The organism is Mesorhizobium sp. M0618, from assembly GCF_040320765.1.
GTDB lineage: Bacteria > Pseudomonadota > Alphaproteobacteria > Rhizobiales > Rhizobiaceae > Mesorhizobium.
The window spans coordinates 1-57,671 of record NZ_JAMYQH010000002.1; the positions used below are offsets into that span (position 1 = coordinate 1).

The following is a 57,671-nucleotide window of genomic DNA, read 5'->3' on the forward strand; positions in this document are numbered from 1 at the left end:
CGCGGGGGGCTTCACACCCACCCCCGCACCCCGGGGGGGCGGCCGGCGCCGCCCCCCCCCCCCCCTGGGTTGGGGCGGCGGGCGGCCCCGGGGCGGCGGGCCCCCCCCCAACTATCGGCCGCGCTCGCATCTTGCCGTGCTGCGCGACGCTGTCGACCTCGGTCGCAAACTGGAGCCGAGCCAAGCGGAAACGCCGACGATTCCTGCCCGAAAATAGGAACAGATTTCAGCGAACGCGGCCGAGGCAGCGCCGCATGACAATTCAGAGCAATGTCCACTCCGGGCGGTCCGGAGTGGACTCGCCTTGCAAGTGCAGTTCAGCGGCTGGTGAGAAAAACCGCTTCCTCATCGTCGCGCTGCCTGCCTCCGAGGGCTGCGGCGGCACTGGCGATAAAGGCGCCGATGGCCAGCGAGAGCGCACCAAGCAGGGCAAACGTCGCACTGGCCTTCCTGGCGGTGTCGGCGGCCTGCTGCGCCTTGACCTTGGCGTCCTGAGCCCTGGCGATGATCGCATCCACCCGCGCCTTGGCATCTGCTTCCGAAAGACCGGTGCGGGCGGCGACGAGTTGCGACAGATAGGTCTTGTCGTCTGCGGAAACCTCGCCTGCCGCTGCACCGGCGATCAGGATGCGCGAGGCCTGCCCGGTCGCAGCCGCATCGCTGTCCGGATTGGCGGCAGCCAGCCTGCCCGGATCGGCCGGACGGAACAGCGAATCCACCAGGTAGGAGGTCGCATTGTCGGCCGATGTGCTGCCGGCATTGGCCGAAGCCCCCGCCGATGCGCCCATGGCCGCGCCAGACGCGATGGTGGACACCGCCTGCACGCCTGAGCCTATCGCAGCGGAAAGCGCGGAGCCAAGCACGCCGACGACGAGCAACGTGGCCAGCGCCCAGGCAAGAAAGCCGTGTGCGGTGTCCCGGAAATAGACTTCATCGGTGTGGATGCCGACCCATTTGGTGCGCAGGCGTCCGGCAAGATAGCCGCCGACGCCGGAGGACAGCCATTGCACGATGACAAGCCAGATCGCGGTGGACGCCGCGAAAGTGGTGACAGATGCGCCCGATCCCGACCATGGCGACACCATGGTCAATCCCAGCCCCGAACCGAGCAGCATGAGGATGAGGGTCAATGTCGAGGCCGCGAAGGCTCCGGCGATGATCGGTCCCCAGCTGACGGCGGTGGAGGAGGACTCGGTTGAGGCGGAAACATCGGCCGCCGACAGGGTGGACTGCATGGAAGCCCCCTATCGTACGAACAGCATGATCAGAATGATGATCGGAATCGGAATGCCGAGCAACCAGAGCAAAATGCCACGTCCCATGGAGGCCTCCTGTTAGAATATTGTGAATCGATGTTGTCACAATGTTCCAAGGGAACTTCCGTTCCGGCGCGTTGTAAAATGATTTCTTGCCGCCAGCGGAACATTGGCGCGCCGCAGCGCGCCAATTCAGATTTGATGTCCAGATCAGATGTCCAGATTGGCGACCGACAGCGCGTTGTCCTGGATGAACTCGCGCCTGGGTTCGACCTCATCGCCCATCAGCCGCGAAAACAGCGAATCCGCATCGGTCGCGTCATTGACCTTGACTTGCAGCAGCGAGCGCACGTTCGGATCGAGCGTGGTTTCCCACAGCTGTTCGGCGTTCATCTCGCCGAGACCCTTGTAGCGTTGCATCGTCAGGCCCTTGCGGCCGGTCGCAAAGACCGCGTTGAGCATCGCCAGCGGTCCCGAGATGGTTTCGGAGACATCCTTGCGGCGCAGCACCGGCGGCGACCCGTAGACCTCGCTGAGGCGCTGTGCGTAGCGGTCGAGCTGGCGTGCGTCGGCCGAATTGATCAGCGCCAGGTCGAGATGCGCGTATTCCTTGACGCTGCGCACCGTGCGCTCGAACACATAGCCGCCGACGCCTTCATTCGAGGTCGACATGCGGCCGGTCCAGCCGCGCTCGGTGTCCTCGGCGATGATGTCGAGGCGTTTTGCAATCCGCTCCGCCATGTCGTTGGCGCGGCCGAGATCGGTGAACACGTCCGGGTTGAGCCCGCCGGCGATCGCCGCCTGCTCGACCACGCCTCTGTTGTAGCGCGTGTGCAGGCCGTTGATCAGCTGGCGCACCGCCAGCGCGTCGTCGATGGCTCCGCGCAGGTCCTGTCCGATGCGAACCTCGCTCGAGCCGAGGGTAAGCGATGCTTCCTCCAGTCCCGAGCCGATCAGGAACTCCTCGAACGCGCTCTCGTCCTTGATGTATTGCGAGCTCTTGCCGCGCGTCACTTTGTAGAGCGGCGGCTGGGCGATGTAGAGATGGCCGCGCTCGATCAGCTCCGGCATCTGCCGGAAGAAGAAGGTGAGCAGCAAGGTTCTGATATGGGCGCCGTCGACGTCGGCGTCGGTCATCAGGATGATCTTGTGGTAGCGCAGCTTGTCGGCGTTGAACTCGTCCTTGCCGATCGAGGTGCCGAGCGCCGTGATCAACGTGCCGATCATGTCGGAGCCGAGCATGCGGTCGAAGCGCGCCCGCTCGACATTGAGGATCTTGCCGCGCAACGGCAGGATCGCCTGGTTCTGGCGCGAACGCCCACCTTTGGCCGAGCCACCGGCGGAATCACCCTCGACGATGAAGATTTCGGATTTCGCCGGGTCGCGTTCCTGGCAGTCGGCCAGCTTGCCGGGCAGGGAAGTGACGCCGAGCGAGCTCTTGCGGGTGATATCGCGCGCCTTGCGCGCCGCTTCGCGCGCCGCCGCGGCCTGGATCACCTTGTCGACGACCACCTTGCCTTCGCTCGGGTGTTCTTCCAGCCAGGTGCCGAGCGCTTCGTTGACCAGGCCTTCGACGACAGGACGGACTTCCGACGAGACCAGCTTGTCCTTGGTCTGCGAGGAGAATTTCGGATCTGGAACCTTGACCGACAGCACCGCCGTCAGACCTTCGCGGCAATCGTCGCCGATCAGCGAGACCTTTTCCTTCTTGGTCAGCCCTGAAGATTCGCCATAGCCGGTGATCTGGCGCGTGAGCGCGCCGCGAAAGCCGGCCAGATGCGTGCCGCCATCGCGCTGCGGGATGTTGTTGGTGAAGGCCAGCACGTTCTCATGGTAGCTGTCGTTCCACCACATCGCCACTTCGACGGTGATCCCGTCGCGCTCGGCCTTGATGGCGATCGGCTTGTCGATCAGCGGTTTCTTGACCCGGTCGAGATATTTGACGAATTCTTCGAGGCCTCCATCATAGTGCAGTTCATGGCGCACGACATCGGCGTGACGGGCATCGGTCAAAATGATGCGCACGCCGGAATTGAGGAAGGCAAGCTCGCGCAGCCGGTGTTCCAGCGTGCCGAAGTCGAACTCGACCATGGTGAAGGTCTCAGACGACGGGAAGAAGGTGATCTGGCTGCCGCTGCGGCCCTCATAGGTGCCCGGCTGCTTGTCCTGCTCATAGCTGCCGGTCGCCTTCAGCGGTGCGTCGGCATTGCCATGCGTGAAACTCATCTCGAAGATCTGGCCGTTGCGGCGGATTTTCAGCTTCAGCCACGCCGACAGCGCGTTGACCACCGACACGCCGACGCCATGCAGGCCGCCCGAGACCTTGTAGGAATTCTGGTCGAACTTGCCGCCGGCATGCAGCTGCGTCATGATCACTTCGGCCGCCGAAATGCCTTCTCCGGTGTGGATATCGGTCGGAATTCCGCGGCCATTGTCGATCACAGTGACCGAACCGTCGGGGTTGAGCGTCACGGTGACGAGGTCGGCGTGACCGGCCAGCGCCTCGTCGATGGCGTTGTCGACCACCTCATAGACCATGTGATGCAGGCCCGAACCGTCGTCGGTATCGCCGATATACATTCCGGGGCGTTTGCGGACAGCATCCAACCCCTTCAAAACCTTGATGGAATCGGCGCCGTATTCGGCTTCAGCGCCGTTGTTGTTGTCGATCTGATCGCTCATGAAAACCTGTTGTCTGGATGCCGCTTGCACGGCGCGAAAAACCCGCTCCGAATCGCGCCTCTGATATGCACTAGATATAGGCGCAAAAGGCGGTTTTTCCAAGGTTTGCAGGCATTTCACGGGGAATGAGCCGGCTGTCCATGACAGCCTCCCGTCAGGCCCTATTTCACTTTGGCCAGCCGGTCCCTGAGAAACTTGATCATGAACTTATATCGCGGCGCCAGCCGCCCGCTGCGGTCGAGCTCCAGCGTCATGTCCAGCGCCTGGGAAAGCACGGCCTTGGGGTTCTTGGCGACCTGAGCGTAGTCGATCATGGCCACCACCAGGTCGCGCTGCCAGGTGGCGTTGTTTGGGTCGGACCGGGCGAGCTGCTGGCGGATGTCGAGACTGTCCTGGAAAGCCTGCCGCGCGCCTTTGACGTCGCGCTGCTTGGCCTTGAGCATGCCGATCTCGGACAGAGTGATCGACAGGTCGCGTTGCCAGTCGGCATTGGCAGGGTCGAGCTTGGCCAGCCGGTCGGCGATGGCGAAACTATCTATATAGGCCTTGAGTGCTCCGGCGCGGTCGCCCTGAATCGCCAGAATGCCCGCTACTTTTTCCAAGCTGACCGAGAGGTCGCGTTGCCAGTCGGCGTTGGCAGGGTCACTGGCCGCCAGCACGCGGGCTATCGAGAGGGCTTGCCTGTAGGCGGCGAGGGCTACCGGCCAGTCCTCTTGATCGCTCAGCGCATTGCCGATCTTTGCGTTGCCGACCGACAGGTCGCGCTTCAGCTCACTGTTGTCGGGGTCGCGGCCCACCAATTGTTCGACGATCGCATGGCCCGCTTTATAGGACGCGAGTGCGCCCGCCGCATCGCCGCGCTCGCGCTTGAGATCGCCGATCGTATCATGGCTGATGGAGACATCGCGTTGCCGCTCGGCGTCCCGCGGCTTCTTCTCGGCCAGCGCCAATCGGACCTTCAGGCTCTCCTCGTAGGCCATCTGGGCGTTGTCCAGTCGCCCCATGACCCGGGCAAGGCCGCCGATCTCGTCATAGGTGATGGTCAGGTCGCGCTGCAGCTCGGCGCGCTCCGGTTCGTTATCGGCAAGCTGCTTCTTGATCGACAGGCTTTCCTGGTAGACTTGCGCGGCGCCGGCCAGATCGCCTTGCGTCACCAGCACGTTGCCGATCTTGTCGTCGGCCATGGCGAAGTCCCCCAACCATGGCAGGCGATCAGGCTCGGCCTTGGTCAAATCCCGCAGCATGGTTCTGGCGGTCTGATAGTTTTCCAGCGCTTCCGGCAGGTCCCCTTGCGCCAGCCTGATGTTGCCGAGCTTGATGTGGCTGACGGCAAAATCGCGCTTGACGCTCGGGTCGGTTTCCCGGGCCGAACGCAGCTCGAGATTGGATACCAGCGCTGCAAAGGCGCGGCCTGCCGCATCGGTGTTGCCGACAAGGGTGTAGAGCTTGCCGAGCTCGTCCAGCGTGCGGATCTGGCGGTCGGCGTGGTCCAGGGTCAGATCGGTCTGCCCGGCCTCGCCGTAAAGGGCCAGGACCGATTCATAATCCTTGATGGCCGTGGCGTAGTCGAGGTCGGCGCGCGCCGCACCGCCGGACAGGAAACGCGTCGCCGCCTCGGACAGCGTGCGGTTGACGAAGTTGGCCTTCAAGGCGTTGCGCGAAACATTGTCGATGTCGGCGGCCTTTGCGAGGATGGCGCGAGCCCCATCGAAGGCGCCGAGCGAAAGCTGCTCCTCGGCCTGCCGGCGCAATTCCGTCACCTGCGGATCATCGGAGGCCAGCGTCCTCATTTCGCCGCGCACTTTGACGAAGGCGTCGGCCGCCTCGCGCAACCGGGCATTCAGGCTTTCCGCCGAAAGGTGGCTGGCGTCGGAGCTGATCAGCACGCCGTAGAGAGGCGCCAGCGGCATGTCGGCATCGCTGGCAACCTGCTCGACCTCACCGCGCATTTCCGGCGTCACGTCGGCCATGGCAAGCAACAGGCGCTCGCGCTCCGGCAATTGTTCCTTGGCGGCCGCGGCAAAGAACAGCTTCGGCAGGCCGCTCTCGACGTAAGGCAGCTGTTTGCCCCGCGACAAATCGTAGACCTCCTGCTGCACCAGCGTCAGCACCGAGCGGATTTCGAGCCCGCTGGTGCCGAGATATTTGGTCAGCGCCGTGGTGAATGGCGAGTTCTGGCCGGTTCCGTCGGCCGCCGTCTCGCCGGGTGCTGCCGAGAAAGCGAACAGGATGTTTTCGGCGCGGCCAGTCCGACCAAGCCCCGGCCGGACATTCTCCACGACATCCTTGACCAGCGACGTCGCGCCGCGCCCGTCACCCACCGTGCCCGAAAACGGATCGCTCCGGCAGGCGTCGAGCATGATCAGGCCGACCTTGGCGGTGGCGGCCACGGTCTTGCGCACCTCCTCCAGAGGCAAGCTGGTCTTCTCCAGCGCATCGAGCGAAGAGGGGTCGGCATCGACCGGCAGCAGCCGGTTATCGCCCGAGATTTCCACGCCGTGGCCGGAGAAGTAGACCAGCGCCACGTCGGCGCCTTTGGCATCCTGGCGAAAATCGTCGAGCGCGCGGCGCATGCGCCTCAGGTCGCGGTTGGTTTCGAGGACGACCTCGAAGCCGAGCTTCTTCAGCGCCGCTGCCATCGCCTCGCCGTCATGGACCGGATTGGCAAGCGGCCGGATCAGGCGGTAGTCGTCGTCGGCAATGATCAAGGCCACGCGCCGCTCAGCCACCGCGGCGGCGGTGCTCATGAGCATCAGCAGCAAGGCAAAAAGCAAACGCAAGTCGAACCGCCCCCCGGCTTGTCCATTTGCGCGAACATTCCACCTCTTTATGCCATGAGCAAGCCGGGCTTTTTGCGGAAGACCAGCGTTTTCAGGCAGCCCGCATCGGCTTCAAAGCCTCGCTCCAGCGCAACAGCTCGTCGAGCATGGTTTTGGCTCCGCCCTGCACCTGTTCGCCGGCGTTGAAAGCGCCATTTTCGTCGAGCAGTTTCTGGTACATCGGCAGCGCGACGCCTTCCGAGATCGGCATGACACCCACCGAGGTCAGCAGCGGCTTCAGCGCTTGCGCCGCGCGCAGGCCGCCGGAGACGCCGCCATAGCTGAAAATGGCGGCAGGCTTGTACTTCCATTCACGCGAGAGATAATCGATCGCGTTGACGATCGCCGGCGCCACGAAATAATTGTATTCCGGCGCCACGAAGACGAAGGCATTGGCGGCATCGATCGCTTTCGACCAGGCCTTGGTATGGTCGTTCTGGTAATTGCCGAGTCTTGGATGGTGCGGTTCGTCCAGTACCGGAAGCTTGAACGTGTCGATGTCGGTCAGTACCGGCTCGAATTTTCCATGCTCGCGCGCGAACGTCTCCAGCCACTCGGCAAAAACCGGCCCTGCGCGGCCTGGCCGCGTGCTGCCGATGATGATGTTCAACTGGTGCTTCAAGCTGGGCTCCTGCGATAGCGGTATCCATTGGTGACTGCCACCTAGGGCATGCCGCTCGGGGCAACAAGAAGGCACCTCACGGTAACCGGTCACGTTCCGGAGAGCAGGGCCTTGCCGTACGGTCACATGGACGCCTGCTTTGCGGCCCACTACATTGGGTCATCAGCGGAGCACAGCATGGACATCCAGCCCGCCCCCTTCATTCCCCCGGCGCCGAAGCCGCGCACGACGCCGCCCTCGACGCTGGAGATGATCCGCATCGTCTACCGCAACCCGCTCGAATTGTGGGGTGAACACACCTACAACGAACCTTGGATTTCGGCCAATGGCGTTGGCGGACATCTGATCGTCGCCAACGATCCCGGCCTGATCCGCCATGTGCTGGTCGACAACGCCAGGAACTACAAGATGGCGACGGTGCGCCAGAAGATCCTGCGGCCGATCCTGCGCGACGGCCTGCTGACCGCCGAGGGCGAGGTCTGGAAGCGGTCGCGCAAGGCGATGGCGCCGGTGTTCACGCCGCGCCACATCTTCGGCTTCGCCCAGCCGATGCTGAGACGCACGCTGGACTTCGTCACCCGCTATGAAGACGGCGGCACGTCCGACATCGCTCATGACATGACGCTGCTCACTTACGACATCCTGGCCGAGACGCTGTTTTCCGGCGAGATCGCTGGCGAGCCCGGCAGTTTCGCCAACGAGATCGACCGCCTGTTCGAGACCATGGGACGCGTCGACCCGCTCGATCTGTTGCGCGCGCCCGACTGGCTGCCGAGGCTGACCCGCATCCGTGGCCGCAAGACCATGGCCTATTTCCGCAAGATCGTCACCGACACGGTCAAGATGCGCGAAGGGAAATTCAAGCGCGATCCAGGTGCCGTGCCGCAGGATTTCCTGACGCTGTTGCTCAAGGCCGAGGGCCCCGACGGACTGACGCGGGCCGAGGTCGAGGACAACATCATCACCTTCATCGGCGCCGGCCATGAGACGACCGCGCGGGCTTTGGGCTGGACGCTGTATTGCCTGGCGGAATCACCGTGGGAGCGCAACCGGGTCGAGCAGGAGATTGACCAGGTGCTGGCGCGCGAGCCCGATCCGACGAAATGGCTCGATGCCATGCCGTTCACCCGCGCCGCCTTCGACGAGGCGCTCCGGCTCTATCCGCCGGCGCCGTCGATCAACCGCGAGCCGATCGAACCGGAAATGTGGAAGGATCTTCATATCCCCAAGCATGCCGCCGTGCTGGTGATGCCATGGGTCGTGCATCGCCACAGGAAGCTTTGGGACCGGCCGGATGCCTTCCTGCCGGAGCGCTTCCACCCGGGAAATCGCGAAAAGATCGACCGCTTCCAGTATCTGCCGTTTGGCGCCGGTCCTCGCGTCTGCATCGGCGCCAGCTTCGCCATGCAGGAGGCGATCATCGCGCTGGCGATCATGCTGTCGCGCTTCCGCTTCGACACCACCGCCGAAACCAAGCCTTGGCCGGTGCAGAAACTCACCACGCAGCCACAAGGCGGTCTGCCGATGCGGGTGACGCCAAGATAGGCGTGACCCCTTCAGGTAGCTGTAACGACTATGCTGCAGGCTTGCGCTGCTGGAACTGGCCAGCGGCGCGGTAGCGCCAGAGATAGCTGGGCAGGATCGTCGCGATCGATTGCGGCTGGATGCCGAGCCCCGCAAGCGTCCGGTTGGCCTTGGCGGCCGCGTCCGAAACGATGTTGTGTTCGCGCAGCTGCATCACCTGGTCCTTGGTCAGCAGCGGATTGGGCAAGAGGCCGAGGATCGAGGCCTGGATGTTGGCCACCCACCACGGCACCGGCACCAGCAGGCGCTTGCGCTCGATCACCTCGAGCAGCTCTTCCATGCATTCCTTGAAGGTGAGCACCTTCGGCCCGCCGAGTTCATAGATATGGCCGCCATCCACCTTGCCGTCGACCGAGCGCGCCACCGCTTCGGCAACGTCGCCGACATAGACCGGCTGGAACTTGGTCGGGCCGCCGCCGATCAGCGGCAGCACCGGCGAATAGCGCGCCATGTTGGCGAAGCGATTGAAGAAGCCGTCTTCGGGTCCGAAATTGATCGACGGCCGGAAGATCACGGCGTCCTTGATCGTCTCCAGCACAGCCTTTTCGCCAAGCGCCTTGGTGCGCGCGTAGTCCGATTCGGAGTCCAGATCGGCGCCAAGCGCAGAAATGTGGGTCAGGCCGGCGCCGACCGAGCGCGCGGCCTCGGCCACTGCGCGGGCGCCGAATTCGTGCACGGCGGAGAATTTCTGCCGGCCGCTCTCATGCAGGATGGCGACCAGATTGACGACATGGTCGGCGCCTTGCACGGCGCGGTCTACCGACCAACGCACGCGCACATTGGCCTGGACCGGCTGGATCTGGCCGACATTGCCAAGCGGCTGCAAATGGCCGGCAAGATCGGGCCGCCGGCAGGCGACCCGGATGCGATAGCCGCGCTTGGCCAGCGCACGCACGACATGGCGCCCGACAAAGCCTGACCCGCCAAAGACGACGACGAGCTTTGGGGTCTGCAGGATTTCGGTCATGGCTGGCTCCGGCGCTCGCAAGCTTGGCTGAAGCCGTTTCATAATCCGTTTCGTGCCAAAGGCAAAGGGCGACGCGTCGTCGCTATCAGCCTGTCAGAACGCTTTGCCGATACGGGCGTCGACCGAATGGCGGTTGCCGCCGCGAATGACGAAGAAGAGCAGGATCGCCGCCCACAGCAGCGACTTCTCCGCGCCCGAATAACCCTGGTCCATCGTAACCCAGTGGAACCAGACCGTGACCAGCAGCACGAACAGGCCGGCAAAGGCGGCCGGCCGCGTCAAAAACCCGATGGCGATGAAGATGCCGCCGAAGAATTCAGTGCAGGCCAAAAGCAAGGACCACAACGCACCCGGATAAAAGCCGAGACCCTCGACCATCTCGGCGGCGCCGAAAGGATTGGTGATCTTCTGCGAACCGTGGATGGCTAGAAACCCACCGGCGACGACGCGAAGAACCGTTTCGGCACCATCGTGCAGAGCGGCGTAAACCCTACCAAGGGCCGGAATGATAAGGGCGTTGCGGGGATTGTCCGTGCTTGCCGACATTGTAGCTCCTCTGTTTTGCTTGATCAGCGCAAACGGCCGATCAGGTCGGACGAAGTCAAATAAACAAAAGTTGACCAAACTACGAATGTTTTAACATTGCGCGGCCAAACGCAGAAAACCCCGCAGAAGCGGGGTTTTCCGGGCGACGTCCATGTGAAGTCAGGGGCCGACGGAGCGGCCTGACCTGAGACGGTATCAGGAGGGCGTGAAGCAAGTACGCCCACCCCAGCCCTGAACATCCGACATGGTGCCACCAACCTTCTTGCAGGCGGCGACGAAATCGGCGCTGCAATTGGCGAATTTTGCATGGCCGTTCTTGCAGTAGTGATCTTCGGTGGCCCCGCCGCTCGGGGCAGTGATGACACCCGGGCTGGACGGCTTGGCCGGCGCGGCCTTCAAGGTGGCTGCCTGTGTGGCACCCATGAACGAGCCGAGCAGAAGGACGGCGGTCAGCATGGTGATCTTGGTGTTGGTCATGACAATTTCCTTTGATTTGGGTTGAGTTTCCGAGGCGCGAAGGACCGGCCATCGCGTGATGCAGGCTTTCGATTTCGGTTTGCTGCTTCCCCCGGTGTGGATCGGGCAAGCTCGCCTTGCCCTGGACAAAGCTGTGTCGCAGCAAGGCGCGGAAAGGTTCAGTGGCGCGCAAAGAAAATCGCACCGCACCGCGCCTGGGGCGGGCTGATTTCAGATAACCAATTGATATTTAATTATTATTCAGGAAGAGTAGCGTGCGGCGAATTCGGAAATGCGCTGCACCACCGCCTTGGATGCGGTGATGCCCTGCGCTTGCGCCTTCTCTGCCGCCTCTGCACGGGCGCGGCCCGGCACGTGCACGCCGAAGCGCCGCCGCAGCCGGTCGAGTTGGTCCTTCATTCGCTGCTCGAAATCCGGATCGAGCAGCTTGGGCTCGACGGCAAGCACGAACAGGCCGGTGCCGGGACTGTCCGGCCCGCCGCTGAACCATGGCGCGTCGAGCGACCAGTTGGCGCCTGACAGGCCGGCTGCCAGCACTTCGACCATCAACGCGATGTTGGCACCGCGCTGGCCGCCGAAGGCAAGCATGGCGCCCTTCATGGCGGCGGCCGGATCGGTGGTCGGGTTGCCGCTGGCGTCCAGCGCCCAGCCTTCCGGGATTGTCTTGCCCTCTTCGGCCGCTTTGCGGATGTTGACGAAGGCGGTGGCGCTTGACGACTGGTCGATGACCAGCGGCGCGCCGTCGGCGGCGGGTGCGGCAAACGACATCGGGTTGGTGCAATAGACCGGCTTGACCGAGCCCGAGCCGGCAAGCACGGCCGGGCCGTTGGTGGCGGCGAACGACACCAGCCCAAGTGCTGCCAGCCTTCCGGTGAAATAGCCGAGCGCCCCGCATGTATAGGCGTTCTTCTGCGAGAAGATGGCGACACCGAACAGCTTTGCCGCCTTGGCGAGGTCGTCGATGGTGCGGTCGAAGCCGGTATGCGCCAGCCCGCCGCGTGCATCGGAGAGATAGACCGCAAGCGCCGGCCGGGTGATCACCGGGTCGGCATTGCCGTCGATGCGTCCGGCTTCCAGCGCCTCGAGATAGTCGATGAAATGCGACAGACCGACCGAGGAAAGCCCTTCGGCCTCGGCTGCTATGATCGAAGCAGTGAGCGATAGTGCCGCTTCCTCATTGGCGCCAGCGCCAAGTGCCGCCATCCGGCACAGTCCTTTTGCCTGGTCGAGACTGAGTTGCATCATGGCCGTCCTAGGGGAGTAAGGGAATAGGGGAGTACGGGAGTAGGGGACAGTGGGCAGTGAATAGCGAATGGGGATGGAAATGTGAATGTGGATAGTAACCTGATACTCCCCTACTCCCCTACTCCCCTACTCCCCTACTCCCCTACTCCCCTACTCCCCTACTCCCCTACTCCCCTCTAACCAATCTTGTTCGGGATCCGCGCCTCGATCCTGCTGAAGGCAAACACCAGAATACCGGTGATCGTCATGTAGATCAGCGCCAGCAGCAGCAGGGGTTCATAGGTGAGATAGGTGTCCTGCCGCACCTTGGACGAAACGGCGAAGATGTCGATGACGCTGATCGTCGCCACCAGCGGCGTCGATTTCAACTGCAGCACGGTCTCCCCGGTCAGCGTCGGCAGCGCCCGATAGATGGCTTGCGGCAGCCAGATGCGCCGGAACGCCTTCCAGCGGCTCATGCCGAACGCGCGGGCGGCTTCGAGTTGCCCCTTCGGCACGCCGGCAAAGGCGCCACGCATCACCTCGCCCTCATAGCCGGCGAACGACAGGGTCAACGCCAGCACGCCATAGGGCCAGGCTTGCCGCAGATATGGCCACATCCAGGATTCGCGGATCCAAGGATATTGCGGGAACAGCGAGCCCAGGCCGTAATAAAGCAGCCATAGCTGGATCAGCAGCGGCGTGCCCCGGATCACCGTGCAGAACACCTTGGCGGGCGCGGCGAACCAGAATGAGCCGGCGGCTTGCGCCAGCCCTAGCGGCACGGCCAGCAGGAAGCCCAGGACGCAGGTGACGGCCAGGATCCACAGCGACCGCCAGATGCCGATCAAGCCCATTTCATAATATTGCGGCAGCCAGTCCCAGCGCATGAAAAAGGCGGCCGACAGAACCAGGCCGAGTGCGATCAGGATCAGCACGATGCGGTGCGGCTGCAGCCACAGCGACGTTCGCGCGACGACGTTGATGATGGCAGCCTCGTTGGCCATCAGCGCGCCTCCTTGAGCGAAGGCATGCCGCGCCGCGACCAGGTCTCGACACGGCCGATGACGAGGTTGGAGAACAGCGACAAAAGCAGATAAAGCACGCCCGCCGCGAAAAAGAAGGTGAAATAGGCTTTGGTGACACCCGCCGCCTGCCGCGTCGCCAGCGCCAGCTCGTAGAAACCGACGACCGCCAATAGCGCGGTGTCCTTGGTGGCGATCAGCCAGAGATTGGCGAGGCCCGGTATGGCGAAGGGCAGCATTGACGGCAAGGTGATGCGCCGCAGCAGCAGGCCGGGAGACATTCCATAGGCGCGCGCGGCTTCGATCTGGCCCTGCGGAATGGCCAGAATCGCGCCGCGTATCACCTCGGTCGAATAGGCGCCCTGGACGAAGCCGAGCACGGCGATGCCGGCGGCAAGGCCACTCACGTCGACGCGCTGATAGCCCATGGCCGTCAGCGCCTGATTGATCAGGTCGGTTCCGGCGTAATAGAGCAGCAGGATCAGCACCAGTTCGGGCACCGCGCGCACGATGGTGGTGTAGACCGCCAGGAGATCGCGCACCACCGGCCCGCCATAAAGTTTGCCATAGGCGCCGCCGGTGCCGATCAGAAGGCCGAGGCACGTGGCGCCCAGCGCGATCTCGATCGAATGCAGCAGCCCGACCAGAAGAGCCCCGCCCCAGCCTGGCGGGTAGGGCGAGAGAAGCTCGGTGATGCCGGCCGCGGAGGCCGAAAGAAGTGCGTCGATCAGCGTCGCCCCCGAAGTGCTGGCCAACCGCCGACGGCTGCGTCGGCGGCAAACATGCCTGGGAAAGATCGAGCAGGGGGCATGGCGCTGGCGCCATGCCCCTGCTCATACGAGGATCGTCAGTTCGACTGTGCGCCGCCACCGCCGTAAATGTCGAAATCGAAGTATTTCTTCGAGATCTCGTCATATTTGCCGTTGGCGCGGATCGCCTTGATGCCGGCGTTGATTTTGCCCTTCAGTTCGGTGTCTTCCTTGCGCACGCCGGCGCCGACGCCCGGTCCGAGCACTTCGTCGTCCGGAGCGACCATCCCCTTCAAGTCGCAGCAGGCCTTGCCCTGGTCGGATTTCAGGAACTCGCCAAGCGCGATGGAATCGGCCTGAACCGCATCGAGGCGGCCGGCGGCAAGATCGTTGTTGGCTTCGTCCTGGGTCTGGTATTCCTTGATCTCGGAGGCTGTGCTGCCAAAATGCTTCTTGGCGTAGACAGCGTGCACCGTCGAAACCTGCACGCCGACGATCTTGCCCTTGAGGTCGTCCGGGGCGGAGCCGAATTTCTGGTCCTTGGGGCCGATGATCGCGGTCGGCGTGTTATAGTACTTGTCCGAGAAATCGATCGTCTTTGCGCGTTCGGCGGTGATCGACATCGAGGAGACGATGAGGTCGATCTTCTTGGTCGTCAGTGCCGGGATGATGCCGTCCCAGGCGACCGGGGTGATGACGCAATCGAGCTTCTCCTCGGCGCAGACGGCATCGATGAAGTCGATCTCCCAGCCAACCCACTTGCCCGAAGCATCGGGCGAGGTGAAGGGCGGATAAGGCTCGGCGGCGACGCCGATCTTGACCGGATCGGCCTTGGCCACGCCCATGGCGGCGACGCCCAGCAGCAGCGCTGCGGCGAATGTTTTCAGAACAGTCTTCATGTCACGACTCCCAGTTTGTTGTTGGTTCCCGGTTTTCTTCCGTCCCGGCCTGTCCTAGCCGATGTTGCGGATGAACTGCTTCAGCCTTTCGGATTTCGGTGCGCCGAAGATTTGCTCCGGCGGGCCTTCTTCCTCGACCAATCCATTGTAGAGATAGACGACATGCGTCGCGACCTCGCGGGCGAACTTCATCTCGTGGGTGACCAGCACCATGGTGCGGCCTTCGCGCGCCAGGTCGCCGATCACCTTCAGCACCTCACCGACCAGCTCGGGATCGAGCGCCGAGGTCGGTTCGTCAAACAGCATGACGCGCGGATTGATGGCCAGCGCCCGGGCGATCGCCGCGCGCTGCTGCTGGCCGCCTGACAGATAGGCCGGATAGACGTCGCGCTTTTCGGCCAGACCGACGCGGGCGAGCAGCTTTTCGGCCTCGTCGATCGCAACATCGCGCTTGATGCCAAGCACATGTACGGGAACCTCGATGACGTTTTCGATCAGCGTCATGTGGCTCCAAAGGTTGAAGTTCTGGAACACCATGCCAAGCTTGGAGCGGATGCGCTCGATCTGCTTGCGGTCGGCCGGAACCGTGTGCCCATGGCTGTCGGCCTTGAGCTTGATCTCCTCGCCGTTGACGCGGATGATGCCGCTGGTGGGGTTTTCCAGGCAGTTGATGCAGCGCAGCAGGGTCGATTTGCCTGAGCCCGAGCCGCCGATGATGGCGATGACCTCGCCGTCGCGCGCCGACAGCGAGACGCCCTTCAGCACATGCAGCTCACCGAATCTCTTGTGCAGGTTCTCGACATGGATGGCTTCGGCGGCGCCGTCCTGCGCCGTATGTTTCAATGCGGGTGCGGCGCTTTGCGCTGTCATCCCGGATGCGGCGCTTATGGCCGTCATTCCTTCCACGCTCCGCGGAGCGTTCGAGCTCGTCGCTGCTGGTATCTTTTACCCATTACCCGTCACTGGACAGAGTTCCCATGCTCAGGATGGACCGTTCCGCTTGCCTCCGTCAACCATGGTTTTTGGACTATTGATCACAGCTTGCTGTAGTGGTTAGTGGCGCCAACCGACGTTCAGGGAGAATTTAGTGGGCAAATCATACGGGTCGCAGTCCATGGCCGGACCCCTGAAACGCGTGTTGATGCGGTCCGCCACGAGCGCCATGCGTCATGCCAGGGCACAGGAATGGCACTATGGTCCGGGGTTCGATCCGCAGAAGGCGGCGGCCCAGCATGAGCAGTTGACCAGCATGGTCGCGGCTTCCGGCGCCGAGATCGAATGGCTGACGGACGCCGATGACGGGCTGGCCGATTCCGTCTTCACCCATGATCCGTCGCTGATGACCGATCATGGCGCGATTATCCTTTCGATGGGCAAGGCGCTGCGCCGTGCCGAGCCCGGTCTGCACGAGGCAGCTTACAAGCGCATGGGGATCCCCATTCTCGGCCGGATCGACGATCCGGGCCAGGTGGAAGGCGGCGACTGTGTCTGGGTCGACGCAACCACGCTGGCCGTCGGTCGTGGCGTACGCACCAACCAGGACGGCATCCAGCAGCTTTCGAACCTGCTCTCGCCTAAGGGCATTTCGGTCTTCGGTTTCGATCTGCCGCTCTGGCACGGCGAGGAAGCCTGCCTGCATCTGATGTCGGTGATCAGCCCGCTCGCCGACGATCTGGCGCTGGTCTATGCGCCCTTGCTGCCGGCCGCCTTCTACCAGATGCTGCGGGCGCGCGGCATCAAGCTGGTCGAGGGCGATGCCGACGAGTTCTTCGCCTCCAGCGGGCTCAGTCTCAATGTGCTGCCGACCGCGCCGCGCCAGATCATTGCCGTTGCCGGCTTTCCCAGGACGGCGGCCGCCATGGAAGCGGCCGGCTGCACGGTCGCCACCTTCGATGCGGATGCGCTCTGCATCGCCTGCGAGGGCGGTCCGACCTGCCTGACGCGCCCGGTGCTGCGCCAATGATCGCCACTGGGGCCACCACTGGGACGACGGTCGGGGAGGCGTTGATTTCGCTGCTCGAAGCGCATGGCGTCGACACGGTGTTCGGGATTCCGGGCGTCCACACGGTCGAGCTCTACCGCGGGCTGGCGCGCTCGAAGATCCGCCAAGTCACGCCGCGTCACGAACAGGGCGCCGGCTTCATGGCCGATGGCTATGCGCGCGCCAGCGGCAGGCCGGGCGTCGCCTTCGTCATCACCGGACCGGGGCTGACCAACACCATCACCGCCATGGGGCAGGCACGCGCTGATTCGGTGCCGATGCTGGTCATATCCGGCGTCAACGCCATGCCGACGCTGGGCAAGGGCCTCGGCCATCTGCATGAACTGCCGGATCAGCGCGGCATGATGGAGAAGGTGGCGCTGTTTTCGAAGCGCGTCACCGAGGCCAGCGAATTGCCCGCTGCTCTGGCGCAGGCCTTCGCCCTGTTTTCATTGGCCCGGCCCGGCCCGGTGCATATCGAGATCCCGACCGACGTCATGGTCAAGCCGGCGGATGGCATCGCTGCCATGCTGAGCAATGTGACGCCACCCGCGCCGGAAGGTGCCGCAATTGCCAGCGCGGCCAAACTCATCGCTGCCGCGCGCCGCCCGCTGATCCTGGTCGGCGGCGGCGCCAAACGCGCCGGGGCGCCATTGCGGCGTCTGGCCGAGCGGCTGGGAGCGCCGGTCGTCCAGACCACCAATGCGCGCGGCCTGCTGCATGGTCATACGCTTTGCGTGCCGGCCAGTCCCAGCCTGAAGACAGTACGGGCGCTGATGGCCGAAGCCGATCTGGTCATTGCCGCCGGCACCGAATTCGGCCCGACCGACTATGACGGCTACAGCGATGGCGGCTTCGTCCTGCCCGCCAATCTGATCCGCATCGATATCGGCGCGGACCAGATTGCCCGCCGCCCGGCAACCGTTTCGATCCAGGCCGATTGCGCCGAGGCGCTCGAAGCGCTGCTTCTGGAAACGGGCCATGTCCGGGCAAGCGAGGGCGGTCCGTCGCGCGCCGCTGCTACACGAAAAGCAGCCTTTGCCGAGCTCAATCCGACCCTGCAGGCGCAAGTGCGTGCCGTCGAGATGATCCGCGACACCTTGCCGGGCGCGCTCATCGTCGGCGATTCGACGCAGCCGATCTATGCGGCCAACCTCTATTACGACCACGACCGCCCAGGCGGCTGGTTCAATGCCGCCACCGGCTTCGGCGCGCTCGGCTATGGCCCGCCGGCGGCGATTGGCGCGGCCCTTGCGATACCCGATGCGCCGGTTGTCTGCCTGACCGGCGACGGCGGCTTCCAGTTCACGCTGCCGGAGTTGGGCGCCGCGCTCGATGCGCGGGCGCCGGTCATCTTCATCGTCTGGAATAACAGAGGCTACCGCGAGATCGAAACCTCCATGCTCGATGTCGGTGTCGAGCCCGTCGGCGTATCGCCGGCGCCGCCCGATTTCTGCAAGCTGGCCGAGGCCTATGGCATCGGCGCCGAACGGCTTGCCGATATCGACGCTCTCGCGGACGCGTTGAAGCGCGCCCGGGCCACCGGACTGCCGCGCGTCATCGAAATCACGGTTGACTGAAGGACGGTGCTACGTATTTCCCGTCTCGACGGCCCTGAACCACGGCCGGCCGGTGGGCGGACGCATGCAAAGACGCGACAACTGCCATGTCGAGATGTCAATTGAGTGATGGCGCAAAAGGCGCGACGCTTCGCGTCGGCGGCACAGAAACGACCTAACGACAAAAAAATGACAGGAGCGTCCAAGATGACGGAAACACTTGAAGGCAAGCATATCGTCGTGACCGGTGGAACCGGTGCGCTCGGCGGTGCGGTTGTCGGCAAACTGCTGAGTGACGGCGCGATCTGCCATGTGCCCAACGCCCATGCTGCCGCCCCCACGCATTTCCCCTTTACCACGCATGACCGTGTCCAGCTGGTGCACAACGTCGATCTCTCGGACCCTGCCAAGGTCGAAGCGTTCTACAGCCAGGTTCCAGGCCTTTGGGGCTCGATCCATCTGGCCGGCGGCTTCACCTCGGCACCTGTTGAAAAGATCGAGTCGGCGTCCTTTGCCGAGATGATGGACACCAATGCGCGCACAGCCTTCCTGTGCTGCCGCGCCGCGGTACGCTCTATGCTCGCATCGGATACCGCGGGCCGTATCGTCAACGTCACCGCGCGCGCCGGGCTCGATCCGCGACGCGGCGCCGGCATGGTCGCTTACGCCGCCAGCAAGGCGGCGGTGGCAGCCATGACGGTGGCGATGGCCGAAGAGCTGAAGCACAAGGGCATCCTGGTCAATGCCGTGGCGCCGTCGACACTCGATACGCCGGCAAACCGCGCCGACATGCCGGATGCCGATGTCACCAGATGGGTCAGCCTCGAAGCCGCCGCCGAGGCCATCGCCTATCTGGCATCGCCGGCCAATCTGGCGATGAGTGGTACGCTGGTGCCGCTTTACGGCAGGGCGTAACCTTCCACCCTTTACCGCGGTCAAAGAAAAACCCCGCCGGATTGTTCCGGCGGGGTTTTGTTTTCGAGCCTGTGCGAAAACTTCGCTTCGAAGGGCTTCGCGGTGCGAAGGGCTTAGCTGCCCTGCTTCTTCAGCGCGGCACCCAGGATGTCGCCCAGCGAAGCGCCGGAGTCGGTCGAGCCGTACTGAGCGACCGCTTCCTTCTCTTCGGCGATTTCCAGCGCCTTGATCGAGACCTGCAGCTTGCGGGTCTTCTTGTCGAAGGCGATGACGCGCGCGTCGACCTTCTGGCCGACGGTGAAGCGCTCGGGGCGCTGCTCGTCGCGGTCACGGCTCAGATCGGAGCGCTTGATGAAGGTTTCGATGCCGCTGTCGACCAGCCGCACTTCCAGACCGCCATCCTTGACGCCGATGACTTCACAGGTGACGACCGCGTTCTTGCGCAGTTCGCCTGAAGTCGCCGCTTCGCCGACCGTATCCTTGGCCAGCTGCTTGATGCCGAGCGAGATGCGCTCCTTGTCGATGTCGACGTCGAGCACCTGCGCCTTGACCATGTCGCCGCGATTGTACTCTTCGATGACCTGCTCGCCCGGACGCGTCCAGTCGAGGTCGGAAAGGTGCACCATGCCGTCCACGTCGCCTTCGAGGCCGATGAACAGGCCGAACTCGGTCTTGTTCTTGACCTCGCCCTCGACCTGGCTGCCGACCGGATGGCTCGAGGCGAAAGCCTGCCACGGATTCTCGAGCGTCTGCTTGAGGCCGAGCGAGATGCGGCGCTTGGCCGGATCGACCTCGAGCACCACCACGTCGACTTCCTGGGTCGTCGACAGGATCTTGCCGGGATGCACGTTCTTCTTCGTCCACGACATTTCCGAAACGTGGATGAGACCCTCGATGCCCGGCTCCAGCTCGACGAACGCGCCGTAGTCGGTGATGTTGGTGACGGTACCCTTGATCTTCTTGCCGATCGGGAACTTGGTGCCGATCTCGGACCACGGATCGCTCTCGAGCTGCTTCATGCCGAGCGAGATGCGGTGGGTTTCCTGGTTGATGCGGATGATCTGCACCTTGACCGTCTGACCGATGTTGAGGATTTCGGTCGGATGGTTGACGCGGCGCCATGCCATGTCGGTGACATGCAGCAGGCCGTCGATGCCGCCGAGGTCGACGAACGCACCATAATCGGTGATGTTCTTGACGACGCCTTCGACAACCTGGCCTTCTTCGAGGTTCTGCACGATTTCCGAACGCTGTTCGGCGCGGCTCTCCTCAAGCACGGTACGGCGCGACACCACGATGTTGCCGCGGCGGCGATCCATCTTGAGGATCTCGAACGGCTGCGGGTTGTGCATCAGCGGGGAGACGTCGCGGATCGGGCGGATATCGACCTGGCTGCGCGGCAGGAAGGCCACGGCGCCGTCGAGGTCGACGGTGAAGCCGCCCTTGACCTGGTTGAAGATGACGCCTTCGACGCGCTCACCCTTGGTGAACTTCTCTTCCAGACGGACCCAGCTCTCTTCGCGGCGGGCCTTTTCACGTGAAAGCATCGCTTCGCCAAGCGCGTTTTCGATGCGCTCGACATAGACTTCGACGGTGTCACCAACCTTGAGGGTGGTGTCCTTGCCCTTGACGCCGAATTCCTTCAGCGGCACGCGGCCTTCGACCTTGAGGCCGACGTCGATGATAGCCATGTCTTTTTCAATGGCGGTGATGATGCCCTTGACGACCTGACCTTCGCCGGAATGGCCGGCGGTAAAAGATTCTTCGAGCAGGCTCGCGAAATCGTCGCGAGTGGGATTTGCAGCTGACATTGTTTCTCCTGGAGTGCCCCGCATCTAAAAGCGGGACGGGCGCCGTGGGTTAGCGTTGCGTTTGGCCTACCGGCGTTCCGGGCTACAAAAACCCTGGGCCGCTCTTTAAGCGGCAATTCCGGCGCATGAAGAATGCTGGCAGGCTGGTTCGTGCCCGATATGGGTATTTTCTTCGCCTCCGACAACGGAAATACGAGGGAAAACCCGGATCAGGCGTTGTCTCTTTTGGCCAGCACGTCGTCTATGATCGCCATGGCTGCAAGAAACGCGGCTTCTATAGCCATTTCGCTGGTATCAAGCAAGTGCGCGTCGGCCGCCGGCTTCAACGGTGAGTCCGCTCGACCCATGTCGCGCTCGTCGCGGCGCACGATATCGGCGAGGATCTCGGTGAAATCAGCGGTGCCGCCGATGCTTTCGATCTCCGACAGCCGGCGCTGTGCCCGCACCTCCGCGCTCGCTGTCACATAGAGTTTGATGTCGGCGTCGGGGCACACGACGGTGCCGATGTCGCGCCCATCGAGCACCGCACCCGGCGGCGTCTTGGCGAAGTCGCGCTGCTTTTCGACGAGGATACGCCGCACCGTCGGGTACACCGCGACCTTGGAGGCAGCCTCGCCGACGGCATGCGCCGACAGCACCGCGCGGTCGAGCTTCGCCAGATCGACCTGGCGGGCAGCGGTTTCGGCCGCCGAGACATTGTCGAGCGGCAGCGCGTGCTGGATCAGCGCATAGGCGACGGCGCGATAGGTGAGGCCGGTGTCGAGCAGGTTCAGCCGGTAATGGTCGGCGAGTCGGCGGGCGAGGGTGCCTTTGCCGGCGCCGGCCGGGCCGTCGATAGCGATGGTGAAGGTGTGAGTCATTGGCGGGCCGCCGCGATTGACAGGTGCGATGAAGAAGACGGGCGCCGAGATTCTTCACACCCCCCTCTGTCCTGCCGGACATCTCCCCCGGAAGGGGGGAGATCAGCCATCACCGCTGACTTAGCCAATCGCCAATATTGCAGGATTGAATGGAGCGCCAAAGCCGCCAATCTCCCCCCTTGCGGGGGAGATGTCCGGCAGGACAGAGGGGGGTGCTGTCCCGCCAGCGTTGCAGTCTGATCCCAAGCCATCGACTAGCCGATCTCCGCGCCCAGCCCCGTCATCAGCCCCATGAACTCCGGAAAGCTCGTCGCAATCATCGCGGCGTCATCGATCGTCACCGGCTTTTCCGTCGCCAGCCCCATGACCAGAAAACTCATGGCGATGCGGTGGTCGAGATGGGTCTGCACGGTCGTGTCCTGGCCGTTCGGATGGCCACCCAGCCCCTTGCCGCCCGGTTTTCCGCGCACGGCGAGCGAGGCCTCGCCCTCGGTGCAATCGACGCCGTTGAGCTTCAGCCCGTTGGCGACGGCCGACAGCCGGTCGGACTCTTTCACGCGCAGCTCCTCCAGCCCCTGCATCAGCGTCTCGCCCTCGGCGAAGCTCGCCGCGACCGCCAGCACCGGATACTCGTCGATCATCGACGGCGCCCGCTCGGGCGGCACGGTGACGCCCTTCAACTCGGAGTAGCGCACGCGCAAATCGGCGACATCCTCGCCCCCGGCGTTGCGCGGGTTCAAAATGTCGATCTTGCCGCCCATTTCCTGGAGCGTCAAAAGCAGGCCGGTGCGGGTCGGGTTCATCAGCACGTTCTCGATTGTGATGTCGGAACCCGGCACGATCAGCGCGGCCACCAGCGGGAAGCCGGCCGAGGACGGGTCGCCCGGCACGGCGATGGTCTGGCCGGTCAGTCTGCCCTGTCCTTCGATAAAGATGTGGCGCACGCCGCGTTCGTCGGTTTCGACCGACAGATTGGCGCCAAAACCCTTCAGCATCTTTTCGGTGTGGTCGCGTGTCATCACCGGCTCGATCACCGTGGTAATGCCGGGCGTGTTGAGGCCGGCGAGCAGCACCGCCGACTTTACCTGCGCCGAGGCCATCGGCACACGATAGGTGATCGGGGCGGCATGCTTTGGCCCATGCAGCGTAATCGGCATGCGGTCGCCCGGCGTCGCCTTCAACACCTGCACGCCCATCTGGCGCAAGGGTTCGAGTACGCGGCCCATCGGCCGGCCGGACAGCGAGGCGTCGCCGATGAAGGTCGTTTCCATATCATAGGTGCCGACGAGGCCCATGGTGAGCCGCGAGCCGGTGCCGGCATTGCCGAAATCGAGCGGGCCGTCCGGCTGCAGCAGTGCGCCATTGCCTGTGCCGCGGATCACCCACTCGTCGCCGTTCTTCTCGATATGTGCGCCCATAGCCTTCATGGCAGCACCTGTGCGCATCACGTCCTCGCCTTCGAGCAGGCCGGTGATGCGGGTCTCCCCGGAGGCGAGGCCGCCGAACATGAAGGAGCGGTGCGAGATCGACTTGTCGCCCGGCACGCGCGCGATGCCGGAAAGGGCTGGGGATTGGCGGGCGGTGGCCGGCTTGGGCGCGGCGGCGTGAGACATGGAATTTCCCTGGACGGAATGCCGGCAGGCCGGCGCTTTTCATTTGTTGCGGCGGTCTCGTATCACGGCGGGCCGAAATGGTCATCCCCCATGGTCGTCACTGACGCGACGCCTTTCAACGTATGGTTTTGTGACGCCGGCTTTTCGCTTTGACAGCGCTGCAAACTGTGGTTAAGGGGACCACTCTTTTATTGACGAGGCTTGCCGTGGCAAAAACCGAACTTGGCACAAAACGTATCGACCCGGAGACGGGCCGAAAATTCTACGACCTGAACAAGGACCCGATCGTCTCGCCCTACACCGGCAAGACCTATCCGCGTTCCTATTTCGAGGAAGGCAAGATTGCCGCTCTCGAGGAGGAAGAGGAAGTGGCCGAGAAGGAAGTGGACGCCGAGGAAGAAGAGGGCGTTGAGGTCGTCTCGCTTGAAGAGGCCGACGAGGACGCCAAGGGCGACGACCTGCCGGATCTCGGCGACGACGAGGATGACGTCGACCTGGGCGACGACGAGGATGACACCTTCCTCGCCGACGAAGAGGAAGAAGATGACGACGTTGCCGACATGATCGGCGTCGGCGACGACGACGACGAGGTCTGATCGGCCTTGAAAGCGGGCGTTTGCAGGCTTTCGTAGCCTGCGAAGAAAAAGCGGCTCTTGAAGGCTTGATATCTGAGAAGGGCGGGGTTAGAAGCCGCCTGCACTAACGGCGCGGTCTCCAACCCGCGCCGGATCTCTTCGCCGGAAACGGCGCCGGTTGACTGCCGGAAGTGGGGCCATAGCTCAGTTGGGAGAGCGCTTGAATGGCATTCAAGAGGTCGTCGGTTCGATCCCGATTGGCTCCACCAAACAGTCCCTCTGCAATTCGCAGCCGATGAATGTGTGGTACTGCGGTCATCTGCGTTTGATGGTCAGTTCAGGCAACGCCGCTGAAAGCGCCCCCATCAAACGGAACGAACCAGCCATTTCTCGAGAGCAACTGTTCGCCGGACAAAGTCTTCACTGTTCATGGAGCGCTTAGAGACTGGAAGCCGGCCCGATCACCACTCGGCGAAGGAGCCGTCTTTGTGGCGCCAGACAGGGTTGCGCCAGCGGTGGCCTTCCTTGGCGCGTTCCTTGACATACTCCTCGTCGATCTCGACACCCAGGCCCGGGCCGTCGGGAATGGCGACATAACCATCCTCGTAGCGGAAGACATCCTTGTTGGCGGCATAGTCGAGCAGGTCGTTGGCGGCGTTGTAGTGGATGCCGAGGCTCTGCTCCTGGATGAAGCAGTTGTAGCTGACCGCGTCGAGCTGCAGGCACGCGGCAAGCGCGATCGGCCCGAGCGGGCAGTGCGGCGCCACCGCGACGTCATAGGCTTCCGCCATCGCCGCGATCTTGCGGCATTCGGTGATGCCACCGGCATGCGACAGATCAGGCTGGATGATGTCGACGACGCCTTCCTTGAACACGGATTTGAAGTCCCAGCGGCTGTAGAGCCGCTCGCCGAGCGCGATCGGCGTCGAGCCGAGCGCGGCGATCTCCTTCAGCGCCTCGCGGTTTTCGCTGAGCACCGGCTCCTCGATGAACATCAGCCTATAGGGTTCGAGTTCCTTGACCAGGGCACGCGCCATCGGCCGGTGCACGCGGCCATGAAAATCGACGGCGATGCCGATGTTGGGTCCGACGGCCTCGCGCACCATGGCGACGCGTTCGACAGCGGCGTCGATCTTGTCGTGGCTGTCGACGATCTGCAGTTCTTCAGTGCCGTTCATCTTGAGCGCCAGGAAGCCGCGCGCAACCATTTCCCGGGCACCAGCGGCCACTTCGGCCGGCCGGTCGCCGCCGATCCAAGAATAGACCTTGATCGTGTCGCGCAGCTTGCCACCGAGCAACTCATGCACGGGAACGCCGAGCGCCTTGCCCTTGATATCCCACAGTGCCTGGTCGATCCCCGCAATGGCGCTCATCAGGATCGGCCCGCCACGGTAGAAGCCGCCGCGGTGCATCACCGTCCAGTGGTCCTCGATCAGGCGGGGATCCTTGCCGATGAGGTAATCGCCAAGCTCCTTGACCGCTGCCTCGACGGTCAGAGCCCGGCCCTCGACGACCGGCTCGCCCCAGCCGGTGACGCCGGCATCGGTCTCGATCTTCAGGAACAGCCAGCGCGGCGGAACGATGTAGGTGGTGAGCGAGATGATTTTCATGCGCAATCTCAGTTGCTCTTGAGTTTCTTGGCGCTGACGAGGTCGCGCGCCGCAAGGTCGAGGATCTTGTTTGCGGCCCCACGCGCCGCCTCGGCGTCGCGCATGCGCAGCGCCTCGACCACCTCGCGGTGCGCCGCCACGGCCTCCATGCGCCGGTCGAGCGAAATCACCGCCGTCGCCTCGAGCGAGAATTTCAGCCCGGTGTCGATGAGATTGCCGATCTGGCGAAAGATCGGGTTATGGCTCGCGGCATAGACGATCTGGTGGAAAGCGATGTCGCTGCGCGAGAAGGCGGCGAGATCCTCGCCGGCGCCGGCCATGCCGCGCCATGCCGCTTCGAGATCGGCTATTTCCTGCAGCGTTGCGCGCGTGGCCGCCAGTTCGGCGACCAGCGGTTCGATGGCGCGGCGCGTTTCGAGGATGGCGTCGAACAGCTTGTCGTCCAGTGCATGCGGCGCGTGCCAGGCCAGCACCTGTGGGTCGATGATGTTCCAGTCGTCCTCGTTGCAGACGATCGTGCCGACGCGCGGCCGCGACAGCACCAGCCCCTTTGCCGCCAACACTTTCAGGGCCTCGCGGATGACAGTGCGGCTGACACCATATTCGACGCCGAGTTCGTTTTCGGTCGGCAAGGAGGATCCGGCCGGGTAGCGCCCGGAAAAGATGTCTGAGGCCATTGCCTTGGTCACATCGGGCATGACGCGCGGGCGGCGAGTGGCTGTGTCACCTTGCGGTTTCTTCAAAGTCCCGGTCACCCAGCCCTCCTCCAAGGCGGCGAACCGCTGGTTTCGCACAACCGGTCCGGCCTTAACGGATGCGGATCAATTGCGCCAGCGGTCACTGGTCAGAGCATGTACATTAATTATCATACCAGATCAATTGACTAGTATGATAAAAGCGATTAGAGAGTCCGGCATCCGGGCTGAGCGCCCGGTCTATCGCTGGGAGGAAATCATGCGACTTCTAAAGACCGCGCTCGTCGCGGGCGCGCTTGCCGTGCTGTCCGTCACGACCATCGCTGCATATGCTCAGGACACCAAGATCGGCTTCATCGTCAAACAGCCCGAGGAGCCGTGGTTCCAGGACGAATGGAAGTTCGCCGACCAGGCCGCCAAGGAAAAGGGTTTTACCCTGGTCAAGATCGGTGCCGAGGACGGTGAGAAGCTGATGTCGGCGATCGACAATCTCGGCGCCCAGGGCGCCCAGGGCTTCATCGTCTGCACACCGGACGTGAAGCTTGGCCCCGGCATCGTCGCCAAGGCCGCCGCCAACAATCTCAAGCTTATGACTGTCGACGACCGTCTGGTCGGCGCCGACGGCAAGGCACTGGAAGACGTGCCGCATATGGGCATTTCGGCCACCAAGATCGGCGAAGCCGTCGGCCAGGCGATCGTCGACGAAATGAAGGCGCGCGGCTGGAAGGCCGACGAGGTCGGCGCGATCCGCGTCTCGTATGACCAACTGCCGACCGCCGTCGATCGCGTCGAAGGCGCCATCTCGGTGCTGAAGGCAAACGGCTTCAAGGCCGAGAACATCATCGACGCCCCTCAGGCCAAGACCGACACGGAAGCTGCCCTCAACGCGGCGACCGTCGTGCTCAACGCCCATGCCGACATCAAGAAGTGGGTCTCCTTCGGCCTCAACGACGAGGCGGTGCTCGGCGCCGTGCGTGCAGCCGAAAGCGTTGGCATTCCGGCGGACGCCATGATCGGTGTTGGCATTGGCGGCGCGGATTCGGCGATCAACGAGTTCAAGAAGCCGACGGCCACCGGCTTCGTCGGCACCGTGATCATCTCGCCGAAGCGTCATGGCTACGAGACGGCGCTCAACATGTATGACTGGGTTGCCAACAACAAGGAACCGGAGAAGCTGATCCTGACCTCGGGTGCACTCGCCAAGCGCGACGACTACCAGAAGGTCCGCCAGGGTCTCGGCATCGAATAATCCTCCCTGTACAAACAGGCGGCGGCTCATCCCGCCGCCTGTTTGCCATTCCATAAGAGGATCGCTGCCCGTGTCCTTTCTCGACTTCTCGCACGTCACCAAGACCTATCCGGGCGTCAAGGCGCTGTCGGACGTCTCGTTCGGTGTCGACAAAGGCGCCGTGCATGGTTTGATGGGCGAGAACGGCGCCGGCAAATCCACCCTGATCAAGATACTGTCCGGCGACCAGCATGCCGATCAGGGCGAGATCCGCATCGACGGTAGGATTCAGGCCTATACCTCGACCCGGGATGCCTTCGACAATGGCGTCATTGTCATTCATCAGGAACTGCAACTCGTTCCTGAACTCACCGTTGCCGAAAACCTCAGCCTCGGTCGTTTCCCCGCCAACGCCGGCATCATCGCCGGCCGCCGGATGCTGGACGACGTCGGCGCCAAGCTGAAATCGGCCGGCATCGACATCGACATGCGCCGCAAGGTCAAGACGCTGTCCATCGGCGAACGCCAGATGGTCGAGATCGCCAAGGCGATCATGCTCGACGCACGCGTCATCGCGCTGGACGAGCCGACCTCGTCGCTGTCCTCGCGCGAAAGCGAAATCCTGTTTGCTCTGATCGACCGCCTGCGCGGCGAGGGCAAGGTCATCATCTACGTCTCGCACAGGCTCGACGAAGTGTTCCGGCTCTGCGACAGCCTGACCGTGCTGCGCGACGGCAAGCTCGCGGCGCATCATGCATCATTGAAGGGTGTCACGCGCGACCAGGTCGTCGCCGAAATGGTCGGTCGCGAAATCTCCGACATCTGGGGTTTTCGTCCGCGCAGGGCAGGCGATGTCCGCCTGAAGGTCGACGCTCTCAGCGGCCCCAAACTGAAGACGCCGGCCAGTTTCGAGGCGAGGGCAGGCGAGATCGTCGGCTTCTTCGGCCTGATCGGCGCCGGGCGCTCGGAACTGATGCGGCTGGTCTATGGCGCCGATCCGCGCTCGGGCGGCAGCATCACCGTCGACGGCAAGCTGGTCCGTGCCGCCGATCCGCGTGGTACGATCCGGGCCGGCATCGTGCTGTGCTCGGAGGATCGCAAGCATGACGGCATTATCCAGGGCCGCTCGGTCGAGGAGAACATCAACATCTCGTCGCGGCGCCATCACACGCGCTTCGGCGTGCTCAACCGCGCCAGCGAGATCGCCACCGCCGAAACCTTCATCAAGAAGCTCAAGGTGCGCACGCCGTCGCGCAAGCAGGACATCATCAATCTCTCCGGCGGCAACCAGCAGAAGGTCATCCTTGGCCGCTGGCTGTCCGAACAAGGGGTGCGGGTTCTCATCGTCGACGAACCGACGCGCGGCATCGATGTCGGCGCCAAATCGGAAATCTACGAATTGCTCTACCAGCTTGCGCAGGACGGCATGGCGATCGTCGTCGTCTCGTCCGAACTGCCGGAAGTGATGGGCATCTGCGACCGTATTCTGGTGATGTGCGGTGGCCGCGTCAGCGCCGAACTCACCCGCGACCAGTTCGCCGAAAGGGCGATCCTGGCCGCCGCTCTCCCCGATCAGAAAACCCCCGACGCGATCGCATCCTGAGGACTTTGGCATGACCGACCAGTTGAAAAAAATCCTGCTCGGCGAACAGGGCCTCGTCGTCATCTTTGTCGTCGCCTTCGCGCTGGTGTCGGCTCTGGTGCCGAACTTCCTTACCGACCGCAACATGCTCGGCCTGCTGCAGTCGGTGGTCACCGTCGGCATCGTCGCCTGCACCATGATGTTCTGCCTCGCCGCGCGCGACTTCGACCTGTCGGTCGGTTCGATCGTCGCCTTTGCCGGCATGGTCGCTGTGATGGCGTCGAATTACACCGGCTCGATCCTGCTTGGCCTGCTGGCGGCAATCGCCTGCGGTGGTTTCGTCGGCTTCATCAACGGCGTTGTCATCGCCAAATTTCGCATCAACGCGCTGATCACGACGCTGGCCACCATGCAGATCGTGCGCGGCTTTGCGCTGATCGCGTCCGACGGCCGCGCCGTCGGCATCAACAGCTCGGATTTCTATCAGCTGGCGCTCTCGAAACTGCTCGGCATACCGACGCCGGTCTGGGTGCTTGCCATCCTGTTTTGCATTTTCGGTTTCGTGCTCAACCGCACCGTCTTTGGCAAGAACACGCTGGCCATCGGCGGCAATCCTGAGGCCTCGCGGCTTGCCGGTGTCAATGTCGACTGGACGCGCATCTGGATATTCGCGTTGCAGGGCGTCGTCTGCGGTATCGCCGGCATCCTGCTGGCGTCGCGCATCACCTCGGGCCAGCCCAACGCGGCGGTGGGCTTGGAGCTTTCGGTCATCTCGGCCTGCGTGCTCGGCGGCGTCTCGCTCGCCGGCGGCCGCGCCACCATGTCGGGCGTCATCGTCGGCGTGCTGATCATGGGCATCGCCGAGAACGCCATGAACCTGCTCAACATCCCGGCCTTCTACCAGTACATCGTGCGCGGCGTTATTTTGCTGCTGGCCGTGCTGCTCGACAATCTGCGCTCATCGGCACTGGGTCGGCGATAGGCTGGAGGAACAAAAAATGGCTGTGCGCCTTTCCGGCAAACGCATCTTCCTGACGGGTGCCGCGCAAGGCATCGGGCTCGCCATCGCCGAGGCCTGCCTTGCCGAAGGCGCAAGACTGTTCCTCGTCGACCGCGACGGCGCACTGCTGGACAAGGCCGTCGCCGGCCTTGCCGCGCCGCACGGCCATGTCGGGCATGCGGCAGCCGACATCAGCGACGGAGCCGCGATTGCCACTGCCGTCGGCCAAGCGACCGACGAAATCGGCCACATCAACGCGCTGATCAACAATGCCGGGGTCAATGTGTTCTCGACGCCGCTCGAGGCGACCGAGGAAGAGTGGAACCGCAATTTCGACGTCAACGTCAAGGGCGCCTGGAATTGCAGCAAGGCTGTGCTGCCGGGCATGATCGCGAGCGGCGGCGGCGCCATCCTCAACATCGCCTCGACGCACAGCTTCACCATCATTCCGCACACCTTCCCCTATCCCGTCGCCAAGCACGCGCTGCTCGGCCTGACCAAATCGCTGGCGCTCGAATATGCGGCGCAAGGCGTGCGCGTGAACGCGCTGGCCCCCGGCTATGTCGAGACGCAGAAGGCGATCGACTACTGGAACAGCTTTGCCGATCCGGCCGCAGCACGCGCCAACACCATGGCGCTGCACCCCGGCGGCCGCATCGCCACGGCGCGCGAGATCGCGCTGGCCGCGGTGTTCATGATTTCCGACGAGTGCCCGTTCATGAACGCGGCGACGCTCGTCGTCGATGGCGGGCTGAGCCAGCTGCAGCATCCCGCCTGAACGCCGGAAAGACCATGACCAAGAGACGATCGCAGCATTGGTTCGGCGGGCTGGGCAAGGATGCCTTCATCCACCGCAGCTGGATGAAGAACAACGGCCTGCCCGACGATGCCTTCGACGGCCGCCCGGTGATCGGCATCTGCAACACCTTCTCCGAATTCACGCCTTGCCACGTCCATTTCCGTGGCCTGATCGAGCACATCAAGGCGGGGGTGCTGGAAGCTGGCGGCCTGCCGCTCGAATTCCCGGTCTTCTCTTGCGGCGAATCCAATCTGCGCCCGACAGCGATGCTGTTTCGCAACCTCGCCTCGATGGATGTCGAGGAGGCGATCCGGGGCAACCCGATGGATGGTGTCGTGCTGATGGCCGGCTGCGACAAGACCACACCGTCGCTGGTCATGGGCGCGGCCTCCTGCGACCTGCCGTCGATCGCCATCTCCGGCGGGCCGATGCTCAATGGCCGCTTCCAGGGCCACGAAATCGGTTCCGGCACCGATGTGTGGAAATTTTCGGAAGACGTTCGCGCCGGTGTGATGAGCGAGCAGGATTTCGCCAATGCCGAGAGCGCTATGTCGCGCTCGCCGGGCCACTGCATGACCATGGGCACGGCCTCGACCATGGCCTCGATGGTCGAGGCGCTCGGCCTGGCACTGCCCGGCAACGCCGCCTATCCCGCGGTCGACGCACGCCGCAGCCGCATCGCCCGCACGACCGGGCGGCGCATCGTCGAGATGGTCAATGAGGATCTGCGCCCGTCGGCCATCCTCAAGAAGGCGGCCTTCGCCAACGCTATCCGCGTCAACGGTGCGATCGGCGGCTCGACCAATGCGGTTGTGCATCTGCTGGCGATCGCCGGCCGCGTCGGCACTGAGCTGACGCTGGACGATTGGGACCATTATGGCCGCGACGTACCGACCATCCTAGATCTGATGCCATCGGGTCGCTTCCTGATGGAGGATTTCTGCTACGCCGGCGGCATTCCGGCGGTCATGAAGGAGATCGCCGATCTGCTCGATCTCGACGCGCTGACGGTCACCGGCAAGGCCGTACGCGACAACATCGCCGATGCCCAAAATTACAATCCCGAGGTTATCCGCCCGCGCGACAAGGCGCTTACCGCCCAGGGCGGCATCGCGGTGCTGCGCGGCAATCTGGCGCCGGACGGCGCTATCATCAAACCTTCGGCTGCTTCGCCAGGATTGATGAAGCATCGCGGCCGCGCCGTCGTGTTCGAGGACATCGACGACTACAAGGCGCGCGTCGACGATCCCTTGCTCGACATCGACGAGAGCTCGATCATGGTGCTGAAGAATAGCGGCCCCAAGGGCTATCCGGGGATGGCCGAGGTCGGCAACATGGCGCTGCCACGGAAGCTCCTGAAAAAGGGCGTCCGCGACATAATCCGCGTTTCCGATGCCCGCATGTCCGGCACTGCTTTCGGCACCGTTGTGCTGCATGCAGCACCCGAAGCCGCGGTCGGCGGCCCGCTGGCGCTGGTGAGGAGCGGCGACATGATCGAGCTCGATGTCGAAGCAAGGAAGCTGCATCTCGACGTGTCAGAACAGGAACTCGCAAAGCGGCGGACATCCTGGGCTCCGCCGCAGCCGGCTATGCGCGGCGGCTATCAGGGTCTTTACGTCGACCATGTGCTGCAGGCGGATCGCGGCGCCGACCTCGATTTTCTCGTCGGATGCCGTGGCCACGCCATTCCACGCGAAAGCCATTGAGGTCCGCGTGACAAAATTCAAACCTTATGATTTCCACGGCATTCACGCCATTCTCTACGCGCTCTTTGATGAGAACGAAAAACTCGACCGCGCGGCGATGCGCAGGCAGGTCGAGATCTGCCTGGCGAGCGGCGTGCACGGCATGGCGGCGCTCGGCTTGGCGACGGAAGTCGCCAAGCTGTCCGAGGCCGAGCGCCGGACGATCATGGACTGGACGGCGGAAGACACCGACGGAAAAGTGCCACTCGCTTTCACCATCTTCGGCGCTTCGGTGGCCGAGCAGGTCGCACAGGTTCGCCATGCTGAAAGCGTGGGAGCGGATTGGGTGATCCTGCAGCCGCCGCCGGTTGGGTCCTATGGTGCGCCGGAATACATCAAGTTCTTCGGCCGCGTTGCCGAGGCGACCGATCTGCCGGTGGTGATCCAGAACGCGCCGGCGTTTTTCGGGCGCGGCCTTTCATCAGACGAAATCCGCGACCTCGTCACGCTGTATCCCAACGTTAGGCTGATCAAGGGCGAGGGTCCGGTTACCGACATCGCCGGGCTGATCGAGCGCACCGATGGCCGGATACCGGTTTTCAACGGGCGTGGCGGCCTGGAACTGATCGACAATTTCCGCATCGGTTGCCGCGGCATGATCCTGGCGCCGGATTGCGCCGACTATGCCGTGCGCGCCTATCATGCGTTCCGCGCCGGAGGCGAAGCCACGGCCGAGGCTGAATATGCAAGAATGTTGCCGGCAGCGGTCTTCGTCATGCAAGGCATCGAAAACTTGATCTGCTATGGCAAGCGGCTGTTCGGCGCCCGCGCAGGCATCCCGATACACGACCGGGCTCCGGCGATGCGGCCCAGCGAGCCTGGCCTCGCGATGGTGGAGCGCTTTGCGATTGGTCTCGGTCGGTTGCCTGGCTGAACGTCAACTGCCTTTCAATAGGTCGTCCGCCCACCAGACAGGTCGAATGTAGAGGCGGTTGTAAAACTGTTCTCCTTGGAGACGAGCCAGGCGACCATGGCGGCGGCCTCGTCGACCTCCAGCAGGCGGCCGCGCGGAATGCGCGAGCGCATATATTCGATATGCTCCGGCGTCAGCTGTTCGAGAATGCGCGTCTGCGCCGTGGCTGGCGAGATGCAGTTCACCGCGATGTCGTACTGCGCCAGTTCCTTGCCGAGCGACTTGGTCAGGCCAATGACCGCCGCCTTCGAGGCCGAATAGGCTGATGCGTTGGGGTTGCCCTCCTTGCCGGCGACCGAGGCGATGTTGACGATGCGCCCGTAATTGCGCTCCTTCATTCCCGGAACCACCGCCCGGTTGACGTAGAACGTGCCGTTCACATTGACGTCGATGACCTTCTTCCACGTCTCGATGTCGTAGACGTCGAGCGGGGCGGCCGGGCCCGCGATCCCGGCGGAATTGACCAGAATGGAAATCTTGCCGGCGCCCTCTTCGGTCCTGGCGCGCGCGGCATCCACCGACGCCCAGTCGGCGACATCCACCAATTCTGTCGAAGCGGCGCTGCCGAGTTCTTCTCGTGCGGTCTCGAGACGTGCCTCATCGAGGTCCCACAAGCTGACCGTCGCGCCGGAGGCAACGAAGCGTCTGGCCATCGCGAAGCCGAGGCCCTGGGCGCCGCCGGTGACGACAGCGTGCTGGCCGTCAAGATCGATGCTGTTCATGTCGAGCGGTTCTTTCCGTTTGAGATTTTTCGTGGGCGCCCGCCGGCCTGTGCAGGCGGGCGATATCGCTACATGGTCGCGCCAAGGCTCCACGGCACGAACTCGTTGTCGCCATAGCCGAGCGCTTCCGACCTGGTGCGCCCGCCGGATGCCACGCGCAGGATCTCGGCGAAGATTTCCCGGCCCTTCTCGGCCAGCGAGACGCCGTCCAGTACATCCCCGCAATTGATGTCCATGTCCTCGCGCATCTGCTCGAAGATAAAGGTGTTGGAGGCAAGCTTGATCGAGGGCGTCGGCTTGCATCCGAAGGCCGAACCGCGGCCGGTGGTGAAGCACAATATGTTGGCGCCGCCGGCGACCTGCCCGGTGGCCGAGACCGGGTCGTAGCCGGGCGTGTCCATGAAGACGAGGCCGCGCTCGTTGATCGGCTCGGCATATTCCAGCACCGCGCGCAGATTGGTGGTGCCGCCCTTGGCGGAGGCGCCGAGCGATTTCTCCAGGATGGTCGTCAGCCCGCCCAGCTTGTTGCCGGGCGAGGGGTTGTTGTTCATCTCCATGTCGTGCCTGGCGGTATAATCCTCCCACCAGCGGATGCGTTCGATCAGCTTTTCACCCACTGCGCGGCTCTCGGCGCGCAAGGTGAGGAGATGTTCGGCGCCATAGATCTCCGGCGTCTCCGAAAGCACGGCCGTGCCGCCTTGCGCGACAAGCAGGTCCACCGCCGCGCCAAGTGCCGGATTGGCGCTGATGCCGGAATAGCCGTCCGAGCCGCCGCATTGCAGCGCAAGCACCAGTTCGGAGGCCGGCTGCGGCGTCCTTTCGGCAGCGTTCACCGTAGGCAGCATGTCGACGATCGCCTTGACGCCGGCTTCGACCGTCTTTCGCGTGCCGCCGGTTTCCTGGATGGTCATTGTGCGGAAGGTCGTGCTCTCCTCGATGTTGTAGGATTGCATCCAGCGTGGGATCTGGAACGCTTCGCAGCCGAGCCCGACCATCAGCACGCCGCCGACATTGGGGTTCGTGGCAAAGCCCCATTGCGTGCGCTTCAGCAGGTCGTAAGCGGGGCCTTTGGTGTCGATGCCGCAGCCGGTGCCGTGGACGAGCGCAATGACGCCATCGACATTGGGATAGTCGCGCAGGATGCCGGACCGGTTGACTTCGTCGGCGATGAACCGGGCGACGCTGGCAGAGCAGTTCACCGAGGTCAGGACGGCAATGAAGTTGCGCGTGCCCACCTTGCCGCTCGGCCGGCGGTAACCCATGAAAGTAGCGCGCTCGGCCTCGGCAACGACCTCGGTTTGCCTGGTATTGGTGCCGAAGACGTAGTCGCGTTCGAAATTGCGCAGATACACATTGTGCTCGTGAACCCAGTCGCCGGCGACGATGGATCCCCGCGCAAAACCAATGGTCTGGCCGTATTTCACGATCGGCTCGTCCGAGCCGATGTCGCGGAAGGCCATTTTGTGCCCGCGCGGTATGCGTGCCCTGGCCGCCACGTCCCCGGCTTTGTCGCCGATTTTCAACGGATCGACCGCCAGAAGAATGTTGTCGATATCCGACAGCTTGATGAACCGTGCCATGACCCAAACTCTGAAAAAGCTCCCCCCGACAAGGAGCGCCGAGAGGCAAAAGTGATTTGGAATACTAATATAACAGAATGTCAGTGGTCAAGATGCGGTTGCGAAAGGCCTGGACTGCAGGGCGTTGCGGCGGATCGGTTAGGTGAGTGGCGTGCAATGAGTGCGCCTTGCGGCGCAGTTTGAGGGCGGCAAACGGCTGGATGAAAGAACGGACCGCCGCACGGCCGGGACACGGTCAGTCGAGATGGAAGACCTCTTCCATGGCCGCCCACCATTCGCCGTCGGCGCGCGTCGGCAGCGGCGTCTGCATGGGGTCGCACAACTCCCACCGTTCTCCGGTTCGCGCAGGAAGATCGAATAGTTGCGGATGTCGGCGCGACTGATGACGTCCGGCACCTCGGGCCAGACGGCGGCGTGGACGCGCTTGTAGTCCGCGATCGCCTCGGCTTTCACGCCGATACAAAGCCCCATTCTTTGCATGCCGGTTGCTCGCGGGCTTCAGCCGAGAAGGTCGGCGGCAACTTCGAGCGTGTTGCGGAACGACGTCTCGAGATGGTGTTCCATCGCTTGCGCCGCACCCTCGGCGTCGTGGCGCTTCAGCGCGTCGAAAATGGCCTCGTGCTGCTCGATCGTCTGTTCGCCATAACCCGGTTTGGGGATGGCAAGATAGCGGCCGCGATCCATCTGTGCCTTTGAGATGTCGACGGCCCTCCAGATCATCGGCAGGCCGCAGATCTCGGCGATGGTGCGGTGGAAGACATCGTCGAGCTGTATCGCGGTGGCATATCTGCCGCGCGATATGGCGAGCCGGTGCGCCGCCATGTTGTCTTCCAGCAATTCGCTGGCTGCCGCTGTGAACTTGGCGGCCGCGCGTCGGGCGCTTTCCATCTCCAGGGCTCGCCGGATGACATAGGCTTCTTCCAGGTCGGCCCGGCTGATCGGAGCGACATAGGTGCCGGTCTGTGCCAGGATCTTGACCAGGCCCTCGTCGCTGATGCGCTTGACCGCTTCGCGAACGGGGGTGCGAGACACCCCCAGGGCCTCCGCGATGGCGACTTCGTTGATGACCTCTCCCGGCTTCAGCTGCCCGACGACGATCAGGTTGCGGATCTTGTGGTAGATCTGATCGCGGAGCGGAAGAGCCCGATTGAGCGTCGAAGGATCCAGGTCCATTGCAAATCCGTGTCTTCGTTCACCAGAAATGGCTAGATAATACTAGAATGTCAATTGGAACGCATCCAATGGAAGCGTCGGGTGTCGGTGACACGATGTCCATAACGACCGCCGGAATCCAGCTTGCCAGAACTGTTATATTAGTGCAATAGTCATCGTCCGCGGCGAGAAATTCAATCCGCAACCGAGAGCCTGGACTGAGCCGCGTGTTCAAAAGCGCGGACGTTCAAGCCAGTTCGAAGAGGGTCGAATTGCGTTTGAAGCGACTATTATACTAACATATCGACGGCCGATACCAAGGATGATCGGCCACCCGCCAGGAGGAACCTAGCCAGATATGACTGTCGCCGCCGATTGCGCCCTGGACATGCGAGGCATCAGCAAGACGTTCCCGGGCGTGAAGGCTCTGTCCAACGTCAATTTCGCCGTGAAATTCGGCACGGTTCATGCGGTCGTGGGTGAGAACGGCGCCGGCAAATCGACGCTCATGAAAGTGCTCAACGGGTCCTACGCACCCAGCAGCGGCACAATCAGGGTCGGCGGCGCCGAGGTGCGCATGCGCCGGCCCGCCGACGCCCAGGCGCTCGGCATCCGCATGGTGCATCAGGAAATCAATCTGGTCGCCGACCTGAGCGTCGCCGAAAACGTCTATCTCGGCCGCATGCCGGGCAAGTGGATCTTTCTGCGCAAGGGCGAGATGATCCGGGCTGCGACCGCCGTCCTCGATGAGCTCGGAGCGGCCATCAACCCGCGTGAACGGCTCGGCAACCTGTCGATCAGCCAGCAGCAGCTCGTCGAGATCGCCAAGGCCTACGCGGCGCAGCCCAGGATCATCGTCCTGGACGAACCGACATCCAGCCTCAGCGAGCATGAGACGGCGGCGTTGTTCCGGATCCTGCGCAAGATGCGCGATGACGGCATCGCCATCATCTACATCAGCCACCGACTGAAGGAGGTGCTCGAAATCGCCGACGAGGTGACTGTGCTGCGCGACGGCTCAATGATCGAGACGCGTCCGATCGAAGGCATAAATGCCGCTCACATGATCAGGCTGATGGTCGGTCGCGAAGTCAGCAATGTCTTCCCGAAAAGCCCGGCCGAGATCGGCAAGTCGGTGCTGCGCGTCGAACGCATCAGCGACGGCACGCGCTTCCGCAATGTCAGCTTCGATGTACGCGCCGGCGAGATACTGGGCTTGACGGGGCTGGTGGGCGCTGGCCGCACCGAGGTCGCCCGCGCAATCTTCGGCCTGTCGCGGCTTGTCGAGGGCTCGGTCAGCGTCAACGGACGCGAGGTCTCGATCAACTCGCCATCCCAGGCGGTCAGGGCAGGCATTGCCTATGTTCCGGAAGATCGCAAGGGCGACGGCGTCGTGCCTGGAATGTCGATCCGGGAAAACATCAGCCTGCCCATACTGCGCCGCCTGAGCCGTTTCGGGCGCATCAGCCGCAGCGCCGATCACTCGCTTGCCGCGGACTCGGTCAAGCAGTTTTCGATTTCACCGCCCGACGGCGAACGGCGCATCAGCCTTCTGTCGGGCGGTAACCAGCAGAAGGCGGTCATCGCCAAATGGCTTGCCGCCAAACCTTCGGCCTTGATCCTCGACGAGCCGACGCGGGGCGTCGACGTCGGCGCCAAGGCCGAGATCCACCACATCATCGGCCAACTCGTCGCCGGTGGCATGGCGGTCGTGATGATCTCGTCGGAGCTGCCCGAAATCCTCGGCGTCTGCGACCGCGTGGTGGTGATGCGCGATGGCTATGCCTCCGAGCCTCTCCTGCGCAGCGAATTGAGCGAGGAGCGCATCATGGCGCTAGCCACGGGGGAGGAGACGGCGTGACCGAAGCTGCCACGGAGATCGGCGGCGTGAACCGCAACGACCGCTTTACGCGTGGCAGCAGGCTTGTCGATGTCCTGTCGAAGGCGGGGCTGGCCTTCGCTATCCTCGCCGTGATGCTCTACGGCTCCTTCGTCAGCCCCGCCTTCTTCACATCAGGCAATTTGCTCAACGTCCTGACCTCGATGTCCATCGTCGGCATCGTCGTCGTCGGCATGACCTTCGTGCTCGTGGTCGGCGGCCTGGCCGACCTGTCGGTGCCGGCCACCATCGCCTGCGGCGCCATCCTGTCGCTCGGGCTGCAGCCGATGATCGGACCGCTGCCGGCCTTCGTGCTGGCGGTTGGTCTCGCGGGCCTCATAGGCCTGCTCAACGGGGTCCTGGTCGGATATGTCGGCATCAATCCAATCATTGCCACGCTCGGCATTGGCACGATCGGACTGGGCATCGTCCAGGCGGCTGTCGGCGGGGTCATCGTCTATGGCAGCAATCCCGCCTCCGCCGAATTCGCCAAGGGCCGGCTGTTCGGCATTCCGGTCGTGGTGCTGATCTTCCTGGTCATTGCTCTTGTCGGCCATTTCGTCCTGTCCCGCTCCTTCTGGGGCAGATGGACGCTCGCCACCGGAGGCAATTACAGCGCCGCCGAGGCGAGTGCCGTTCCGGTGCAGGCCGTGAAGGCCGGCGCTTTCGTGATCACGGCACTCGCTTCCGGCATCAGCGGCGGCCTGCTCGGGCTGACGCTGCAGAGCGCGCGACCGCTCATCGGCGGCGGCTACGAATTCAGTGCCATCACGGCGGTGGTGGTCGGCGGCGTGTCGATCGTCGGCGGCTTCGGATCGGTGCCACGGGCCATCGCCGGCCTCATCTTCGTGCAACTGCTGACCAACGTCATGGTGCTCGACGGTGTGCGCACGCCGATCCAGGGTTTCGTGCTCGGCATCCTGATCGTCGGCGCCGTCGGCATGGATGCGGCGCTGCGCAAGCGGGGCGTGTCGTGATGCGTTTTCTTTCGCTTGTCTCGCAGTATCGCGTCATCGTCATTCTCGGTCTGACGCTGGTCATTTCCGCGCTGGTGGTCCCCGGCTACCTCTCGGCATCGACCCTCGGCCTCGGCCTCGATCGGGCGGCGACAATCGGCCTGATCGCGATCGGCCTGACGGTGCTTTTGATATCGGGCCAGATCGACCTCTCCGGTGGCGCGGTGTTTGCCCTGGCCGGCATCGTATCGGTCATCCTGCAGCGAGAGATCGGCATCCTCCCTGCCGCGATCGTCGGCATCCTGGTCGGTACCCTGGCAGGCGCCGTCAACGGCATGCTGGTCGTCGGCCTGAAGGTGAATTCGCTCGTGCTGACGCTCGCGACGATGCTGATCTTCCGCTCGCTCGCGCACTGGATCACCAACAGCCAGCCGGTGACCGGAACCGACATCATGCTCTCCCTGGCGCTGGCCAAGATCTATCTCGATGTCTTCACCCTCCGCAGCGCGCTGTTCATCGCCCTGATCGTGCTGCTGCATTTCTGGCTGACGCGCACCATACCTGGGCGCAACGTCTTTGCGGTGGGGTCCAACCCGGCGGCTGCCAAGGAAAGCGGTATCGCCTCGGACCGTATCGTCTTTCTCGGCTTTGTCTTTGCCGGCACGCTTGCCGGCCTGGCGGGGGTTCTCCAGAGCCTCGTCACCAACACCGGCTCGCCTGTCTTCGGCTCGGAACTGACGGTCGCCGTCATTGCCGCGGTCGTTGTCGGCGGAACTCGTCTCGAAGGCGGCAGGGGATCCGCGCTCGGCACGCTCGGCGGCGTGCTGACAATCGGCTCGCTGACCATCGCGATGGAGTTCCAGTCCGTTCCCGCATACGTCCAGCAGGTCGTGTCCGGGCTTATCCTGATCCTGCTCGTCGTGCTCGATCGGGCCGTTACCACCAAGGGGAGGGCTCCGGGCACGCGCCCGGCGCTCGTTCGCGACAATCCAATCACTCAAGGAGGAACCACATGATTGGGAGGAAACACATGATTGGCAAGAAAAGCATGCTTCACGTCGCCGCTATGGCGGCTGTGCTGGCATCGACGGGTTGGGCCAGCGCCAAGACGGTCTGCTACGTGACGGCAGCGGATTCGCATGCCTACGCGACGCCGGCCAACAAGGCGCTTCAGGCGCGCGCCGCGGAACTCGGCATCGAGATCCTGAGCCTCAGCCAGGATTTCGACGTCCAGAAAGGCACCGAGCAGCTCAACACCTGCGTTGCGCGCAAGGTCGACGGCATCATCCTGTGGCCGCTCGACCCGCAGGCATACATACCGGGGCTGGCGCGCGCACAGCAGGCGAACATTCCGGCGATCCTCATCAATTCGCCGATGAGCGACGATGCCAAGCCGTTCATCAAGTCGTTCACCGGGCCTGATGTCTACGAGGAAGGCAAGCTGGCGGCGGACTCGCTGAGCAAGGCGCTCGGCGGCAAGGGCTCCGTCGTCATCATCGCCGGCCAGGCCGGCAACGGCACCACGATCGGACGTGTCAGCGGCTTCACCGACCGTCTCAAGGAAACCAATGCCGACATCAAGGTGCTCGACACGGTCAATGCCGACTTCGACCAGCAAAAGGCGCTGGTGGTCAGCCGCGATCTGATCACACGCTTCGGCGACCAGATCAGCGGTGTCTACGCCAATGACGACACGATGGCCCGCGGCTTCATCGACGCATGGAAGGAGGCGAACCCCTCCAAGGCCGCACCGCCGATCGTCGGCATCAACGGCCAGAAAGACGCGTTCGAATCGATCCGCACCAGTGAGATGTACTCGACCATCGTCCAGTCGCCCGTCGAGGATGGCCGCCTGGCGATCAACACGATGGCCGAAATCATCGACGGGAAGCAGGTCAAGGACCGGCTGCCCATTCCGCTGACCGTCGTCACCAAGGACAATGTCAACGCGGTCGAACCCGCGTTCTGATTCAGGAAGGCCGGCCCGGTGCACTCGGGTCGGCCTCACCGCCGACGCGTTGGAGAGAGAAATTCTAATAGCGGCGACAGAATTGGAATAAACTAACTCTACAGAGTTTGTGGAATAAGCAATCTGCACTGGCGATCTGGTTTCCACCCGGACAGGACCACGCCATGCCCACTCTCTTACGCTCGCCCTCGACCAAAGCAGACATATCCAGTCGCCAGGCAGCGGGAGAAAGGCCATGAGCCGGATCGTGCCAGACCGCATCAAGGTGCTCTGGTTTCTGCCGACGCATGGCGACAGCCGCTATCTCGGCACAGCCGAGGGCGGCAGATCGGTCGATCTGCCGTATCTGACGCAAGTGGCGAAGGCGGCCGACACGCTCGGCTACTATGGCGTGCTGTTGCCGACCGGCCGCTCGTGCGAGGATTCCTGGGTGATCGCATCGGCCCTCGTACCGATGACCGAACGCTTGCGTTTCCTTGTCGCCGTGCGGCCCGGTTTGCAGTCGCCGACGCTGGCCGCGCGCATGACTGCGACGCTGGATCGCATCTCCAATGGCCGCCTGCTGATCAACGTCGTCACCGGCGGCGATCCGCTGGAGAACAAGGGCGACGGCATTTTCCTGTCGCATGCCGAACGTTACGAGGTGACGCAGGAATTCCTTCGGATTTACAAGCGGGTGCTGAGCGGCGAGACGGTCGAGCATGAGGGCAAGCATTTCCGCATCGAGGATGGAAGGCTGCTGTTTCCGCCGGTGCAGACGCCCTACCCCCCGCTCTATTTCGGCGGCTCGTCCGACGCTGGGTCCGTGGTGGCGGCGCAGGAGATCGACAAATATTTGACCTGGGGAGAGCCGCCAGCCGATGTAGAGCGCAAGCTGGACGGCATGCGTGAACTGGCGCAGAAGGCTGGCCGCAAGCTCTCCTTCGGCATTAGGCTGCATGTCATCGCCCGCGAAACCACCGAGGAGGCCTGGGCCGCTGCCGACAGGCTGATCAGCCGGCTCGACGACGCGACGATCGCCTCGGCGCAGAAGGTCTTTGCCCGCATGGATTCGGTCGGCCAGGCGCGGATGAGCGCATTGCATGGCGGCAATCGCGCCAAGCTCGAGATCGCCCCCAACCTCTGGGCCGGCGTCGGCCTGGTGCGCGGCGGCGCAGGTACCGCACTTGTCGGCGATCCCGACACGATCGCCGAGCGCATCGACGAGTACCGGCGCCTCGGCATCGATACCTTCATCCTTTCCGGCTATCCACATCTCGAAGAAGCCTATCGCTTCGGCGAGCTGGTGCTGCCGAAACTGCCGACCGACCATCCGGTCAAGGCAGCCGGCTCGTCCGTAAACACCGGTCCGTTCGGCGAAACCATCGCCGGCGACCACCGGCCGAAGTCGCTCGCCAGCGCCTCGTGAACTTGCTTCCTGCGTCCTCGCGGTTGCGCGTCGCCATTATTGGCGGCGGCTTTTCCGGTGCGGCGGTGGCGTGGCACCTGGCGCAAATGCCTCGACCGGAGCGCATTTCCATTTCCGTGATCGAGCCGCGACCCTTGATTGGCGGTGGCCTTGCCTATTCCAGCGAGGAACCCTCTCATCGGGTCAATGTTCCCGCGGTCAGGATGAGCATGGCTCCCGACGACCCGCAGCATTTTGCACGCTGGTTGACTGGCAGCGGAGAACTCGAACACGACCCGGATGCGATCTGGATGAACGGCGACGCTTTTCCGCGCCGGCGCGTGTTCGGTCGCTATGTTGCCGAGCATCTGGCGCCGCATCTCAATTCCGGCCTTGTCCATCATGTTGAAGGTTCCGCCACACGCGTGACACGCGATGCCAGTGGCGCGGGCTGGACCGTGCACACCTCTGCCGGACCGGTCGCCTCCGACATCGTCGTTCTAGCAGCAACGCATCCGCAGCCTGCAATTCCAGCCGCGTTGATCCACCTGACGGAAGCGCCGGGTTTCATCGCCGACCCATACGCAGCCGCGGCGCTTGCCGGGATCGGGCCGGACGCCTCGGTGCTGATCGTCGGCTCCGGGCTGACCTCGGCCGACATGGTCGCCGAACTTGACCGTCGTGGCCATCGTGGCCGCATCCTCACGCTGTCGCGCCGCGGCTTACGCTCGCGCGGACACCCCGATGTCAGGGGCGAGCCTTTTGGCGATTTTGCATCCGCGCCGGCGACGACGGCGCTCGGCCTGCTCAGGACCATTCGCGCGACGCTGGCAGCGGCAAGAGCGGCCAATGTCAACTGGCAGTCGGTCTTCGACCAGTTGCGCCTGCAGGGGCCGGTGCTGTGGGCCGCACTTGCCCCGCCGGAGCGGGCAAGGCTGGTCCGCCAGCTGCGCGTGTTCTGGGACGTGCATCGTTTCAGGATCGCCCCGCAGGTCGCCGCCGTGCTCGACCGGCGCCATGCCGCCGGTACAGTCGACACCATTGCCGCCAGGCTTGTCGCGTCGAACGATGAGGACGGCAGCCTGGCTGTCAGCTTTCAACGGCGCGGGCAGACCCGGATCGAGGCGGCGCGCTTCGCTGCCGTCATCAACACCACCGGTCCGGCTCATGGGCAGGCGCTGCAGCTGAACCCGGCGCTGAGCTCGCTGGCGGAAACCGGCTTGATCAGGACGGACCAATATGGGCTTGGCATCGAGACAGGTCTCGACAGCCGCGCGATCGGCCGGGACGGTGAGGCGGTCGCGACACTCCTGGTCGCCGGCCCGCTGGCACGAGGGACTTTCGGCGAGCTCATGGGTCTGCCGGAAGTCGCTCGCCATGCCCAGGCGGTCGCGGTTGAAATTGCCAAGCTGCTGGTAACGCTGCCGTCAGCGCAGGCCATCGGCGCCAATGCCGCGCAGGGTCCGGTCATGAGCTGACACCGGCAAACCGGGTTGGCCGAGCAAAATTGGTATTTCCGTCCCAAGAGGGGCTCAAAAACGGAAAATCCTTCTTTGTATATAGATTCTATAAACATAATAAATACCGACGAAACCGGCTGCGGTCGGATCGATCAACGAGATGGCCTGAATGGGAGACAGTTCATGGCACACGCAGAGACCGACTCGATCAAGTTTGCTTACTGGGTGCCGAATGTTTCGGGCGGCCTTGTGATCTCCAACATCGAGCAGCGCACCAACCATTCGGCCGAGTACAATCGCAAGCTGGCGCAGATCGCCGAGAAGTCCGGCTTTGATTACGCACTCAGCCAGATCCGCTTCACCGCCGGCTACGGCGCCGACGAGCAGCATGAATCGGTGGCGTTCAGCCATGATCTGCTGGCGGCGACCACAACGCTCAAGGTCATCGCGGCGATCCTGCCCGGACCGTGGAACCCGGCGCTGGCGGCCAAGCAGATCGCCACCATCAGCTATCTCACCAATGGCCGCGTCGCGATCAACCTCGTCTCCGGCTGGTTCCGTGGCGAGTTCCATGCCATCGGCGAGCATTGGCTCGACCATGACGAGCGCTATCGCCGCTCGGAGGAATTCATTCGTGCGCTGCGCGGAATATGGACCGAGGACAGCTTCACCTTCCGTGGCGATTTCTACCGCTTCAACGAATATTCGCTGAAGCCGAAACCGCCGCATCCGCTGCCCGAAATCTTCCAGGGCGGCTCGTCGCGCGCCGCGCGCGACATGGCATCGCGGGTCTCGGATTGGTACTTCACCAACGGCAACACGCCGGCCGAAATCGCCAAACAGGTCGACGACATCCAGGCCAAGGCGAAGGCCAACAACCATTCCGTCAAGGTCGGCGTCAATGCCTTCGCCGTCGTCCGCGAGACCGAGGATGAGGCCAGGGCGGTGCTCGCCGAGATCATCGCCAAGGCCAACCCCGAGGCGGTCAACGCTTTCGGCCACGAGGTCAAGAACGCCGGCAAAGCTTCGCCGGAAGGCGAGGGCAATTGGGCGAAATCCTCCTTCGACGATCTGGTCCAGTACAATGACGGCTTCCGCTCGAACCTGATCGGCACGCCAAGGCAAGTCGCCGAGCGCATCGTCGACCTGAAGCGCGCCGGCGCCGATCTCATCCTGCTCGGCTTCCTGCACTTCCAGGAAGAGGTCGAGTATTTCGGCAAGCATGTCATCCCGCTGGTCCGCGAACTGGAAAACGCCGAGGCGGCGGCGTCGCTGGCGGCGGAGTAGCCATCCCGCAGCCTGGCCCGCCACGGTCCGGCCAGCACACGCATGAAGGTTGCCGGCGCGCTCGATCCGTCGAGCGGCAATGAGGTTTTGCGCGCCTAATCAAGGACGATTGGAATGCCGTTGCCCAGTTATACTCTCGGAGTGATGGACGCTTCGGTCTATGCGCCGGAAGTCTTTGCGCGCGGCCTGCCGTCAAGCCCGCGGGAGCAGCAGTCCGAAGCCGGCAGCGAGGCGATCGGCTCCGTTACTGGTGTCGCCGCTCCGCTGCTTTCGCTCCAGGGCATCGGCCTGTCGTTCGGCGGCGTCGTCGCACTGGCCGATATCGACCTGTCGGTTCACCCAGGCGAAATTCGCGCCATCATCGGCCCGAACGGCGCCGGCAAAAGCTCGCTGATCAACGTCATCAGCGGCGTCTATCGGCCGGATCGCGGCCACGTCCGGCTCGACGGCACCTTCTATGCCCAGGTGCCGACGCAGCAGTTGGCTCACCTCGGTGTCGCCAGAACCTTCCAGAACCTTGCACTGTTCAAGGGTCTCAGCGTCCTCGACAATGTCGCTTCCGGCCTCGCCTACAAGGTTCGCTCCAACTTTGCCGGCCAGGTGCTCGGCATCGGCCGCTCGCGCGGCGAGCAGCGCGAAACACGCAGCCGCGCGGAACAGATCCTCGAATTTCTCGACCTCACCGCCATTCGCGACCGTCTTGTCGGCACCTTGCCTTACGGACTGCAGAAGCGTGTCGAACTGGCCCGCGCACTGGTGGCCGAGCCGCGTCTGCTTTTGCTCGACGAGCCGATGGCCGGCATGACCGCGAGCGAAAAGAGCGAGATGGCGGCTTTCGTCCGTGCCGCGCGCGATCGTTTCGCCACCACCGTGGTGTTGATCGAGCACGATGTCGGCGTCGTCATGGGCCTGTCCGACCGCATTGCCGTTCTCGACTACGGCCGCAAGATCGCCGACGCCACGCCAGACGAGGTCAGGAACGACCAGCGCGTCATCGATGCCTACCTCGGCGTCGCCTCGGACAATGAGGACGGGGCAGGCATATGATCGCCGATTTCGACTACCAGTTCTTCATCGAAGTGCTCGTCGGCGGCCTGCTCTCCGGCGTCATGTACTCGCTGGTCGCGATCGGCTTCGTGCTGATCTACAAGACCTCGGGCGTGCTCAATTTCGCGCAAGGCGCGATGCTGTTGTTCGCGGCACTCACCTTCGTCAGCCTTATCGAGCGCGGCATCCCGTTCGCGCTGGCGCTGGTGATCACTTTCGCCATCATGGTCGCCATGGGTGTCGCCATCGAGCGCACGGTGCTGCGGCCGCTGACCAACAAGCCGCCGATCACACTGTTCATGGCGACGCTCGGCCTGTCCTACATCATCGAGGGCGCCGCCCAGCTGATCTGGGGCACGCAGGTCCACGGCCTCGATCTCGGCATCGAGGACGTGCCGCTGGAAATCGGCGGCGTGCTGATCAGCCAGTTCGACATTTTTGCCGCAGTGGTTGCCGCCGGCATGGTCCTCTTGCTGTCGCTGTTTTTCCGCTACACCCGCATCGGCCTCTCCTTTCGCGCCGTCGCCGACGATCAGTTCGCGGCCCTCGCGGTCGGTCTCAGGCTGCCGCTGATCTGGGCCACCGTCTGGGCTGCTGCCGGTCTTGTCGCACTGGTGGCGGGACTGCTCTGGGGTGCGCGCCTCGGTGTGCAGTTCTCGCTGTCGCTGGTGGTGCTCAAGGCGCTGCCGGTGCTGGTGCTCGGCGGCTTCGATTCCATCCTCGGTGCCATCGTCGGCGGGTTGCTGATCGGCGCCAGCGAGAAGCTCGCCGAGGTCTATATCGGAGACTATTTCGGCGGCGGCATAGAGAGCTGGTTCGCCTATGTCGTCGCGCTGGCCTTCCTGCTGATCCGTCCTTCCGGCCTGTTCGGCCAGAAGCTCGTCGAGAGGATCTGAGCCATGACCGCCATAACAAGCGATTTCTCGTCCGCGCCGGTGCTGCCGAAATGGGTCGTGCCCGTGTTGCTGCTCGCCTTCGCCTATGGCGTCGTGCCGCTGATCGGCTCGAGCTATCTGTTCGAGGCCATCCTGCTGCCGTTCCTGGCGCTCAGCCTCGCCGGCGTGGGCTTGAACATCCTGACCGGCTATGCCGGCCAGGTTTCGCTGGGTAGTGCTGCCTTCATGGCGGCGGGCGCCTTCGCCGCCTATAATTTCAACCTGCGCGTCGAAGGCCTGCCGCTGATCGGCAGCATTTTCCTGGCCGGCATCGTCGCCGCCGCGATCGGCATCGTCTTCGGCCTGCCTAGCCTGCGGCTCAAAGGCTTCTACCTCGCGGTTTCGACGCTCGCCGCGCAGTTCTTCGTGCAATGGGCGCTGACCAAGTTCAGCTGGTTCTCCAACAACTCGGCTTCCGGCGTCATCGACGCGCCGAGATTGTCGATTTCAGGCTTCGCGCTCGACGGCGCCATCGGCCGCTATCTCTTCGCGCTAACCATCGTCACCGTGCTGACCTTCCTCGCCCATCGGCTGGTCTCGTCGCAGACCGGGCGCAACTTCATCGCCATCCGCGACAATGAAACCGCTGCCCGCATCATCGGCATCCCGGTGCTGAAGACCAAGCTGCTGGCCTTCGCCATCTCGTCCTTCATCATCGGCGTCGCCGGCGTCATCTGGGCCTTCGCGTATCTGCGGACCGTCGAGCCGGATGGCTTCGACCTCGACCGGTCGTTCCAGATACTGTTCATCATCATCATCGGTGGCCTGGCTTCGATCCGCGGCGCATTTTTCGGCGCCGCCCTCATCGTGGTCTTCCCGCTCGCTCTTTCGCGCCTCGGCGGCTTCCTGCTTGGCGATCTTTTCGATTCGGGCGTGCTCGACATGAGCCAGCGCATCGTGCTGGGCGCGCTCATCATCCTGTTTCTGATCCTTGAACCCGACGGGCTGGTGGCGCTGTGGGACAGGGTCCGAAGACGGCTCCTGTCCGCCTGGCAGTCGACTTGAGCTGACGCATCCGAAAATGAACCAGAGGCCGAACCCAAGACGGCCCATACCGGGAGTACCTCAACCATGAATTTCCTGAACACAATCAAGGCGGCGGCGCTGTCCGCGGCGATGATCGTGTCGGTGGCCTTGCCCGCCGCGCACGCCGACGAACAGTATTTCCCGCTGCAGAGCTATCGTGTCGGGCCGTATGCGGCCGGCGGCACCGGCTTCTTCGGCGGCTTCATCGATTATCTCAACCTCATCAACATCCGCGACGGCGGCGTCAACGGCGTCAAGCTGACCTGGGACGAATGCGAGACCCAGTACGAGGTCGAGCGCGGCGTCGAATGCTACGAGCGGCAGAAGAGCCATGCCGGCGCCGCCGCCTGGAACCCGCTCTCGGTCGGCATCGCCTATGCCATGATCGACCGCATCACCGCCGACAAGGTGCCGCTGATCACCGTCAACCACGGCCGCACCGACTCCACCGACGGGCGTGTCTTCCCTTACGTCTTCCCGCTGCTGCTCAATCCCTACAGCGAGACGTCAGGCATCGTGAACTACATCGCATCCAAGGAAGGCGGCATCGACAGGCTGAAGGGCAAGAAGATCGTCGTGCTCTATCACGGCTCGCCCTACGGCAAGGAAACCATCCCGATCTATGAATTGCTGGCGCAGAAATACGGCTTCACCGTGCAGCAGATCGAGGTGCCGCATCCCGGCAACGAGCAGCAGTCGCAGTGGCTGACGATCCGCCGCGCCAAGCCGGACTTCGTCGTCCTGCGCGGGTGGGGCGTGATGAACCCGGTGGCGCTGAAAACGGCGGTCAAGGTCGGCTATCCCGTCGATCACATCGTCGGCAATGTCTGGTCGAATTCTGAAGAGGATGTCATCCCGGCCGGCGACGCCGCCAAGGGTTACACCGCCATCACCACGCAGGCTTCCGGCAACTCCTACCCGGTGGTTCAGGAGATCGTGAAGACGGTCTACGGCGCCGGCAAGGGTAACCTCGAAGACAAGGCGCGTATCGGCTCGGTCTACCACAATCTCGGCATCGTCAACGGCATCCTCAATGTCGAGGCGATCCGCGTCGCGCAGGAGAAGTTCGGCCACCGCACGCTGACCGGCGACGAGGTCCGCTGGGGCTTCGAACACCTCAAGCTCGATCCGGCCAAGGTCGAGGCGCTTGGCGCCAAGGACCTGTTCCACTCGATCAATGTCAGCTGGGACAATCACGAAGGCGAAGGCTACGTGACCTTCCAGCAGTGGGACGGCAAGAAGTGGAACGTCGTCTCCGACTGGATCGCGCCGGACTGGGCGCTGCTGCGGCCGATCATCGAGAAGTCCGCCGAGGCCTACGCCGCCGAGAAGGGCATCAAGCTGCGCACCGCCGACGATGCCAATGCTGTGACCACCAACTGATCAGTCAGAGCCGGGCGCAGCGGACCAAGTTTCCGTGGCGCCCGACCTGTTCGGTTTTCGAACCGCGAAAGAACAGCCTATGCCGAACGATGACGTCATTCTTGCCGTGGACACGGTCCATGCCACCTACAACCACGCCATCACGGCGCTGCATGGCGTCAGCTTCGAGCTCAGGCGCGGCCAGATACTGGCATTGCTCGGTGCCAATGGCGCCGGCAAGACCACGACGCTCAAGGCCGTCTCCAATTTGCTGCCGGCCGAGCGCGGCCAAGTCAATGCAGGCACCATCCGCTATGAAGGCTCGGATGTCTCGCGCCGCAAGCCGGGCGATCTCGTGCGCGCCGGCCTGGTCCAGGTGCTGGAAGGCCGGCATTGCTTCAAGAGCCTCACCGTCGAGGAAAATCTGGTTGCCGGCGGCATTGGCCGCAGCGGCGGCCGCGCCGAGATCAACGAAGATCTCGAGCGGATCTACGGCTATTTCCCGAGGCTCAGGGAAAAGCGCCGAACATTGTCCGGCCTGACTTCTGGCGGCGAACAGCAGATGACCGCCATCGGCCGGGCGCTGATGTCGCGGCCGCGCCTGCTGGTCCTCGACGAACCGTCGATGGGTCTCGCCCCGCTCATCGTCCAGGACATCTTCCAGACGCTCAGAAAGCTGAACCGCGAGACCGGCCTGTCGATCCTGGTCGCCGAGCAGAATTCGGCGGTGGCGCTCCGTTATGCCGACCACGCCACTGTGCTCGAAAACGGCGTCTCCGTTCTCACTGGTGCGGCCGCCGAGCTTCGCCAGCGCGAGGACATCAGGGCCTTCTACCTCGGTCAATCGACCGCCGGGCAACAGCCTTCGCCCGCCGTCAAACCAGCCCATCTCCATGCCGTTGCCTGAAATGAAATCCCAAGGAGCAGTGAAATGACCGTTTCGACCGTCAAGACCGACCAGGCTTCCGCCGCCGTGCCGGCAGTCGCAAGACCGACCGCGCCGGCGCACATCATCAAGGACGCCGCCGAGGCGATTGCTATCGCCCACGCGCTCGCCGCCGAATTCGTCAAGGACTCCTCAAGGCGCGACCGCGAGCGGATCTGGCCGGTTGCCGAACTCGATGCCTTTTCGCAAAGCGGCCTGTGGTCGATCAACGTGCCCAAGGCATTCGGCGGGCCGGAATTGTCCTATGCGACGCTGGCGAAGGTGATCGAGATCATCTCGGCGGCCGATTCCTCGATCGGCCAGATTGCCCAGAACCATCTCGGCGTGGTCGCCGCCATCCGCACCGTGTCCGACGCGGACCAGCAGAAGCTGCTGTTTGCCGAAGCGTTGAAAGGCACGCGGTTCGGCAACGCCTTTTCCGAGTTCGGCTCCAAACGCGCCGCCGATTTCGAAACCCGCTTCACCGATGCCGGCGACCATGTCGTCGTCAATGGCCGCAAATTCTATTCGTCCGGCGCGCTGCTCGCTCATCTCGTGCCGATCGTCGCGCTCGATGACCAAGGCCGTGCCTGGTATGCGATCGCCGACCGCGGCGCGCCCGGCCTGACCGTCATCGACGATTGGTCGAGCTTCGGCCAGCGCACGACGCTGTCCGGCACCGTCATCATCGACAACGTCAAGGTGCCGAAGACGCATCTGGTGCCAGGCTACAAGGGTTTTGACAGGCCAACCGCCGACGGCGCCATCTTCCAGATCATCCAAGTGGCGGTCGACACCGGCATCGCCCAGGCAGCGATCGACGAGACGGTCAATTTCGTCAGGACCAAGAGCCGAGCCTGGATCGACAGTGGCGTCGACAATGCCTGGGACGATCCCTACACCATCCAGGCCATCGGCGACCTGACGCTGCGCCTGCACGCGGCGCAGGCGCTGCTGGAAAAGGCCGGCCTGGCAATCGACCGGGCGGTGATCGAGCCGACCGCCGACACGGTGGCGCACGCCCAGATCGTCACCGCCGAGGCAAAAATCCTGTCGACCGAGATCGCCATTGCCGCCACCAACAAGCTGTTCGAACTTGCGGGGACCCGCTCAACGCTGGCCGAACACAATCTCGACCGGCATTGGCGCAACGCGCGCACGCACACGCTGCACGATCCGGTGCGCTGGAAATATTCGATCCTCGGCAAATATTTCCTCAACGGCGAAAACCCGCCGCTGCACGCCTGGAGCTGATTTCTCACCGGCGGGCGAGAGGCTCGCCACAGCAAAATTTTTCGGCCACTATACCCCAAGAGGTTCACTGCCATGTCAAATCCAACAGTCGTCGGCTTTTCCGGCAACATCACCCGGCCGTCAAAGACGCGCGCCTTCGTCGATCTGGTCACCAGGGACATCGCCGCCAGCCACAGTCTGTCGGCGACCACTTATGATATCGAGGATCTCGGCCCGTCGCTCGGCACGGCAAGATGGGCCCGCGACCTCGATAGCCAGGCCCGGGCGATCCTGGACGAAGTCCTCGCTGCCGACGTGCTCGTCGTCGGCTCGCCGACCTACAAAGGCAGCTATACCGGCCTGTTCAAGCACTTCTTCGACCTGATCGATCCGGCAGCGCTGCGGGGGAAGCCCATCGTGTTGACGGCGACCGGCGGTGGCGAGCGCCACGCCTTGATTGTCGAACATCAGCTGCGGCCGCTGTTCGGCTTCTTCGAGGCCTTTGCGCTGCCCACCGCCGTCTACGCCACCGACAAGGATTTCACCGACGGCGTGCTACACTCCGAGGCGATCCTTAAGCGTGCCGCGCAGGCGGTCGACGAGGTCGGCTTCGTGCTGGCCAACCGCTCGGCAGGCAGGATCGCCGCCGAATAGACGCCGTCGGCGGATTACGCCGCAACCGAAATTCGCGTAATGATTGATCTCGCTTACGCAATTTACGACTGCCCGCTAAAAACGTTCCTGTCTGATTCGTCTGGGACAGGAACGTCATGAGCAAAGCCCTCACATCCTTCGCATTGGTCGCCGTGCTGACCGCCTTGCTCATGGCGTTGAGCCTGGCTGTCGCCAGGCACGGCTATCCCTATGGTGCCATCGGCGTCAGGCGCCTTGACGGCATCGCCGACGCCGGCGTGTTCATCCCGATTGCCGCTGTCTATTTCTTCAGCGCAATGCTGATGATGATCCTGCCGATCAGGGCGGCCGGCATCGTCCTGACCCATGCCGCCGATGCCCTCTTCTGGACCGTGATTGCACTGTTTGCGACCATCGTCGGCTGTCTTGTCGCCAGATGGGCGTTCGGGCAGGGCAGCGCCGTGTGGGCATTGCTGAACTGGCGGTTCCTGTTTGCGGCGGCGATCGTAGGTTGTCACTTCGTCATGAACGAGCTGCGCCGCAACGTGCTGCTGCGCAGCCTGTTCTTCGTGGTCTTTGCCGCCGCGACGCTGGCCTGCCTGTTCTGGTCGTTCACGCTCTGACCGGATCGCACTGCCGCCGGCTAATCGGCTGATCCGGCGGCGATGTTGCCGATGGCAATTTCCATCCATGTCCAGAGATAGGCGGCAAGACCGCGATCGACATGGATGCGCAGCTTGCCGTCATGGCAATAGACGACGGCGCTGATGCCGGCGAAGGAAAGCGCTGCACTGGCACTTGGCTGGCTGGGATCGAGCGTCGTTCCACGCGCGATGAAAGCATCGAGCGCCGTGCCCTCGGCCTCGAATATTTGCAACCCGGCGCTGATCGCCGTCGCCGCGAACCCGTCTGCATGCCAGCCCGTGGGGATGGGGAGCGGGCTCTTCGACACGACGAGCAACCGGTCGCGCGCCAGCCGCGCCGCATAGCGGTCGCCCTGTGCGGTACCAAAAGCACCCACGCCAGTTCCGTCGACACCGGAAGCCCTTGCCCACGCGTCGAGGTCGCCACTGACCAGAAGCTGGTTGAGGCCGCAGATCGCGCTGACCGCAAGGCCCGGCGTGGCGATGACCGCGCCCTGCCAGTCCGGTGCAACGGACCATTTTTCCGCGAGATCACGCATGCAGCCGCTCTCCTGCCGGGTCGAAGGCGCAAGGGGCGGTAATCGTCGCCTTGCTGATCTTGCCGAGATGCTGGATGTCGATCGTCTCGCCGTGCCGCGTCGCGCCGCGCTCGATCAGCCCAAGCGCAACCGCGCGGCCGAGCGTCGGGCTCTGGTAGCTCGAGGTGACAAAGCCCTGGCTGCGCAATCTGCCGTCGCTCCGTTTGATGCCGTGCGCGCCGGTCGGCAGCGGCGCTTCGCCTTGCGGCACCGCCAATCCGACAAGCTGCATGCGGTTGTCACGCGAGGCCTCCTCTGTGAACAGCGAGCGGCGGCCGACGAACTCGGTCTGGCGCTTGGCGCGCGGACCGTCGACGCCGAGATCATGCGGCAACGTGGTGCCGTCAGTGTCCTTGCCGATGACGATAAAGCCTTTCTCTGTCCGCAGGATCATCAGCGCCTCGAGTCCGATGACGACGGCCTCGAGCGCCTGGCCGGCCTCGCGCAGATGCGCCCATAACGGCTCGGCGCGATCGGCCCGGATGGAGATTTCGTAGCTCCTGTCGCCAGTGAAGCTGACGCGGGCAATACGGACATCGTCGCCGGCATAGGTGCCATGAGCGATCGCCATATGCGGCAGGTCGGCATCGTCGAGCGAGAGGCCGAGGCCAAGCGTTTCGAGCAGTTTTCGGGAGTTTGGCCCCGAGACGGTCAGCGTCGCCATGTCTGATGTGGCGTTGTGGATGTAGACGGCGTCGCGCCCAAAACGGTCCTGACGCCATTCCTCCAGCCGGGCGTGCACGGCAGCGACATGCGAGGACGAGCACGAGACGACGAAGCGATGCTCGTCCAACCGCACCAGAACGCCGTCGTCGAAGACCACGCCGTTCTCCGACAGCATGAAGCCGTAGCGGCAGCGGCCGGGCTTCAGCGTCGACATGGTGTTGTAGTACAGAAAATCCACGAATGCGGCCGCCTGCGGCCCGATCACCTCGATCTTGCCGAGCGTCGAACCATCGAACAGCGCCACGGATTGACGGGCGCGCCGTGCCTCGTCCGCGATCGAACGCTCCGCATCTGCGTAGCCGCCATAGTGGGCCGGGCGCAGCCAGCCGCCATATTCCTGAAAGACGGCGCCATTGGCGCGGTGGACATTTTCGAGCGGCAGCCGGCGCACCGGCGCCATCAATTCGCCGACGCGCGCGCCGGCAAAGCTTGCCAGCGGCACCGGGGTGAATGGCGGACGATAGGTGGTGGTGCCGACCTCCGGCACGGTGCGGCCGGTGATGCCGGCCATCAGCGCCAGGCCGGGCAGGTTGGAGGTCTTGCCCTGGTCGGTCGCCATGCCGAGCGTGGTGTAGCGCTTCAGATGTTCGACCGAGACGAAGTTTTCGCGCGCTGCCAACTCGACGTCCTTCACCGTCACGTCGTTTTGATAGTCGATCCAGATGCGTCCCTTCGAGCCCGGCATTGGCCATGCCGCGACTATGCCGTCCGTTGCCTCCGGCCCGGTGCTCCGCGGTAGGGGAGCCTTCGTCTGGCCGAGCGATGCAACGGCGGTGCTGGCGCCAGCAAACACCTCCGACAAGGAAACCGCGCCGGCAGCCGCACCTGCCACCGCGATGTTATCGACCGGATCGCCCGGCAGAAAGGCCGCGCGCGCCTCGCTCCAGGCGAGCTTGCCCTTGGCTTGGCCGAAGAGATGGAGGGTCGGCGTCCAGCCGCCCGAGATCAGGATGCAATCGGCATCGAACCTCGTGCCGTCGTCGAGCGTTACGCCGTCGACGCGCAGCCTGCCGCTGGCGGATATGAGAGAACGCCCTTTGGCCAGCCGGACATTGGCCGGCGCGGCAGGCGTGCCGTCGCGCCGGATGTCGACAAGCCTGACTTCGGCGCCGGCCTCGGCAAGCGCCCCCGCCACCTCATAGGCGCTGTCATTGTTGGTGGCGACGACGATGCGGCGGCCGACCAGCACAGCGTGGCACCGGAGATAGGCGAGCGCCGCATCCGCCGATAGGATGCCCGGCAGGTCGTTGTTGGCGAAGGGCAGCGGCCGCTCGATGGCGCCGGCCGCCAGCACGATCTGGCGCGGCCTGACCCGCCACAGCGTATCCGGCCGGCCGTCGAGATGACGCTGGTTCAGCCCGACCAGATTGTGGTCGTAAATGCCGAAGGCGGTGGTCGAAGGCAGGATGAGGTGACCGCCAGCGGCAAGCTCGGCAATCGTCTCCTTGACCCATACGGCCGCCGGCTTGCCGTCGATCTCCGCGGCACGATGGCTGAGCGATCCGCCGGGGCTATGCTGGTCGTCGACCAGTGTGACGGTCAGGCCAGCACCAGACGCCAGCCTTGCCGCCGCCAGCCCTGCCGGTCCCGCGCCTACAACCAGCACATCGCAATGATGGTTGATCTGGTCCGCCGTGCCCGGCGAGATCCAGTCCGCGTCGACTGTGCCCAATCCCGCCATGGCGCGGATGCGCGGCTCGAACCTGTGCCAGTCCGGCCACATGAAAGTCTTGTAGTAGAACGCCGCCGGTATGAAGCGCGCGAAACGGTCGAGAAAGGCGTTGCGGTCGGCCAGCGCGCTGGGCGTGGCGTTGACGCTTTTCGCCACCAGCCCGTCGCGCGCCGGCTCGGTCGTGGCGCGCGTGTTGGGCTTCGCTGGCACGCTGCCGCCGAGATCGACCAGCGCGTTCGGCTCCTCGACGCCGGCACCCCAGATGCCGCGCGGCCGGTGATATTTGAAGCTGCGGCCGACGACCGCGACGTCGCCGGCCAGCAGCGCCGAGGCGATGGTGTCGCCGGCAAAGCCATGCACGGTGGCGCCGTCGAAGCTGAAGCGGATCGGGCGCGAGCGGTCGATGGCGCTGCCGCCGGTGGCAAGACGCGAGGCGGTCACGCGGCATGCTCCCCGTCGAGAGCGGCCGAAGACAGCACCTTGTGGGTGATGGTGTCCCGCCCCATGACGAAGAACTCGCCGCAAATCATGTGAACCCAGATCTCGCGCGCCGTGCCTTTCGGATTGCCGCGCAGATAGAGGTACTCAGCCCAGCGATCGATCGGCACGTCGGCACCGTCAGGCCTGATGTTGCCGGCATCGCCGCCATAGTGGAATTCGGTCTCGTCACGCGGGCCGCAAAATGGGCAAGGGAACAACTGCATGATTGCCTCTAATGCGCGATGCCGGAGCCGGCCGCTTCGTCGACCAGCCGCCCGCTGG

General features: G+C 63.9%; 50 protein-coding genes, 1 tRNA gene and 1 pseudogene (1 of these 52 running past the window's edge). 27 read left to right on the top strand and 25 right to left on the bottom strand.

Annotation, left to right across the window (positions count from 1 at the left end):
• Positions 1-317: 317 nt before the first annotated feature.
• From NKJ04_RS02185 to NKJ04_RS02200, 4 genes are all read right to left on the bottom strand, one after another.
• The gene (locus tag NKJ04_RS02185; RefSeq protein ID WP_352439798.1) at positions 318-1,235 is read right to left on the bottom strand and encodes a hypothetical protein; all 918 of its coding nucleotides are present in this window, start codon (positions 1,233-1,235) and stop codon (positions 318-320) included.
• 231 nt (positions 1,236-1,466) lie between these two features.
• The gene (gene gyrB / locus NKJ04_RS02190; protein ID WP_352673229.1) at positions 1,467-3,938 is read right to left on the bottom strand and encodes a DNA topoisomerase (ATP-hydrolyzing) subunit B; all 2,472 of its coding nucleotides are present in this window, start codon (positions 3,936-3,938) and stop codon (positions 1,467-1,469) included.
• Between the two features lie 161 nt (positions 3,939-4,099).
• The gene (locus NKJ04_RS02195; protein WP_352673231.1) at positions 4,100-6,718 is read right to left on the bottom strand and encodes a caspase family protein; all 2,619 of its coding nucleotides are present in this window, start codon (positions 6,716-6,718) and stop codon (positions 4,100-4,102) included.
• Positions 6,719-6,809: 91 nt separating this feature from the next.
• Positions 6,810-7,379, bottom strand: a complete 570-nt coding sequence (locus NKJ04_RS02200; RefSeq protein WP_352673234.1) for an NADPH-dependent FMN reductase — start codon at positions 7,377-7,379, stop codon at positions 6,810-6,812.
• 177 nt (positions 7,380-7,556) lie between these two features.
• Between NKJ04_RS02200 and NKJ04_RS02205 the strand changes: the two genes are divergently transcribed.
• Positions 7,557-8,924, top strand: a complete 1,368-nt coding sequence (locus NKJ04_RS02205; RefSeq protein WP_352611584.1) for a cytochrome P450 — start codon at positions 7,557-7,559, stop codon at positions 8,922-8,924.
• 28 nt (positions 8,925-8,952) lie between these two features.
• Here the strand turns inward: NKJ04_RS02205 and NKJ04_RS02210 are convergent, their stop codons facing one another.
• From NKJ04_RS02210 to NKJ04_RS02245, 8 genes are all read right to left on the bottom strand, one after another.
• Positions 8,953-9,930 (bottom strand): complex I NDUFA9 subunit family protein, encoded by a 978-nt coding sequence (locus tag NKJ04_RS02210; protein WP_352673236.1) that lies wholly within the window; start codon positions 9,928-9,930, stop codon positions 8,953-8,955.
• 93 nt (positions 9,931-10,023) lie between these two features.
• Complete coding sequence (locus NKJ04_RS02215; protein ID WP_023811505.1) at positions 10,024-10,476, bottom strand: DoxX family protein; 453 nt, start codon at positions 10,474-10,476, stop codon at positions 10,024-10,026.
• Between the two features lie 195 nt (positions 10,477-10,671).
• Complete coding sequence (locus NKJ04_RS02220; RefSeq protein WP_023811506.1) at positions 10,672-10,953, bottom strand: hypothetical protein; 282 nt, start codon at positions 10,951-10,953, stop codon at positions 10,672-10,674.
• A 240-nt stretch (positions 10,954-11,193) separates the two neighbouring features.
• Positions 11,194-12,195: an Ldh family oxidoreductase gene (locus NKJ04_RS02225; RefSeq protein WP_352673613.1), complete on the bottom strand. Its 1,002-nt coding sequence runs from the start codon at positions 12,193-12,195 to the stop codon at positions 11,194-11,196.
• Between the two features lie 179 nt (positions 12,196-12,374).
• Positions 12,375-13,184 (bottom strand): ABC transporter permease, encoded by an 810-nt coding sequence (locus NKJ04_RS02230; protein ID WP_027039831.1) that lies wholly within the window; start codon positions 13,182-13,184, stop codon positions 12,375-12,377.
• Positions 13,184-13,897: an ABC transporter permease gene (locus tag NKJ04_RS02235; RefSeq protein ID WP_352673615.1), complete on the bottom strand. Its 714-nt coding sequence runs from the start codon at positions 13,895-13,897 to the stop codon at positions 13,184-13,186. Before NKJ04_RS02235 ends, NKJ04_RS02230 begins: the two co-directional genes overlap by 1 nt.
• 152 nt (positions 13,898-14,049) lie before the next feature.
• Positions 14,050-14,850 carry a transporter substrate-binding domain-containing protein gene (locus NKJ04_RS02240; RefSeq protein ID WP_023811511.1) on the bottom strand — a complete coding sequence of 267 codons (801 nt, stop codon included), beginning with the start codon at positions 14,848-14,850 and terminating at the stop codon, positions 14,050-14,052.
• A gap of 54 nt (positions 14,851-14,904) precedes the next feature.
• Complete coding sequence (locus tag NKJ04_RS02245; RefSeq protein ID WP_127290112.1) at positions 14,905-15,720, bottom strand: ABC transporter ATP-binding protein; 816 nt, start codon at positions 15,718-15,720, stop codon at positions 14,905-14,907.
• A gap of 244 nt (positions 15,721-15,964) precedes the next feature.
• Between NKJ04_RS02245 and NKJ04_RS02250 the strand changes: the two genes are divergently transcribed.
• The 3 genes from NKJ04_RS02250 to NKJ04_RS02260 all read left to right on the top strand — a co-directional run bounded on the left by NKJ04_RS02250 (position 15,965) and on the right by NKJ04_RS02260 (position 19,305).
• Positions 15,965-16,813 (top strand): dimethylarginine dimethylaminohydrolase family protein, encoded by an 849-nt coding sequence (locus NKJ04_RS02250; protein ID WP_128302804.1) that lies wholly within the window; start codon positions 15,965-15,967, stop codon positions 16,811-16,813.
• Positions 16,810-18,411 (top strand): 5-guanidino-2-oxopentanoate decarboxylase, encoded by a 1,602-nt coding sequence (locus NKJ04_RS02255; protein WP_352673240.1) that lies wholly within the window; start codon positions 16,810-16,812, stop codon positions 18,409-18,411. The genes NKJ04_RS02250 and NKJ04_RS02255 overlap by 4 nt, the downstream gene beginning before the upstream one ends.
• A gap of 186 nt (positions 18,412-18,597) precedes the next feature.
• Positions 18,598-19,305 (top strand): SDR family NAD(P)-dependent oxidoreductase, encoded by a 708-nt coding sequence (locus NKJ04_RS02260; RefSeq protein WP_023811515.1) that lies wholly within the window; start codon positions 18,598-18,600, stop codon positions 19,303-19,305.
• Positions 19,306-19,418: 113 nt separating this feature from the next.
• Here the strand turns inward: NKJ04_RS02260 and rpsA are convergent, their stop codons facing one another.
• The 3 genes from rpsA to aroA all read right to left on the bottom strand — a co-directional run bounded on the left by rpsA (position 19,419) and on the right by aroA (position 23,589).
• Positions 19,419-21,116, bottom strand: a complete 1,698-nt coding sequence (rpsA, locus tag NKJ04_RS02265; protein WP_023811516.1) for a 30S ribosomal protein S1 — start codon at positions 21,114-21,116, stop codon at positions 19,419-19,421.
• Positions 21,117-21,325: 209 nt separating this feature from the next.
• Positions 21,326-21,976 carry a (d)CMP kinase gene (gene cmk / locus NKJ04_RS02270; RefSeq protein ID WP_352673244.1) on the bottom strand — a complete coding sequence of 217 codons (651 nt, stop codon included), beginning with the start codon at positions 21,974-21,976 and terminating at the stop codon, positions 21,326-21,328.
• A gap of 254 nt (positions 21,977-22,230) precedes the next feature.
• On the bottom strand, positions 22,231-23,589 hold the full coding sequence (aroA, locus tag NKJ04_RS02275; RefSeq protein ID WP_352673247.1) for a 3-phosphoshikimate 1-carboxyvinyltransferase: 1,359 nt from the start codon (positions 23,587-23,589) through the stop codon (positions 22,231-22,233).
• 206 nt (positions 23,590-23,795) lie between these two features.
• Here aroA and NKJ04_RS02280 point away from each other — a divergent pair, with 206 nt between their 5' ends.
• Both NKJ04_RS02280 and NKJ04_RS02285 read left to right on the top strand, forming a co-directional pair.
• The gene (locus NKJ04_RS02280; RefSeq protein WP_023811519.1) at positions 23,796-24,185 is read left to right on the top strand and encodes a TIGR02300 family protein; all 390 of its coding nucleotides are present in this window, start codon (positions 23,796-23,798) and stop codon (positions 24,183-24,185) included.
• A gap of 172 nt (positions 24,186-24,357) precedes the next feature.
• Positions 24,358-24,433: transfer RNA gene (locus NKJ04_RS02285), tRNA-Ala, on the top strand.
• Positions 24,434-24,625: 192 nt separating this feature from the next.
• On the opposite strand, the gene dgoD is transcribed toward NKJ04_RS02285, so the two are convergent.
• Entirely contained in the window at positions 24,626-25,774 is a 1,149-nt protein-coding gene (gene dgoD / locus NKJ04_RS02290) for a galactonate dehydratase (protein WP_128302808.1), read from the bottom strand.
• Between the two features lie 8 nt (positions 25,775-25,782).
• Positions 25,783-26,529: a FadR/GntR family transcriptional regulator gene (locus NKJ04_RS02295; RefSeq protein ID WP_128302809.1), complete on the bottom strand. Its 747-nt coding sequence runs from the start codon at positions 26,527-26,529 to the stop codon at positions 25,783-25,785.
• Positions 26,530-26,728: 199 nt separating this feature from the next.
• Between NKJ04_RS02295 and NKJ04_RS02300 the strand changes: the two genes are divergently transcribed.
• From NKJ04_RS02300 to NKJ04_RS02325, 6 genes are all read left to right on the top strand, one after another.
• Positions 26,729-27,718 (top strand): arabinose ABC transporter substrate-binding protein, encoded by a 990-nt coding sequence (locus tag NKJ04_RS02300; protein ID WP_352673251.1) that lies wholly within the window; start codon positions 26,729-26,731, stop codon positions 27,716-27,718.
• Between the two features lie 70 nt (positions 27,719-27,788).
• Positions 27,789-29,300 (top strand): L-arabinose ABC transporter ATP-binding protein AraG, encoded by a 1,512-nt coding sequence (araG, locus tag NKJ04_RS02305; protein WP_352673253.1) that lies wholly within the window; start codon positions 27,789-27,791, stop codon positions 29,298-29,300.
• A 10-nt stretch (positions 29,301-29,310) separates the two neighbouring features.
• Positions 29,311-30,261 (top strand): L-arabinose ABC transporter permease AraH, encoded by a 951-nt coding sequence (gene araH, locus NKJ04_RS02310; protein WP_352673256.1) that lies wholly within the window; start codon positions 29,311-29,313, stop codon positions 30,259-30,261.
• A 16-nt stretch (positions 30,262-30,277) separates the two neighbouring features.
• A complete protein-coding gene (locus tag NKJ04_RS02315; RefSeq protein ID WP_352673258.1) occupies positions 30,278-31,057 on the top strand; it encodes an SDR family oxidoreductase in 780 nt (259 codons plus the stop codon).
• A gap of 14 nt (positions 31,058-31,071) precedes the next feature.
• Positions 31,072-32,784 carry an IlvD/Edd family dehydratase gene (locus NKJ04_RS02320; protein WP_352673261.1) on the top strand — a complete coding sequence of 571 codons (1,713 nt, stop codon included), beginning with the start codon at positions 31,072-31,074 and terminating at the stop codon, positions 32,782-32,784.
• Between the two features lie 7 nt (positions 32,785-32,791).
• A complete protein-coding gene (locus tag NKJ04_RS02325) occupies positions 32,792-33,697 on the top strand; it encodes a dihydrodipicolinate synthase family protein (protein ID WP_352673263.1) in 906 nt (301 codons plus the stop codon).
• Positions 33,698-33,711: 14 nt separating this feature from the next.
• On the opposite strand, the gene NKJ04_RS02330 is transcribed toward NKJ04_RS02325, so the two are convergent.
• From NKJ04_RS02330 to NKJ04_RS02345, 4 genes and pseudogenes are all read right to left on the bottom strand, one after another.
• Entirely contained in the window at positions 33,712-34,458 is a 747-nt protein-coding gene (locus NKJ04_RS02330) for an SDR family NAD(P)-dependent oxidoreductase (RefSeq protein WP_352673266.1), read from the bottom strand.
• Positions 34,459-34,526: 68 nt separating this feature from the next.
• Positions 34,527-36,038, bottom strand: coding sequence for a UxaA family hydrolase (locus NKJ04_RS02335; RefSeq protein WP_023811529.1), 1,512 nt, complete (start codon positions 36,036-36,038; stop codon positions 34,527-34,529).
• A gap of 235 nt (positions 36,039-36,273) precedes the next feature.
• Positions 36,274-36,518, bottom strand: a pseudogene (locus NKJ04_RS02340) (L-rhamnose mutarotase).
• A gap of 18 nt (positions 36,519-36,536) precedes the next feature.
• Entirely contained in the window at positions 36,537-37,211 is a 675-nt protein-coding gene (locus NKJ04_RS02345; protein ID WP_352673268.1) for a GntR family transcriptional regulator, read from the bottom strand.
• Positions 37,212-37,548: 337 nt separating this feature from the next.
• Between NKJ04_RS02345 and NKJ04_RS02350 the strand changes: the two genes are divergently transcribed.
• The 15 genes from NKJ04_RS02350 (at position 37,549) to NKJ04_RS02420 (ending at position 53,912) form a co-directional block, all read left to right on the top strand.
• Complete coding sequence (locus NKJ04_RS02350) at positions 37,549-39,051, top strand: sugar ABC transporter ATP-binding protein (protein ID WP_128302818.1); 1,503 nt, start codon at positions 37,549-37,551, stop codon at positions 39,049-39,051.
• Entirely contained in the window at positions 39,048-40,046 is a 999-nt protein-coding gene (locus NKJ04_RS02355; RefSeq protein WP_352673272.1) for an ABC transporter permease, read from the top strand. The genes NKJ04_RS02350 and NKJ04_RS02355 overlap by 4 nt, the downstream gene beginning before the upstream one ends.
• Complete coding sequence (locus NKJ04_RS02360; RefSeq protein ID WP_127322263.1) at positions 40,046-41,041, top strand: ABC transporter permease; 996 nt, start codon at positions 40,046-40,048, stop codon at positions 41,039-41,041. Before NKJ04_RS02355 ends, NKJ04_RS02360 begins: the two co-directional genes overlap by 1 nt.
• A gap of 14 nt (positions 41,042-41,055) precedes the next feature.
• On the top strand, positions 41,056-41,994 hold the full coding sequence (locus NKJ04_RS02365) for a sugar ABC transporter substrate-binding protein (RefSeq protein ID WP_352673274.1): 939 nt from the start codon (positions 41,056-41,058) through the stop codon (positions 41,992-41,994).
• A 235-nt stretch (positions 41,995-42,229) separates the two neighbouring features.
• Entirely contained in the window at positions 42,230-43,402 is a 1,173-nt protein-coding gene (gene ssuD / locus NKJ04_RS02370) for an FMNH2-dependent alkanesulfonate monooxygenase (protein ID WP_352673276.1), read from the top strand.
• Positions 43,399-44,859 carry an FAD/NAD(P)-binding protein gene (locus tag NKJ04_RS02375; protein WP_128302821.1) on the top strand — a complete coding sequence of 487 codons (1,461 nt, stop codon included), beginning with the start codon at positions 43,399-43,401 and terminating at the stop codon, positions 44,857-44,859. The genes ssuD and NKJ04_RS02375 overlap by 4 nt, the downstream gene beginning before the upstream one ends.
• Positions 44,860-45,024: 165 nt before the next feature.
• The gene (gene sfnG, locus NKJ04_RS02380; RefSeq protein WP_352551211.1) at positions 45,025-46,128 is read left to right on the top strand and encodes a dimethylsulfone monooxygenase SfnG; all 1,104 of its coding nucleotides are present in this window, start codon (positions 45,025-45,027) and stop codon (positions 46,126-46,128) included.
• A gap of 114 nt (positions 46,129-46,242) precedes the next feature.
• Positions 46,243-47,175 carry an ABC transporter ATP-binding protein gene (locus NKJ04_RS02385; protein WP_352551209.1) on the top strand — a complete coding sequence of 311 codons (933 nt, stop codon included), beginning with the start codon at positions 46,243-46,245 and terminating at the stop codon, positions 47,173-47,175.
• Positions 47,172-48,071 (top strand): branched-chain amino acid ABC transporter permease, encoded by a 900-nt coding sequence (locus NKJ04_RS02390; RefSeq protein ID WP_352673278.1) that lies wholly within the window; start codon positions 47,172-47,174, stop codon positions 48,069-48,071. Before NKJ04_RS02385 ends, NKJ04_RS02390 begins: the two co-directional genes overlap by 4 nt.
• A 3-nt stretch (positions 48,072-48,074) precedes the next feature.
• Entirely contained in the window at positions 48,075-49,115 is a 1,041-nt protein-coding gene (locus NKJ04_RS02395; RefSeq protein WP_352439782.1) for a branched-chain amino acid ABC transporter permease, read from the top strand.
• Between the two features lie 66 nt (positions 49,116-49,181).
• Positions 49,182-50,519, top strand: a complete 1,338-nt coding sequence (locus NKJ04_RS02400; protein WP_352673281.1) for an ABC transporter substrate-binding protein — start codon at positions 49,182-49,184, stop codon at positions 50,517-50,519.
• 79 nt (positions 50,520-50,598) lie between these two features.
• Positions 50,599-51,405: an ABC transporter ATP-binding protein gene (locus NKJ04_RS02405; RefSeq protein WP_352673283.1), complete on the top strand. Its 807-nt coding sequence runs from the start codon at positions 50,599-50,601 to the stop codon at positions 51,403-51,405.
• A 24-nt stretch (positions 51,406-51,429) separates the two neighbouring features.
• A complete protein-coding gene (locus NKJ04_RS02410; protein ID WP_023811543.1) occupies positions 51,430-52,677 on the top strand; it encodes an SfnB family sulfur acquisition oxidoreductase in 1,248 nt (415 codons plus the stop codon).
• Between the two features lie 72 nt (positions 52,678-52,749).
• Positions 52,750-53,310, top strand: a complete 561-nt coding sequence (msuE, locus tag NKJ04_RS02415) for an FMN reductase (protein ID WP_023811544.1) — start codon at positions 52,750-52,752, stop codon at positions 53,308-53,310.
• 116 nt (positions 53,311-53,426) lie between these two features.
• A complete protein-coding gene (locus NKJ04_RS02420; protein WP_023811545.1) occupies positions 53,427-53,912 on the top strand; it encodes a hypothetical protein in 486 nt (161 codons plus the stop codon).
• Positions 53,913-53,932: 20 nt separating this feature from the next.
• On the opposite strand, the gene NKJ04_RS02425 is transcribed toward NKJ04_RS02420, so the two are convergent.
• The 4 genes in view from NKJ04_RS02425 to NKJ04_RS02440 are tightly spaced (at most 8 nt apart) and all read right to left on the bottom strand, a layout consistent with a single transcriptional unit that may run on beyond the window.
• On the bottom strand, positions 53,933-54,472 hold the full coding sequence (locus NKJ04_RS02425) for a hypothetical protein (RefSeq protein WP_352551202.1): 540 nt from the start codon (positions 54,470-54,472) through the stop codon (positions 53,933-53,935).
• Complete coding sequence (locus tag NKJ04_RS02430) at positions 54,465-57,350, bottom strand: sarcosine oxidase subunit alpha family protein (RefSeq protein ID WP_352673287.1); 2,886 nt, start codon at positions 57,348-57,350, stop codon at positions 54,465-54,467. Before NKJ04_RS02430 ends, NKJ04_RS02425 begins: the two co-directional genes overlap by 8 nt.
• Positions 57,347-57,613 (bottom strand): sarcosine oxidase subunit delta, encoded by a 267-nt coding sequence (locus tag NKJ04_RS02435; protein ID WP_023811548.1) that lies wholly within the window; start codon positions 57,611-57,613, stop codon positions 57,347-57,349. Before NKJ04_RS02435 ends, NKJ04_RS02430 begins: the two co-directional genes overlap by 4 nt.
• Positions 57,614-57,621: 8 nt before the next feature.
• On the bottom strand, positions 57,622-57,671 hold the 3' end of the coding sequence (locus tag NKJ04_RS02440; protein WP_352673289.1) for a sarcosine oxidase subunit beta. It continues 1,204 nt past the right edge of the window; only the last 50 of its 1,254 coding nucleotides appear in the window; its start codon lies off the right edge, out of view; its stop codon occupies positions 57,622-57,624.

Bases quoted from the DNA above. Each gene is read 5' to 3' on its own strand.
- NKJ04_RS02185 (WP_352439798.1), bottom strand. From the start codon at position 1,235: ATGCAGTCCACCCTGTCGGCGGCCGATGTTTCCGCCTCAACCGAGTCC.
- gyrB (WP_352673229.1), bottom strand. From the start codon at position 3,938: ATGAGCGATCAGATCGACAACAACAACGGCGCTGAAGCCGAATACGGC.
- NKJ04_RS02205 (WP_352611584.1), top strand. From the start codon at position 7,557: ATGGACATCCAGCCCGCCCCCTTCATTCCCCCGGCGCCGAAGCCGCGC.
- NKJ04_RS02210 (WP_352673236.1), bottom strand. From the start codon at position 9,930: ATGACCGAAATCCTGCAGACCCCAAAGCTCGTCGTCGTCTTTGGCGGG.
- NKJ04_RS02215 (WP_023811505.1), bottom strand. From the start codon at position 10,476: ATGTCGGCAAGCACGGACAATCCCCGCAACGCCCTTATCATTCCGGCC.
- NKJ04_RS02220 (WP_023811506.1), bottom strand. From the start codon at position 10,953: ATGACCAACACCAAGATCACCATGCTGACCGCCGTCCTTCTGCTCGGC.
- NKJ04_RS02225 (WP_352673613.1), bottom strand. From the start codon at position 12,195: ATGCAACTCAGTCTCGACCAGGCAAAAGGACTGTGCCGGATGGCGGCA.
- NKJ04_RS02230 (WP_027039831.1), bottom strand. From the start codon at position 13,184: ATGGCCAACGAGGCTGCCATCATCAACGTCGTCGCGCGAACGTCGCTG.
- NKJ04_RS02240 (WP_023811511.1), bottom strand. From the start codon at position 14,850: ATGAAGACTGTTCTGAAAACATTCGCCGCAGCGCTGCTGCTGGGCGTC.
- NKJ04_RS02245 (WP_127290112.1), bottom strand. From the start codon at position 15,720: ATGACAGCGCAAAGCGCCGCACCCGCATTGAAACATACGGCGCAGGAC.
- NKJ04_RS02250 (WP_128302804.1), top strand. From the start codon at position 15,965: ATGGCCGGACCCCTGAAACGCGTGTTGATGCGGTCCGCCACGAGCGCC.
- NKJ04_RS02255 (WP_352673240.1), top strand. From the start codon at position 16,810: ATGATCGCCACTGGGGCCACCACTGGGACGACGGTCGGGGAGGCGTTG.
- NKJ04_RS02260 (WP_023811515.1), top strand. From the start codon at position 18,598: ATGACGGAAACACTTGAAGGCAAGCATATCGTCGTGACCGGTGGAACC.
- rpsA (WP_023811516.1), bottom strand. From the start codon at position 21,116: ATGTCAGCTGCAAATCCCACTCGCGACGATTTCGCGAGCCTGCTCGAA.
- cmk (WP_352673244.1), bottom strand. From the start codon at position 21,976: ATGACTCACACCTTCACCATCGCTATCGACGGCCCGGCCGGCGCCGGC.
- aroA (WP_352673247.1), bottom strand. From the start codon at position 23,589: ATGTCTCACGCCGCCGCGCCCAAGCCGGCCACCGCCCGCCAATCCCCA.
- dgoD (WP_128302808.1), bottom strand. From the start codon at position 25,774: ATGAAAATCATCTCGCTCACCACCTACATCGTTCCGCCGCGCTGGCTG.
- NKJ04_RS02300 (WP_352673251.1), top strand. From the start codon at position 26,729: ATGCGACTTCTAAAGACCGCGCTCGTCGCGGGCGCGCTTGCCGTGCTG.
- araH (WP_352673256.1), top strand. From the start codon at position 29,311: ATGACCGACCAGTTGAAAAAAATCCTGCTCGGCGAACAGGGCCTCGTC.
- NKJ04_RS02315 (WP_352673258.1), top strand. From the start codon at position 30,278: ATGGCTGTGCGCCTTTCCGGCAAACGCATCTTCCTGACGGGTGCCGCG.
- NKJ04_RS02320 (WP_352673261.1), top strand. From the start codon at position 31,072: ATGACCAAGAGACGATCGCAGCATTGGTTCGGCGGGCTGGGCAAGGAT.
- NKJ04_RS02330 (WP_352673266.1), bottom strand. From the start codon at position 34,458: ATGAACAGCATCGATCTTGACGGCCAGCACGCTGTCGTCACCGGCGGC.
- NKJ04_RS02335 (WP_023811529.1), bottom strand. From the start codon at position 36,038: ATGGCACGGTTCATCAAGCTGTCGGATATCGACAACATTCTTCTGGCG.
- NKJ04_RS02345 (WP_352673268.1), bottom strand. From the start codon at position 37,211: ATGGACCTGGATCCTTCGACGCTCAATCGGGCTCTTCCGCTCCGCGAT.
- NKJ04_RS02350 (WP_128302818.1), top strand. From the start codon at position 37,549: ATGACTGTCGCCGCCGATTGCGCCCTGGACATGCGAGGCATCAGCAAG.
- NKJ04_RS02360 (WP_127322263.1), top strand. From the start codon at position 40,046: ATGCGTTTTCTTTCGCTTGTCTCGCAGTATCGCGTCATCGTCATTCTC.
- NKJ04_RS02365 (WP_352673274.1), top strand. From the start codon at position 41,056: ATGATTGGCAAGAAAAGCATGCTTCACGTCGCCGCTATGGCGGCTGTG.
- ssuD (WP_352673276.1), top strand. From the start codon at position 42,230: ATGAGCCGGATCGTGCCAGACCGCATCAAGGTGCTCTGGTTTCTGCCG.
- sfnG (WP_352551211.1), top strand. From the start codon at position 45,025: ATGGCACACGCAGAGACCGACTCGATCAAGTTTGCTTACTGGGTGCCG.
- NKJ04_RS02385 (WP_352551209.1), top strand. From the start codon at position 46,243: ATGCCGTTGCCCAGTTATACTCTCGGAGTGATGGACGCTTCGGTCTAT.
- NKJ04_RS02390 (WP_352673278.1), top strand. From the start codon at position 47,172: ATGATCGCCGATTTCGACTACCAGTTCTTCATCGAAGTGCTCGTCGGC.
- NKJ04_RS02395 (WP_352439782.1), top strand. From the start codon at position 48,075: ATGACCGCCATAACAAGCGATTTCTCGTCCGCGCCGGTGCTGCCGAAA.
- NKJ04_RS02400 (WP_352673281.1), top strand. From the start codon at position 49,182: ATGAATTTCCTGAACACAATCAAGGCGGCGGCGCTGTCCGCGGCGATG.
- NKJ04_RS02405 (WP_352673283.1), top strand. From the start codon at position 50,599: ATGCCGAACGATGACGTCATTCTTGCCGTGGACACGGTCCATGCCACC.
- NKJ04_RS02410 (WP_023811543.1), top strand. From the start codon at position 51,430: ATGACCGTTTCGACCGTCAAGACCGACCAGGCTTCCGCCGCCGTGCCG.
- msuE (WP_023811544.1), top strand. From the start codon at position 52,750: ATGTCAAATCCAACAGTCGTCGGCTTTTCCGGCAACATCACCCGGCCG.
- NKJ04_RS02420 (WP_023811545.1), top strand. From the start codon at position 53,427: ATGAGCAAAGCCCTCACATCCTTCGCATTGGTCGCCGTGCTGACCGCC.
- NKJ04_RS02425 (WP_352551202.1), bottom strand. From the start codon at position 54,472: ATGCGTGATCTCGCGGAAAAATGGTCCGTTGCACCGGACTGGCAGGGC.
- NKJ04_RS02435 (WP_023811548.1), bottom strand. From the start codon at position 57,613: ATGCAGTTGTTCCCTTGCCCATTTTGCGGCCCGCGTGACGAGACCGAA.